This window comes from Streptomyces sp. NPDC005402 (assembly GCF_040606575.1).
Lineage (GTDB): Bacteria > Actinomycetota > Actinomycetes > Streptomycetales > Streptomycetaceae > Streptomyces.
Window position 1 is genome coordinate 56,527 of record NZ_JBEXFB010000002.1, and the last position, 57,671, is coordinate 114,197.

General features: G+C 70.1%; 46 protein-coding genes and 2 pseudogenes (2 of these 48 only partly in view). 27 read left to right on the forward strand and 21 right to left on the reverse strand.

What is annotated here, in order from left to right:
- Positions 1–79, forward strand: the end of a protein-coding gene (locus tag ABZT02_RS03485) for a GMC family oxidoreductase (protein ID WP_356013800.1). The gene continues 1,739 nt to the left of window position 1, outside the view; 79 of the gene's 1,818 nt are visible here — the last part of the coding sequence; the start codon falls outside the window, past its left edge; its stop codon occupies positions 77–79.
- Between the two features lie 261 nt (positions 80–340).
- Here ABZT02_RS03485 and ABZT02_RS03490 read toward each other — a convergent pair whose 3' ends face one another.
- The 4 genes from ABZT02_RS03490 to ABZT02_RS03505 all read right to left on the reverse strand — a co-directional run bounded on the left by ABZT02_RS03490 (position 341) and on the right by ABZT02_RS03505 (position 5,382).
- A complete protein-coding gene (locus tag ABZT02_RS03490; RefSeq protein WP_356013802.1) occupies positions 341–967 on the reverse strand; it encodes a TetR/AcrR family transcriptional regulator in 627 nt (208 codons plus the stop codon).
- A gap of 247 nt (positions 968–1,214) precedes the next feature.
- Positions 1,215–2,516, reverse strand: coding sequence for a DUF3533 domain-containing protein (locus ABZT02_RS03495; RefSeq protein WP_356013804.1), 1,302 nt, complete (start codon positions 2,514–2,516; stop codon positions 1,215–1,217).
- A gap of 256 nt (positions 2,517–2,772) precedes the next feature.
- Complete coding sequence (locus ABZT02_RS03500) at positions 2,773–3,582, reverse strand: SDR family NAD(P)-dependent oxidoreductase (RefSeq protein WP_356013806.1); 810 nt, start codon at positions 3,580–3,582, stop codon at positions 2,773–2,775.
- A gap of 372 nt (positions 3,583–3,954) precedes the next feature.
- Positions 3,955–5,382, reverse strand: a complete 1,428-nt coding sequence (locus ABZT02_RS03505; RefSeq protein ID WP_356013807.1) for a coniferyl aldehyde dehydrogenase — start codon at positions 5,380–5,382, stop codon at positions 3,955–3,957.
- Positions 5,383–5,511: 129 nt separating this feature from the next.
- On the opposite strand from ABZT02_RS03505, the gene ABZT02_RS03510 reads away from it, so the two are divergent.
- Both ABZT02_RS03510 and ABZT02_RS03515 read left to right on the forward strand, forming a co-directional pair.
- A complete protein-coding gene (locus ABZT02_RS03510; RefSeq protein WP_356013809.1) occupies positions 5,512–6,102 on the forward strand; it encodes a TetR family transcriptional regulator in 591 nt (196 codons plus the stop codon).
- Positions 6,103–6,634: 532 nt separating this feature from the next.
- Complete coding sequence (locus ABZT02_RS03515) at positions 6,635–7,408, forward strand: maleylpyruvate isomerase family mycothiol-dependent enzyme (RefSeq protein WP_356013811.1); 774 nt, start codon at positions 6,635–6,637, stop codon at positions 7,406–7,408.
- A 249-nt stretch (positions 7,409–7,657) separates the two neighbouring features.
- Here the strand turns inward: ABZT02_RS03515 and ABZT02_RS03520 are convergent, their stop codons facing one another.
- The 6 genes from ABZT02_RS03520 to ABZT02_RS03545 all read right to left on the reverse strand — a co-directional run bounded on the left by ABZT02_RS03520 (position 7,658) and on the right by ABZT02_RS03545 (position 15,034).
- Positions 7,658–8,215: a TetR/AcrR family transcriptional regulator gene (locus ABZT02_RS03520; protein ID WP_356013813.1), complete on the reverse strand. Its 558-nt coding sequence runs from the start codon at positions 8,213–8,215 to the stop codon at positions 7,658–7,660.
- A gap of 245 nt (positions 8,216–8,460) precedes the next feature.
- Complete coding sequence (locus tag ABZT02_RS03525) at positions 8,461–9,759, reverse strand: DUF3533 domain-containing protein (protein ID WP_356013815.1); 1,299 nt, start codon at positions 9,757–9,759, stop codon at positions 8,461–8,463.
- 182 nt (positions 9,760–9,941) lie between these two features.
- The gene (locus tag ABZT02_RS03530; protein WP_356013816.1) at positions 9,942–11,267 is read right to left on the reverse strand and encodes an XdhC/CoxI family protein; all 1,326 of its coding nucleotides are present in this window, start codon (positions 11,265–11,267) and stop codon (positions 9,942–9,944) included.
- A 46-nt stretch (positions 11,268–11,313) separates the two neighbouring features.
- The gene (locus tag ABZT02_RS03535; RefSeq protein WP_356013817.1) at positions 11,314–13,557 is read right to left on the reverse strand and encodes a xanthine dehydrogenase family protein molybdopterin-binding subunit; all 2,244 of its coding nucleotides are present in this window, start codon (positions 13,555–13,557) and stop codon (positions 11,314–11,316) included.
- Positions 13,554–14,552 (reverse strand): xanthine dehydrogenase family protein subunit M, encoded by a 999-nt coding sequence (locus ABZT02_RS03540; RefSeq protein WP_356013818.1) that lies wholly within the window; start codon positions 14,550–14,552, stop codon positions 13,554–13,556. The genes ABZT02_RS03535 and ABZT02_RS03540 overlap by 4 nt, the downstream gene beginning before the upstream one ends.
- Complete coding sequence (locus ABZT02_RS03545; protein ID WP_356013820.1) at positions 14,549–15,034, reverse strand: 2Fe-2S iron-sulfur cluster-binding protein; 486 nt, start codon at positions 15,032–15,034, stop codon at positions 14,549–14,551. The genes ABZT02_RS03540 and ABZT02_RS03545 overlap by 4 nt, the downstream gene beginning before the upstream one ends.
- Positions 15,035–15,327: 293 nt before the next feature.
- Here ABZT02_RS03545 and ABZT02_RS03550 point away from each other — a divergent pair, with 293 nt between their 5' ends.
- The 7 genes from ABZT02_RS03550 (at position 15,328) to ABZT02_RS03580 (ending at position 22,428) form a co-directional block, all read left to right on the forward strand.
- On the forward strand, positions 15,328–15,912 hold the full coding sequence (locus tag ABZT02_RS03550) for a helix-turn-helix domain-containing protein (protein ID WP_356013822.1): 585 nt from the start codon (positions 15,328–15,330) through the stop codon (positions 15,910–15,912).
- An 855-nt stretch (positions 15,913–16,767) separates the two neighbouring features.
- Positions 16,768–17,955 (forward strand): FAD-binding oxidoreductase, encoded by a 1,188-nt coding sequence (locus ABZT02_RS03555; RefSeq protein ID WP_356013823.1) that lies wholly within the window; start codon positions 16,768–16,770, stop codon positions 17,953–17,955.
- Entirely contained in the window at positions 17,952–18,251 is a 300-nt protein-coding gene (locus ABZT02_RS03560) for a (2Fe-2S)-binding protein (RefSeq protein ID WP_356013825.1), read from the forward strand. The genes ABZT02_RS03555 and ABZT02_RS03560 overlap by 4 nt, the downstream gene beginning before the upstream one ends.
- Positions 18,244–19,716, forward strand: a complete 1,473-nt coding sequence (locus tag ABZT02_RS03565; protein WP_356013827.1) for an NAD(P)/FAD-dependent oxidoreductase — start codon at positions 18,244–18,246, stop codon at positions 19,714–19,716. Before ABZT02_RS03560 ends, ABZT02_RS03565 begins: the two co-directional genes overlap by 8 nt.
- A gap of 31 nt (positions 19,717–19,747) precedes the next feature.
- Positions 19,748–20,644: a dihydrodipicolinate synthase family protein gene (locus tag ABZT02_RS03570; RefSeq protein WP_356013829.1), complete on the forward strand. Its 897-nt coding sequence runs from the start codon at positions 19,748–19,750 to the stop codon at positions 20,642–20,644.
- 34 nt (positions 20,645–20,678) lie between these two features.
- On the forward strand, positions 20,679–21,680 hold the full coding sequence (locus tag ABZT02_RS03575; RefSeq protein WP_356013831.1) for a proline racemase family protein: 1,002 nt from the start codon (positions 20,679–20,681) through the stop codon (positions 21,678–21,680).
- Between the two features lie 70 nt (positions 21,681–21,750).
- Complete coding sequence (locus tag ABZT02_RS03580; protein ID WP_356013833.1) at positions 21,751–22,428, forward strand: GntR family transcriptional regulator; 678 nt, start codon at positions 21,751–21,753, stop codon at positions 22,426–22,428.
- Between the two features lie 33 nt (positions 22,429–22,461).
- Here ABZT02_RS03580 and ABZT02_RS03585 read toward each other — a convergent pair whose 3' ends face one another.
- From ABZT02_RS03585 to ABZT02_RS03600, 4 genes are all read right to left on the reverse strand, one after another.
- The gene (locus ABZT02_RS03585) at positions 22,462–23,934 is read right to left on the reverse strand and encodes a cellulose binding domain-containing protein (protein ID WP_356013835.1); all 1,473 of its coding nucleotides are present in this window, start codon (positions 23,932–23,934) and stop codon (positions 22,462–22,464) included.
- Positions 23,935–24,565: 631 nt separating this feature from the next.
- Positions 24,566–25,888, reverse strand: coding sequence for a radical SAM protein (locus ABZT02_RS03590; RefSeq protein WP_356013836.1), 1,323 nt, complete (start codon positions 25,886–25,888; stop codon positions 24,566–24,568).
- A gap of 62 nt (positions 25,889–25,950) precedes the next feature.
- Positions 25,951–26,613 (reverse strand): pyridoxamine 5'-phosphate oxidase family protein, encoded by a 663-nt coding sequence (locus tag ABZT02_RS03595; protein ID WP_356013838.1) that lies wholly within the window; start codon positions 26,611–26,613, stop codon positions 25,951–25,953.
- 90 nt (positions 26,614–26,703) lie between these two features.
- Positions 26,704–27,711 carry a hydroxyacid dehydrogenase gene (locus tag ABZT02_RS03600; RefSeq protein WP_356013840.1) on the reverse strand — a complete coding sequence of 336 codons (1,008 nt, stop codon included), beginning with the start codon at positions 27,709–27,711 and terminating at the stop codon, positions 26,704–26,706.
- Positions 27,712–27,819: 108 nt separating this feature from the next.
- Between ABZT02_RS03600 and ABZT02_RS03605 the strand changes: the two genes are divergently transcribed.
- From ABZT02_RS03605 to ABZT02_RS03650, 10 genes are all read left to right on the forward strand, one after another.
- Complete coding sequence (locus tag ABZT02_RS03605) at positions 27,820–29,073, forward strand: FAD-binding protein (RefSeq protein ID WP_356013842.1); 1,254 nt, start codon at positions 27,820–27,822, stop codon at positions 29,071–29,073.
- 115 nt (positions 29,074–29,188) lie between these two features.
- Complete coding sequence (locus ABZT02_RS03610; RefSeq protein WP_356013844.1) at positions 29,189–30,436, forward strand: ROK family transcriptional regulator; 1,248 nt, start codon at positions 29,189–29,191, stop codon at positions 30,434–30,436.
- 36 nt (positions 30,437–30,472) lie between these two features.
- On the forward strand, positions 30,473–32,317 hold the full coding sequence (locus tag ABZT02_RS03615; protein WP_356014574.1) for a glycoside hydrolase: 1,845 nt from the start codon (positions 30,473–30,475) through the stop codon (positions 32,315–32,317).
- A 230-nt stretch (positions 32,318–32,547) separates the two neighbouring features.
- Positions 32,548–33,807: a sugar ABC transporter substrate-binding protein gene (locus ABZT02_RS03620; RefSeq protein WP_356013845.1), complete on the forward strand. Its 1,260-nt coding sequence runs from the start codon at positions 32,548–32,550 to the stop codon at positions 33,805–33,807.
- A 20-nt stretch (positions 33,808–33,827) separates the two neighbouring features.
- Complete coding sequence (locus tag ABZT02_RS03625) at positions 33,828–34,796, forward strand: sugar ABC transporter permease (RefSeq protein WP_356013847.1); 969 nt, start codon at positions 33,828–33,830, stop codon at positions 34,794–34,796.
- Positions 34,793–35,662, forward strand: coding sequence for a carbohydrate ABC transporter permease (locus tag ABZT02_RS03630; RefSeq protein ID WP_356013849.1), 870 nt, complete (start codon positions 34,793–34,795; stop codon positions 35,660–35,662). Before ABZT02_RS03625 ends, ABZT02_RS03630 begins: the two co-directional genes overlap by 4 nt.
- Before the next feature lie 27 nt (positions 35,663–35,689).
- A complete protein-coding gene (locus ABZT02_RS03635; RefSeq protein WP_356013850.1) occupies positions 35,690–38,554 on the forward strand; it encodes a glycoside hydrolase family 2 TIM barrel-domain containing protein in 2,865 nt (954 codons plus the stop codon).
- A 160-nt stretch (positions 38,555–38,714) separates the two neighbouring features.
- Positions 38,715–39,722, forward strand: coding sequence for an ATP-binding cassette domain-containing protein (locus ABZT02_RS03640; protein ID WP_356013852.1), 1,008 nt, complete (start codon positions 38,715–38,717; stop codon positions 39,720–39,722).
- Between the two features lies 1 nt (position 39,723).
- Positions 39,724–40,527 (forward strand): ABC-2 family transporter protein, encoded by an 804-nt coding sequence (locus ABZT02_RS03645; RefSeq protein ID WP_356013854.1) that lies wholly within the window; start codon positions 39,724–39,726, stop codon positions 40,525–40,527.
- A 5-nt stretch (positions 40,528–40,532) separates the two neighbouring features.
- Positions 40,533–41,333 (forward strand): ABC-2 family transporter protein, encoded by an 801-nt coding sequence (locus ABZT02_RS03650; RefSeq protein WP_356013856.1) that lies wholly within the window; start codon positions 40,533–40,535, stop codon positions 41,331–41,333.
- Positions 41,334–41,378: 45 nt separating this feature from the next.
- Here the strand turns inward: ABZT02_RS03650 and ABZT02_RS03655 are convergent, their stop codons facing one another.
- Together ABZT02_RS03655 and ABZT02_RS03660 are read right to left on the reverse strand one after the other, a co-directional pair.
- Positions 41,379–42,638, reverse strand: coding sequence for an MFS transporter (locus ABZT02_RS03655; RefSeq protein ID WP_356013858.1), 1,260 nt, complete (start codon positions 42,636–42,638; stop codon positions 41,379–41,381).
- 179 nt (positions 42,639–42,817) lie between these two features.
- Entirely contained in the window at positions 42,818–44,041 is a 1,224-nt protein-coding gene (locus ABZT02_RS03660) for an acyltransferase (RefSeq protein ID WP_356013860.1), read from the reverse strand.
- A 124-nt stretch (positions 44,042–44,165) separates the two neighbouring features.
- Between ABZT02_RS03660 and ABZT02_RS03665 the strand changes: the two genes are divergently transcribed.
- A complete protein-coding gene (locus tag ABZT02_RS03665; RefSeq protein WP_356013861.1) occupies positions 44,166–47,876 on the forward strand; it encodes a helix-turn-helix domain-containing protein in 3,711 nt (1,236 codons plus the stop codon).
- 322 nt (positions 47,877–48,198) lie between these two features.
- On the opposite strand, the gene ABZT02_RS03670 is transcribed toward ABZT02_RS03665, so the two are convergent.
- Positions 48,199–48,654 carry a MarR family transcriptional regulator gene (locus ABZT02_RS03670; protein WP_356013863.1) on the reverse strand — a complete coding sequence of 152 codons (456 nt, stop codon included), beginning with the start codon at positions 48,652–48,654 and terminating at the stop codon, positions 48,199–48,201.
- 180 nt (positions 48,655–48,834) lie between these two features.
- Between ABZT02_RS03670 and ABZT02_RS03675 the strand changes: the two genes are divergently transcribed.
- The 3 genes from ABZT02_RS03675 (at position 48,835) to ABZT02_RS03685 (ending at position 51,276) form a co-directional block, all read left to right on the forward strand.
- Entirely contained in the window at positions 48,835–49,800 is a 966-nt protein-coding gene (locus ABZT02_RS03675; RefSeq protein WP_356013864.1) for an alpha/beta hydrolase, read from the forward strand.
- A gap of 104 nt (positions 49,801–49,904) precedes the next feature.
- Complete coding sequence (locus ABZT02_RS03680; protein WP_356013865.1) at positions 49,905–50,492, forward strand: WHG domain-containing protein; 588 nt, start codon at positions 49,905–49,907, stop codon at positions 50,490–50,492.
- Positions 50,485–51,276 (forward strand): alpha/beta hydrolase, encoded by a 792-nt coding sequence (locus ABZT02_RS03685; RefSeq protein ID WP_356013867.1) that lies wholly within the window; start codon positions 50,485–50,487, stop codon positions 51,274–51,276. The genes ABZT02_RS03680 and ABZT02_RS03685 overlap by 8 nt, the downstream gene beginning before the upstream one ends.
- Here the strand turns inward: ABZT02_RS03685 and ABZT02_RS03690 are convergent.
- Positions 51,271–51,729 carry a hypothetical protein gene (locus ABZT02_RS03690; RefSeq protein ID WP_356013868.1) on the reverse strand — a complete coding sequence of 153 codons (459 nt, stop codon included), beginning with the start codon at positions 51,727–51,729 and terminating at the stop codon, positions 51,271–51,273. The two genes, ABZT02_RS03685 and ABZT02_RS03690, sit on opposite strands and share 6 nt — an antisense overlap.
- Positions 51,730–51,856: 127 nt before the next feature.
- Here ABZT02_RS03690 and ABZT02_RS03695 point away from each other — a divergent pair.
- Positions 51,857–52,084 (forward strand): annotated as a pseudogene (locus tag ABZT02_RS03695) (SDR family oxidoreductase); the annotation flags it as partial.
- Between the two features lie 98 nt (positions 52,085–52,182).
- Here the strand turns inward: ABZT02_RS03695 and ABZT02_RS03700 are convergent.
- A complete protein-coding gene (locus ABZT02_RS03700) occupies positions 52,183–52,551 on the reverse strand; it encodes a VOC family protein (protein WP_356013870.1) in 369 nt (122 codons plus the stop codon).
- A gap of 98 nt (positions 52,552–52,649) precedes the next feature.
- Between ABZT02_RS03700 and ABZT02_RS03705 the strand changes: the two genes are divergently transcribed.
- Together ABZT02_RS03705 and ABZT02_RS03710 are read left to right on the forward strand one after the other, a co-directional pair.
- Positions 52,650–54,080, forward strand: coding sequence for a hypothetical protein (locus ABZT02_RS03705; protein ID WP_356013871.1), 1,431 nt, complete (start codon positions 52,650–52,652; stop codon positions 54,078–54,080).
- A gap of 57 nt (positions 54,081–54,137) precedes the next feature.
- Positions 54,138–54,224, forward strand: a pseudogene (locus tag ABZT02_RS03710) (carbonyl reductase); the annotation flags it as partial.
- 49 nt (positions 54,225–54,273) lie between these two features.
- On the opposite strand, the gene ABZT02_RS03715 reads toward ABZT02_RS03710, so the two are convergent.
- Together ABZT02_RS03715 and ABZT02_RS03720 are read right to left on the reverse strand one after the other, a co-directional pair.
- Positions 54,274–55,137, reverse strand: coding sequence for a hypothetical protein (locus ABZT02_RS03715; RefSeq protein WP_356013873.1), 864 nt, complete (start codon positions 55,135–55,137; stop codon positions 54,274–54,276).
- On the reverse strand, positions 55,134–57,671 hold the 3' portion of the coding sequence (locus ABZT02_RS03720) for a caspase family protein (protein WP_356013875.1). It continues 2,694 nt past the right edge of the window; the window shows 2,538 of its 5,232 coding nt (coding positions 2,695–5,232); its start codon lies off the right edge, out of view; its stop codon occupies positions 55,134–55,136. The genes ABZT02_RS03715 and ABZT02_RS03720 overlap by 4 nt, the downstream gene beginning before the upstream one ends.

The following is a 57,671-nucleotide window of genomic DNA, read 5'->3' on the forward strand; positions in this document are numbered from 1 at the left end:
CCCGGCAGTCCCGTCCGATGCATTCGGCGCCCTGAAGTTGCCCTTCCTGGGGATGCCGACAGTTCCGCCGAAGAGGTAGCCACCGCGCCGCGCCTCCTGAGCAGGGGCTCGGACGGACACGGGATGCCGTGGGCGTTGACCAGGCCCACAGCGGGCTCGCGGGCGCTTGTTGCAGGCCGGCCGCTGCGGCAGCTACGAAGAAATCCTGTGCGATCAAGCATGCGGGAAGCGCAGCCGGCGGGGCCTCGCAGGTAAACCCGGCATCGCCTGGGCCGACGCCGAAGTCACCAGCTCGGCATCGGGCAACCGCGGCGGGCGCCACCGCGATGTCTCCACACGGTCATCTACATGCACGTGAAGCGCCGTCAAGAGTGGGCCGGATCAGTCGCGAGGTGCGTCGACGCACGCCTGCACTGTCGAGCAGGACTCCCACGGTGGGCCCGATGAGCCCAGCCAGATTCTCGGCCCTGGTGCTCGCGCGGGCTACGGCGCCGTCGAAGGTGAGGCTGAGCTGCCTGGCCAACAGGTCGGGATCGCTCGCCCCACCCCGTTTGGCCTCGGTACGGAAGAAGGCCGTCATATTCCCCTTGGCCCGGCGGACCACCTGGCTTGCGGGATGACCCTCATCCTTGAGTTCGATCTGTACGGCAAGGTAGCGGCAGCCTCGGAATTCCGGAGCGCCCGCCTGGGACTCCACTTGCTCGAACACGTGCAGGATCCGTTCACGCGGCGGGCGACCATCGTCCGCCGCGGGCAGGAGTCGCGCCGCGAAGGCGGTGATGCGTTCCTCCAGGCTCGCCGTCAGGAGTTCGTCCTTGCTTTCGAAGAGCTGGTACATGGAACGCTTCGACACCCCTGCGGCCTTGCACAGCACGTCGACGCCGACGCCGACGCCTTCTTGGTAGGTGAGCGTGGCGGCTGCCTCCAACAGGCGCTCGCGGGGAGTCGCCTTCGCCTGAGTTGTCATTGTTAGAGGTCAACTCCATTCCGACGAAAGGAAATCCGATCGGTTTCCAGGGTGGAGCTCGGATGATGGCCGGGGCCAGGCTTCATGGCCGTAGGGCATCTGGGTCCGAACGGAGGGCTCGGCGGCGGCTGCGTGAGTACCGCCGCCGAGCCCTTGGGGTGTGCACGCCTCCCGTCCCCACGAAGCGACGCGCACTGAGGGCCACTCCGCACAATGGCCCCGTCTTGGTGTACGTGAGTACGGTCCGCTACGCCTTGACGGCAGGCTCCTCGGGCTTCGCCTCCGCGGCGGCGGTGCGGTGCAGCCCCTTGCGGTCGTACCAGTTCGTCGTACCGAAGCCGAACAGTGCGGCTGCCGCGAGGCCGACGGCCATCATGACCCAGCCCCGGGTCAGGCCCGCGTCGCCCTGGGCGTCGTAGTAGAGGATCGAGCGCACGCCGCCGGTGATCTGCCGCAGCGGCTCGAACTCCGCGAGGAAGCGGTAGAAGCCGGGCAGCGACTCGATCGGGGTGGTGGCGCCGGCCGTCGGTACGGCCATCGCGATGAAGACCAGAGTGACCACCAGCATGCCGGGCGTACCGAAGACGGCGAGCAGCGTGAGGGCGCCGATGCCGGAGACGGCGATGGCGGCCACCGAGTACAGCCACAGCAGCGGCAGGTGGGAGGCGTCCATGCCCATGATGCCGATCGCGCCCACCATGACCAGGGTGCCCATCAGCAGGGACAGGGCAGCCATGAGGGTGCTGCTCATGGTGAGGCTTTGCACCCGGGTGGCCCGGATCAGCGGACGGTGGATGCGCAGCGGGCCCATGTCGTTGTGGGTGTAGCCGAGGGCGTGGTCCACCTGTCCGCTGATCACGTTGGCAGCGAGCATGCCGCAGACCACGAGGACGAGCGCGTAGTAGAACGCCGACAGGCCCAGGCCGCTGTGTGAGTCGAGTTGATGCCCGTCCTTGACGGTCACCGCGGCCGGATCGGCCAGCAGGACGCGGGCCGCGGTCGACAGCTCGGCCTGCTGGGCGCCGACCTGCGCGGTCAGCTGCTTGCCCACCTGGAGCGAGGCACCCTCGGCCGCCGTGGTCGTCGCCTGCCGGGCCATGCTCGAACCCACGCTGCCGGCGGACTGGTTGGTCAGCACCGTCAGCTGCGGGCGCACCGGATTCCCGGTTGCCGAGGGTCCGGTCAGCGCGGTGACGGAGGAGGTGAAGTCGGCGGGGACGACGAGCGCACCGTACAGCTTGCCCTTGCCGAGTTCCTCCTTCACCTCCTTCTCATCCATCACCTTCCAGTCGATCTTGCCGCCGCCCGCGGTGGACGTCTTGATCGACCCGGCGATCTGCGCCCCGAGGTTGAGCTGCTTGCCTCCGACGGCGGCCCCCTTGTCGGAGTCGACCAGGCCGACCGGCAGATTCTTGGTATGGCCGGCCGGGTCGACGTTGGGGCCGACATAGAAGATGCCGAACAGGATCGCGAGGACGCCTGTGATGACGCCGCTTGCTATCCAGAGGGGCCTGGCGCGCAGCACGCGGAGGGGGTGGATTCCATTCATGACTTACTCCGGTCTGGACAGCACATATACATAGGGAGGAGACCGGACGGCGCCATTGCGGGCCGGGAGCCTCTGGGGGGTTCAACCCTCGGCTTGCACAACCGCAGGGGAACACGGTGACCGCTCGGCAACTCACTGGATCACGGTCGTGACGCCCCTGTGGGAAACCAGGGATCGGCGTCGCCTGTGGGCAGGTCGAGGTCTCGCCGGCGCAGCAGAAGTCGGGGACCTCCGTTTGACAGTGGTCTGGAGAGTGTCAGTGGCCGGACCGGCTCGACCCCATCTGCCACTGGGTCATCGCGCCGAAGGCCAGAACGTTGGCTCGGCGGGTGGTGAAGCGTGAGGTCAGGGTCATCACCCAGTTGAAGGTGCCGGAGACGACGCTGGGCGGCGGGTTGCGCCGGTCCAGCGTGCGCAGTGCTGTGCTGACCACCTGGGCCGGGGTCTGCAGCCGGACACCGCGGGCCATGCTGTCGGAGCCGGCCGTGTCGAAGAACTCGGTGCGGGTGGGGCCCGGGGAGAGGGCGAGAACGCGCAGGCCGGTTCCTCGCGATTCCTGCCACAGTGCCTCGGTGAAGTTCAGTACGAAGGCCTTGGTCGCCCCGTAGACGGCGGCGTTGGGCCACGGCTGGTACCCGAGTGAGCTGGCGGTGTTGACCAGGACTCCGGTCAGCTGGCCGATGAAGGCCCTGGTGACGTCGACCAGGCTGGCCACGTTCAGGTTGATCTCCTGCTGGACGCGCGCCGGGTCCTCTTGGCGGAAGGGGCTGTGGGTGCCGAAGCCGGCGTTGTTGACGAGGCTGGTGACGGTGATCCCGCGCCGGGCCACCTCCTTGGCCAGCGCTTCGCCCGCGGCCGGCACGGTGAGGTCGAACGGCACGACCGTGACGGTGACCTGGTGCTTCGCGGACAGCTCGTCGGCCAAGGCCTGCAGCCGGTCCGCACGGCGGGCCACCAGCACGAGATTCGAGCCACGCGCGGCGAACTGGCGGGCGAACTCCGCGCCGAGGCCGGCACTCGCCCCGGTGATCAAGGTGGTCTGGGTACGGTAGTCGATCTTCTTCATGGCGGTCAGGGACACGGTGCCCTTACGGGCACCACCTCCCCTACTCCTTTCAATCCTTGCGACGGTCTGTGACCGTCATCGAGTGCTCATCTGTTGCCGAGGCGGGCTCGGAGCCCGACTGGGCGATGGTCGTGACGTTTGAGGTGTCCCCGGTGACGAGAACGAGGTCGTGATCAGCCCTCGGGGGCCTCCTTGCGGAGGTGTGCGCCTCGGGCCCTGGCCCTACGGGGGCGGTAGTGCGTCCTGGTGCTGGACACCGCCGCTGGAGGGGGACCACCACTTCCGCCGATCCGCCGATCGATTTCGCCGAACGGGCGGCCGCACTTGTGTGTGAGGGGCGCTCCGGGTCGACGGGCGCAGGGAACGGCTCCGTTACCGGAGCAGGAAGTTGAGGAGGGTCTCGGTGCGCTTGTTGAAGGGGGCGCGCAGCAGGCGGGTGGCGTTCCAGCGTCCCTGTACGTAGATGCCCTTGGGGTGGCTGAGCGTGCGGAATCCCTCGATGCCGTGGTACTTGCCCATCCCGCTGGCGCCGACGCCGCCGAAGGGGAGGTCGTCCTGCGCGACGTGCATGATGGTGCCGTTGACGGTGACGTTGCCGGAGGTCGTGCGGTCAAGGACCTTGCGCCGCTCGGGGCCGTTGTCGCCGAAGTAGTAGAGGGCGAGCGGTCGCGGGCGTGCGTTGACGTAGTCGATGGCGTCGTCGATGTCGCGGTAACCGAAGATCGGCAGGATGGGGCCGAATATCTCCTCGTGGGCGATGCGCATGTCGTCCGTGACGCCGAGCACGACGGTCGGTGCGAGGGTGTGCGGACGGCGGGCCGCGTCGTCCGGCCGGTGCCCGACCTCGATGATCCGCGCTCCGTGAGCGCGGGCGTCCTCTATCAGGTCGGTGAGGATCCTGTACTGCTTGTCGTCGATGATCGAGGTGTAGTCGTCGCCGGTGGGGCCGTCGGGGTAGGCGGCCTTGACCAGTCGATCGTAGGCGGCGATGAAGGTGTCGATGTCGGATTCGTGGACTAGGGCGTAGTCGGGGGCGATGCAGGTCTGCCCGCCGCTGAGCAGCTTGCCGAAGACGATGTCGGACACGACCTGGTTTCGGATGTGTCCCTTGGCCACGATCGTCGGGGACTTGCCGCCGAGTTCCAGCGTGACGGGGACGAGGTGTTCGCCGGCCGCCTTCATCACGGCTCGCCCGACCTCGGTGCTGCCGGTGAAGACGAGATGGTCGAACGGCAGGGAGGAGAACGCGGAGCCGTCGCCGCTGACCATCGTGACCTGCTCCGGCGGGAAGAGCTCGCTGAGCATCGACGCGAGCACCGCGTTGGTCGCCGGGGTCAGCTTGGAGGGCTTGAGCATGACGCGGTTGCCGGCGGCGATCGCGGTGACGACGGGCATCAGCGACAGGTTGACCGGATAGTTCCACGGCGAGATGACGCCGACCACGCCCAGCGGCTGGTACTCGATGCGGTTGCTGCCGTTGCGCAGCAACAGCTCGATGTGGCGGTGGGTCGGGCGCATGAACCGGCGAAGGTTGCGATGCAGATAGTCGATGCCCTGCACGACCCCCACGACTTCCATCAGCGCGCTCTCGTGCCGCGAGCGATGTCCGAAGTCAGCGTCGATCGCCTCCTCGATGTCGCCACGCCGGGCGATCAGCGCCGCCTTGAACCGAATCAGATCGCTGCGCCGCGCCTCCAGGGACGGCGCTCCGTCGCGGAGGTAGGCGGCGCGCTGGGTCTGGAGGATGTGCTGGAAGCGCTCCGCGTCGGTGGACTGAGTGGCGACGTCGGTGATGGTCATGATCGTGCTCCTTAGCTGTTGATGAGGGCGGCGGGGACGGAGTCGACGTCGCTCATGGCATTCACTCTACGCACACCTTTGCACTGAGTGCAAGTAACTGCATGGCATGAGACGAAGTACCATCGGTGCATGACTCAGAAACCAGCCCCCATCCGGGAACAGACCCGCTCCGTGGTCCGATCACTGCTGGCCCGGACCGCCATCGAGCTGTTCGCCGCCAAGGGCTTCGACAACACGACCCTCGATGAGGTCGCCGCCGCCGTGGGCGTTTCCCGGCGGACCCTGTTCAACTACTTCCGCAACAAGGAAGACCTCGCGCTCAGCGGCCTGGACGAACAGGGCGAGCTGATCGCCGCGCGCCTCGCCGAGCGCCCGGCCGACGAGGATGCCTGGACGGCGCTGCGCGCGGCGTTCCAGGTGCTCGAGGAGATCGACATAACAGCCGAAGGGCGCCTGGAGTTCATCACGCTGCTGTTCGGCAACGACTCCCTGCGCGCCGGACACACCGAGAAGCAAGCCCGCTGGCAGGACCTGTTCGCACCGCACATCGAGCCGCGACTGCCCGACTCCGACCACCGCACCCTGCAAGCCCGCGCGATCGCAGCCGCAGCGATCGTCTGCATGCAGGCAGCCAACGAGGAATGGGTACGCCTGGGCGGACAGGCCGACATGTTCGACCTCTACGACACCGCCGTACAGGCCATCCGCCGCCCCACCTGAAACCCGCCGCATCCGACTCCACCACGCTCGTCGGCGTGGGAAACAGGGACCGGACCGAAGCGCCTTACCGCACCCGGCAAGACCGCCCGATCCGGCCGCCGTGAGCCGCCTGGCCATTCGACGCGGTCGAGCTGGAGAAGGAGCCGTCCGAAGGGGCAACGTGGTGCGCTTCTACATCCGAGACGACCTCCACGTGGGCGGCCGGATCGACTTCTGTGCCATCGCCCCGATGGGACGCACAGCCACCTGCCGAGCAACGCTTGTTGCCGGCCGACAGGGGCGGGTGCGGCGGTTCGCCCAACGGCCTGGGCGATTGCCCGGACCGGTGCACCGGGACCGACTCCCACGTGATCGCATCCGACAAGGCGCCCTTCTCGCCCAGGGAGCCGTCGAGTTCGTTCCTGACCGAGACGGCCCCTTCGCCGGCCGGACCCGATCATGAATGCCGGACCTCCTATAAGTCCTTCAGGTACAGACGGGAGCAGGACCGGCACACTGGACAGCAAGTCCTATCGCGGACACGATCGCGTTCATGACACCCGAGGATGCCATTGTCGCCACTGCCGACCGGATCGCGGAGCTGCTGCAGGCGGGAGCCGACCCTCAGACGCCACTGCGGGGCGCAGAGTGGACGGTGGGGGAGGCGGCGGCGCACCTCGCGCTGGCAGGGAAGCTGATGGTGGCCATCGGGACGGGCGAGGAACGCCCCTACGGCGATGGGACGCCCAGCGGCCTCGCGGCAGCCAACCGGGCGGCTCTGGCCGCCTTCCCGCAGCGGGATCCGGAAGTCCTCGGCGCGGAGATCGCGGACACGGCCCGGGCCTTCGTCGCGGCCGCGGCCGGCCGCAGTCCGCGGGAGGCGGCGCTGACGCCGATGGGGCCGATGTCCACGGCCACCCTGGGCTCGTACCTGCTCACGCATCTGCTCGGGCACGGATACGACATCGCGGTCGCGCTGCGCGGGCCTCACATGGTCAACCGGGACGTGGTCGCGTTCACGCTGCCCTTCATGCGACTGGCCATGCCGCGTGCAGTGAACGCCGGCGCGGCCGACCACTGTGCGTGTTATCTGTTGCGGATCGGCCGCGACCGCTTCGCCGTCACCTTCTCGGACGGCGTGCCCACGGTCACCGACGCCCCGCCCCGCCGGCCCGACTGCACGATAGCCATCGACCCCGTCGCCTTCCTCCTCCTCGCCCTGGGCCGCTGGACCGCCCCCACCGCCATGGCCCGCGCCAAGGTCGTCGTCTGGGGCCGCAAACCGTGGCTGGGCCTGCGCTTCCCGCTGCTCTTCACAGCGCCATAGACGAGCGAGCAGACTGCAGATGCAGGGATACGCCTTCGTGGCGGCCGCCGGGATGCAGGGCGACAACCTGATCAGGAGACCGGCCTGGGCCGGATGAAGACATGGGAACACTTGGCGCTGGATACCGATGCCGACCAAACCGCACGTTTCTTTGCTGCGGCATGCTCGGTAACACTTTCGCCGCCAGCGGACTCCCCCGGTGCGGGAAAGGAGCCAGGAGACCAGCAAGCCTTCCGGAAGAACGAGGCGTCAGCGCACGCCTGCCGCATCCAGCAGGGTGACCACCGTGGGGCCGATGAGTCCCGTCATGGTGTCGGCTCCGATCCCGGCGCGGGCGCCGGCGCCATCGAAGACCAGGGTCAGCTGCCGGGCCAGCAGATCGGGGTCACTCGCACCACCGCGCTCGGCCTCGCCACGGAAGAAGGCGGTCAGTTTCGCCTTGATCCGGTGCGCCACCTGGCTCGCAGGGTGATTCTGGTCCTTGAGCTCGATCTGCACAGTCAGGTACCGGCAGCCTCGGAAGGCGGGCGCGCCCGCCAGCGACTCCAGTTGCTCGAAGACGTGCAGGATCCGCTCGCGGGGGCAGCGGCCGTCGTCCGCCGGAGGCAGGAGAGTGGCCACGAGGGGGGCAGTGCGCTCCTGCAGGCTTGCCGCCAGCAGGTCGTCCTTGCTGTGGAACAGCTGGTACATGGAGCGCTTCGACACTCCCGCCGCCTTGCACAGCGCGTCGACGCCGATATTGACGCCGTCCTGGTAGGTGAGCGTGGCCGCCGCCTCCAGCAGGCGCTCTCTGGAAGTTGATGTCACTTCGGTGGTCCTGTCGTGAGGTCGACTCGCATCGGACGCAGTGGAAACCGATCAGTCTTCAGGGGTGTCGGGAACCGACGGCGCCTTCCGGGGCGCTGAAGTCCGCTCAGGGCTCGGCGACGGTCTCGGGGGAGAAGGCCCGTCGCCGAGCCCTGATGGTGTGCACGCCCCTCGTCCCCACGGGGGCGGCACACGGGGCCACTCCGCTCAACGGCCCCGTCCTGGGGGATGCGGAAGGAGTTCCGCTACACCTGGGTGGCGTTCTTCTCGGGCTCGGTCTCGACCGGGATGCGGTGCAGCCCCTTGCGGTCGTACCACCCCAGCACGCCGAAGCCGAACAGGGCGGCTGCCACAAGACCGACGGCCATCATGACCCAGCCCCGGGTCAGGCCCGCGTCGCCCTGTGCGTCGTAGTAGAGGATCGCGCGGATGCCGCCGGCGATCTGCCGCAGGGGCTCAAACACCGCCAGGAAGCGGTAGAAGCCGGGCAGCGCCTGGATCGGCGTGGTGGCGTTGGCCGTCGGCACCGCCATCCCGATGAAGACCAGTGTGGCCACCAGCATGCCGGGGGTGCCGAACACGGCGAGAAGGGTGAGCGCGCCGATACCGGAGACCGCGACGGCGCAGACCGAGTACAGCCACAGCAGCACCAGGTGCGAGGCGTCCATGCCCATGACGCCGACCGCCCCGACCATGACCAGGGTGCCCATCAGGAGGGACAGGGCCGCCATGAGAGTGCTGCTGATGGCGAGGGTCTGCACGCGGGTGGCCCGGATCAGCGGGCGGTGCAGGCGCAGCGGGCCCAGGTCGTTGTGGGTGTAGCCGAGGGTGTGGTCGACCTGGCCGCTGATGACGTTGGCGGAGAGCATGCCGACGACCACGAGGGCGAGGGCGTAATAGAACGCGGTGAGGCCCAGGCCGCTGTGCGAGTCGAGGGGATGGCCGTCCTTCACCGTGACAGCGGCCGGATCGGCGAGCAGGACGCGTGCCGCGGCGGGCAGCTTCTCCTGCGCGGGTCCGATCTGCGCGGTCAGTTCCTTGCCGATGTGGAGCGAGGCGTTCTCGGCGGCCTGCGTCGTCGCGACCCGCGCCAGGCTGGAGCCGAGGCTGCCGGCGGACTGGTTCGTCAGCACCGTCAGCGCTGGGCGGACCGGGGTCTGGGCGGCCGTGGTGCCGGTCAGGGCGGCGACCGAGGACGTGAAGTCGGCGGGCACGACGAGCGCGCCGTACAGCTTGCCCTCGCCGAGTTCCTCCTTCACCTCCCGCTCGTCCATCACCTTCCAGTCGATCTTGTCCCCTCCCGCGGTGGACTTACTGATCGACTCGGTGATCTGGGCGCCCAGGTTGACCTGCTTCCCGCCGACGGCGGCTCCCTTGTCGGCGTTGACCAGGCCGACGGGCAGGTTCTTCATGTGGCCGACTGGATCGATGTTGGCGCCGACGTACAGCACGGCGAACAGCAGCGCGAGAACACCCGTGATCACGCCGCTGGCGATCCACAGAGCTCTGGCGCGCAGCACGCGGAAGGGGTGAATTCCATTCATGGCTTACTCCGGCCTGGACAACACAGTTACATCGGGAGAAGACCGGACGGCACCATCGCCGGACCGGGAACCTGCAGACTCAAAACCCTTCAGCACGCGAAGGCAACCGTGGATCACGGCCTCGGCCGCCCCCTGAAGGGAAACCGACCGGTTTCCCGTAAATAGTAAACCGATCGTTTTCGTTATTCAAATCGGCCACGGCCGTCCCCCAAGGCCCCCTCTTGATCACGGGCTGTCGGCATCGAGGTGGCCACGCCGACCCGGACCGGGCTCAGGGTGTTCTGGTGCTCCCGACGGTCGGCTCGCGGTCGTGTCACACGGTCACTCGCGCTGATCACCCCCAGTCGACGCGCTTCGGTGTCGTGGTGGATCGGCGTGTGTGAGTCGCTCAGGGGCAGCCCTGTTCCGCCGTGGCGGGCGGCGACGATCTCAGCCGCGATGGACAGAGCCGTCTCCTCGGGCGTGCGGGCGCCGAGATCGAGGCCGATGGGTGAGCGCAGCCGGGTCAGTTCGGCTTCGGTAAGGCCGGTTTCTCGGAGTCTGCGGTCGCGGTCCTCGTGGGTACGGCGGGAGCCCATCGCACCGATGTAGGCGGCCGGCCGCCGCAGGGCCGTCTCCAGGAGGGGTATGTCGAACTTGGCGTCGTGGGTGAGGACACACACCACCGTGCGCTCGTCGGTCCGGGTGCGTTGCAGGTAGCGGTGCGGCCAGTCGACCACGATGTCGTCGGCCTCGGGAAAGCGTGTCCGGGTGGCGAAGACGGGCCGGGCGTCGCACACGGCGACGTGGTAGCCGAGGAACTTGCCCACGCGCACCAGGGCAGCGGCGAAGTCGATGGCGCCGAAGACGAGCATGCGCGGCGGCGGCACGCTCGACTCGACGAACACGGTCAAGTCCGGCTCGCAGCGGGATCCTCCCCCAGACTCCGTCCGGGGGGACCCCCATCTCGCTCCGCTCGGCGCGATGTCGAAGGCGCCCGTGCGGCCGATGTCAAGCAGGGAGCGGGTTTCGTCGACGGCGGCGCGGTCCAGGTCCGGGCGTCCGCCGAGTCCGCCTTCGTAGGAGCCGTCGTGACGGACCGCCAGCGCCCGTCCGAGGAACTGGGGAGGGCCGCAGACCACGCGGGCAAGTGCCACCGCCTCGCCCCGGGCGGCAGCCGACAGCGCCGTCTGGAGCGTCTTCCTGCCGGGTCCGTCGGCGGGCACCGGGGTGACCAGGATGTCGAGGACACCGCCGCAGGTCAGCCCTACGGCGAAGGCGTCCTCGTCGCTGTAGCCGAACCGCTCGCGCACTGCCTTGCCGTCGGTGAGCGCCTGGGTGCACAGGTCGTAGACCGCGCCTTCGACACAGCCGCCGGAGACCGACCCGATGGCGGTGCCGTCGGCGTCGACGGCGAGCGCGGCGCCCGGCCCGCGCGGTGCGCTGCCGCTGACGGCCACGACGGTGGCCACGGCGAAGTCCCGCCCTTCCTCAAGCCATCGGTTCAGCTCGTCCGCGATGTCCAGCATGGGAGTTGCTTTCTCGTCGTGTCGTGTTGCGCAGACCGGGCCGTCGTCAGAGCAGCTTGTCCAGCGTGATCGGCAGGTCCCGGATCCGCTTGCCGGTCGCGTGATACACGGCGTTCGCGATCGCGGCCGCCACGCCGGTCGTGCCGACCTCGCCCAGCCCGATGATTCCCAGGGGCATGGTCTTGTCCGGTTCGTCGAGCCAGGCAACATCGATCGGGGGGATGTCGGCGTGCACCGGCACGTAGTAGGAGTCGAGGCCGGCGCTCATCGTGCGCCCGTTGCGCGGGTCGACCAGGCTCTGCTCCGACAGCGCCATGCCGATGCCCATGACCACGGCCCCGCGGAGCTGGCTGGCCGTGGTCTTGGGGTTGATGATGCGGCCGACGTCGAACATGCCGAGCCAGCGCGAGATCCGCAGTTCGCCGGTGTCGGCGTTCACCCGCACCTCACAGAACTGAGCGCCGCGGGCGGCCTTGGACCAGCGCTGGTCCTTCAGGAAGTTGGTGAGGAACCGGCCCTGACTGCCCAGCAGACCCCGCCGGGTGTCCGACCCGACCGAGGCCTCGAGGAACGGTCGCCCCGCTGCGCGCAGGGCGGCCGCCGGTTCCTGGCCGGTCGTGCCCGTTCGCCGGGCCAGAGCGGTCACCTTCCGGGTCAACTCGGCGCATGCGGCGAGGAGGCTGGTGGCCACCGTCGCCGTCTGGTTGGAGTTGCCGGCCATCGGGCCCGTCGGCAGGGCCGTATCGCCGTACTCGACGCGGACCTTCTCGTACGCGATGCCGAGCGCGTCGGCAGCGATCTGTGCCTGTACGGTCGCGGCGCCCATGCCCATCTCGTGGAAACCGCACTGCACGAGCGCGCTGCCGTCGTCGCTCAGACGCACCTTGACGTCGGCGACCAGGCGCAGGACCGGGTGGTAGGCGGTGGCCGTGCCCATCCCGACGAGCCACTCGCCGTCACGCATGGAGCGGGGTTCGGGGTCGCGGTCCGCCCAGCCGAAGCGTTCGGCGCCCCTCTCGAAGGCTTCACGCTGCATCCGCTGGGAGAACTTCTTACCCCCCGTCGGGTCCTTGGTGGGCTCGTTGCGCAGCCGCAACGCGATCGGGTCCACGGACAGCTCGTAGGCGAGTTCGTCCATCGCCGATTCCAGCACGAAGCTGCCGATCGCCTCGCCAGGGGCGCGCAGCCAGGTGTTGGGCATCAGATCCATCGCGACGAGGTTCTGCCGGGTCAGCATGTTCTCGGCGCCGTAGAGGTGCCGGGCCGGCGAGCTGGTCGCCTCGAGCAGGCCGCCGGCCGAGCCGGTGCGGGTGACACTGTCCTGGATCAGCGAGGTGAGCCGGCCGTCGCGGGTCGCTCCGAGCGCGATCCGGTTGGTCGAGGCGGTACGCCCACCGGTGGCGCGGTTGACGGCCGTGCGGCTCAGCGCCAGGCGCACGGGCCGCCCGACCGCCTTGGCCGCCATCGCCGCGATGACCGTGCCGGGCCAGACGGCGAACTTACCCCCGAAGCCGCCGCCCAGGAACTCGGCACGGACGCGGACGTGGGACGCCGGAACACCGAACCGCCAGGCCAGATAGCGGCGGCTCTGGTCCGTCGCCTGGGTGGTGTCGTGCACGGTGAGGTGGTCACCGTCCCAGACGGCGACCGTCGCGTGCGGCTCGATCGCGTTGTGCTGCAGGCCGGGCGTGGTGTAGCGCAGGTCGACCGAGACCTCCGCGGCGGCCAGCGCCGCCTCGGCGTCGCCCTTCTTCGTGTGGCCGGCGAAGGTGAGGTCGCCCTTCGCCGGGGTGGCGTTCTTCTGCTCGGCGCCGAAGTCCACCCGGGCGGGCAGCGGGTCGTACGTCGCTTCGACGAGCGGAGCGGCCTCGTTCGCCGCGGCCGAGGTATTGGCGACCACGACGGCGATCGGCTGGCCGTCCCAGTGGACCTGATCGGTGTTGAGGTAGTCGAGGCTGGTGCCCGACACGCTCGGTCCCAGGTCCCGCACGATGTTGTGGTTGCGTACCGAGCGGATCCTCGGCGCGTTGAGGTGGGTGAGGATTGCAACGACGCCGGGCACCGCAGCCGCCGCGGTCGTGTCGATGCCGGTGATCGTGCCCCGGGCGACGGTGGCATGCACGAGCGTCGCGTACGTGAGGTTGGGGTAGTGGTGCTCGGCGGTGAACCGGACGGCCCCGGTCACCTTCGCGTGGCCGTCCCGGCGGTCCACCGGCCGTCCGACCGCTCCCCCGACGGGCACAGAAGCGCCTGTGCCGGGCTCGGAGCCTGTCCAGGTGCGTGTGGTCACGATGCGCTCCGCTCGGCGTTGAGTTTCCGCAGCACGGCCACGACCGTCCGCTGGGCCAGGTCGATCTTGAAGGCGTTGTCGGGCAGGGGCAGGGCGGAGGCGAGTTCGGCGGCGGCAGCCATGGCGAAACTTTCGTCCGTGGCTTCGGCGCCGAGCAGCAGCTCTTCCGCGATGCGTGCCCGCCACGGCTTGGTCGCAACGCCGCCGAGTGCGAGGCGGACCTCGGCAATGCGGCCGTCGGCGCCGACCTTGAGCGCGGCAGCGACGGAGACGAGGGCGAAGGCGTAGGACGCACGGTCGCGGACCTTGCGGTAGAGCGAGTGCGCCGCGACCGGCACCGGGGGCAGCTCGATCGCCGTGATCAGCTCGTCGGCGGCCAGCACCGTCTCGATGTGGGGGGTGTCGCCGGGCAGCGTGTGGAAGTCGGCGACCGGAATACGGCGCACGCCGCGCACGCTTTCGACCTCGACGACCGCGTCGAGCAGCACCAGCGCCACCGCCATGTCCGAGGGATGCGTCGCCACGCAGTGCTCGCTGGCCCCCAGCACCGCGCTGCCGCGGGAGAACCCGCCGACCGCGTCACAACCACTGCCGGGCACACGCTTGTTGCAGGCGGAGGCCTCGTCGTAGAAGTACATGCAACGGGTGCGCTGCAGCAGGTTCCCTCCCACGGTCGCCATGTTCCGCAGCTGGGCGGAGGCCCCCAGCAGGATCGCCTTGGCCAGCACCGGATAGCGGGTCCTGATCAGGGGGTTGGCGGCGAGCTGGCTGTTGCTGACCAGGGCGCCGACGCGGAGGGTGCCGTCGGGCAGTTCCTCGATCCCGGTCAGCGGCAGGCGGGTGATGTCCACGACCGTCGCCGGGTGCTCGATGCCCTCGCGCATGAGGTCGACAAGGTTCGTCCCGCCCGCGAGGAACTTCACGTCACCGCTGTCCGCGATCGTGCGCAGCGCCGTGCCCACGTCCGGGGCGCTGAGGTAGGAGAACGACTTCACTTCGCGACCTCCTTGATCGCCGAGACGATGCCGTTGTAGGCGCCGCAGCGGCACAGGTTGCCGCTCATCCGCTCCCGGATCTCCGCCTCGTCCAGCTCCCCGCCACTGTCGGCGAGATGCTCGGTCGCCGCGCTGGGCGCGCCTTCCTTGTGCTCGGCGAGCATCCCGATCGCCGAGCAGATCTGGCCCGGCGTGCAGTAGCCGCACTGGAATCCGTCCGTGCGGACGAACGCCTGCTGCAACGGGTGGTCGACCCCTTCGATGGTCGTGATCTCACGGCCCTGGTACTGCACCGCCAGCGCGAGGCACGCGTTGATCCGCCGGCCGTCCACGAGTACCGTGCAGGCACCGCACGCGCCCTGGTCGCAGCCCTTCTTGGTACCGGTCAGACCCAGGTACTCGCGCAATGCGTCGAGCAGGCTCACCTGTGGCGCGACGTCCAGCCTCTGGGCGGACCCGTTGATCCGCAGCTCGATCTCCACCGTGACATTCCTCCGGTTCGCCCGTGGGCTCGTTCTCATGGGGGCATCAGGCACATAGGCCAGGACCAGAGGGACTCCGCTCCGCGGACTGTGCAACCGCCGACCGAGGAACCGAATCATGAGAGTGGGTCCATGATCTAAAACAGGAACGTAGCAGTTCGACCAATTAAACGCATCACACTTGTCGTGATTTTACATTCCCACGCAACAGCAATGATGCAAATCAGTACAAATCCACAGGTCAGGCGTATGGTCTTCGGTGCATCACGAATCAAAACGGGAGTGGATAAGTCATGGGCCGACCCCTGCGGGCAGATGCCGCGCGCAGTGTGCGCGCGATTCTGGAGGCGGCCGAGCAGGTCCTCGCCCAAGACCCCGGGGCCTCCATGGAGCAGATAGCCGAGCAGGCGGGCGTAGCCAGAACGACCGTGCACCGGCGGTTCGCCAACCGCCAGGCCCTCATCGAAGCCCTCGCCGCCTCGGCGAAGCGGCAGCTCTTGGAGGCCGTAGAGGACGCCCACATGGACACCGCCCCACCGCTCGTGGCACTGCACCGCGGCACGGCGAACGTACTGCGGACCAAGAGCGTCTGGCGGTTCACCCTCGGCCACCCCCTCGCCGACACCCCCCTCACCGAGGCGATCTGGTCCGAGATCAACGCCGGCGTCCTGGAGTTCTTCGCCCGCGCCCAGCGCGAAGGGCTCCTCGCCCCGGACACGGACCTCCTGTGGGCGCGGCGGGCCTACTACGCCCTCGTCGACGAGGCCCAGCACGGAGGCGGCGCGGATCGCGACCCGGAGCAGGTCCGGCAGAACGCGGACGCACTGGCCACGCTCGTCGTCGACACGTTTCTACGCGGCATGGGGCCCCACGGCTGAACCGCCCGGCTGGTAGCTCCCGTCCCGTCTTGCCCTCCGCCACCGACCTTACGATCGTGGACAGTGCCCAGACACAAGGCAGATTGGCCACGTGCGCCATGCCTCGCACCCGACGGGCAGCCCGGCCGACGCGCACGGCCGCTGGACAGGGCCCACCCCGTCGAGTCCGTGACCATCGCGATGCCGGACGGGGACACACGCAGCGAGTCGCCTGCCACACTTTCCACGTTCGGCCGTATCGCCAGCCGCCCTGCGCTGTCGGACACCCCAAGCGCCGATGCCCCGATAGACGGGACGACAAACTATTGCGGTCCCGTTCAGACTTCAGCGATTCCCAGGGTGCCGTGGCGAGAAGGCTTCGGCGACGCGACGGGGCACGGAGCCGCTCCTGTCTGGTGTGGTGGCGCGATCGACATGCTTGGAGCACAGAACCAACGGCCCGTCCTTCGTCTGTGCTACGACTCCTTGCCCAGGCGGTACCCAGACCAGGCAGGCGACGGCACGGCACGGCACGTAAGACGGTCTGGCGGACCGCATCATCACACTGCACTCCGAACACAGGCGGCCGGGTACTCGCATAAGCCCCCCGAAGGCGCAGCCCCATCAGGTCAGCGACCTGAGCCGGCGGACATCGGTTCACGCGAGCCATCCGATCCACCCACGAGGCGAACGTCTCATCCGTTTGCGGAGCTGTGACCAGGGCTAATCTCCGTGGCAGCATGCACCCACCTCCCGAGAGTGACCTACGTCACTATCATTCTGAGGTATTCACTCTCATTTTCAGGTGCCGCGCTCATCGGCTGACGGGCCGGTGAAGCTGTTCCCGCACAGAGCGACATGTGACATAGTACTGGCGTGAGCAAGCGTCTGACCTGCGATGTCGTGGTTGTCGGAGCCGGGATGGTGGGTGCAGCCTGTGCCCTGTACGCCGCCCGGGCGGGCCTCGACGTGATCGTCGTCGACCGCGGACCGGTGGCCGGCGGCACGACCGGCGCCGGAGAGGGCAACCTCCTGGTCTCCGACAAGGAGCCGGGTCCGGAACTCGAACTCGCCCTGCTGTCGGGCCGGTTGTGGGCCGACCTGGCGGAGGAGGTCGGCGACGCGATCGAGTACGAAGCCAAGGGCGGCGTGGTCGTCGCCGCCGGCCCGGACGGCCTCGAAGCGCTGGAGAGGTTCGCGACCGGGCAACGCGCCGCAGGTGTCGAGGCGGTGCGGGTGGAGGCGGGACGACTGCGGGACCTGGAACCCCACTTGGCACCCGGACTCGCGGGCGGCGTGCTGTATCCCCAGGACGCGCAGGTCATGCCGACGCTGGCCGCCGCCCATCTCGTACGGGCCTCCGGCGCCCGCCTGTTCACCGGCGCGACGGTGACCGAGGTGCTGCGCGGTACCGGCGGTGCCGTACGCGGGGTGCGCACCGACCGGGGTGAGATCCACGCGCCGCATGTCGTCAACGCGGCCGGAACCTGGGGCGGTGAGCTGGCCGCGCTGGCGGGAGTGGACCTCCCCGTGCTCCCCCGGCGCGGCTTCGTCCTCGTCACCGAGCCAGTCCCCCGTCTGGTCCGCCACAAGGTGTACGCCGCCGACTACGTGGCCGACGTGGCCAGCGACTCGGCGGACCTGCAGACCTCGCCGGTCGTGGAGGGGACGGCTGCCGGGCCCGTCCTGATCGGCGCGACCCGTGAACGGGTGGGCTTCGACCGCTCGTTGTCGCTGCCCGCCCTGCGGGCGCTGGCGGCGGGCGCGACCCGGCTGTTCCCCTTCCTGGAGCGGGTGCGCGCGATGCGGACGTACCTCGGGTTCCGGCCGTACATGCCCGATCACCTGCCCGCGATCGGCCCCGACCCGCGGGCACCCGGCCTGTTCCACGCATGCGGGCACGAGGGCGCGGGCATCGGACTGTCCGCCGGGACAGGGCAGTTGATCGCCCAGGTGCTGGCCGGGCACACTCCCGACCTGGATCTCGCACCCTTCCGGCCCGACCGTTTCCTTGCCTCCGGCTCCTCACCCGCTCCCTCGTCCGACTCCCGGGAGGCGTCGTGAATCCGCTGGAGTTGGTGCGCGCCGAGCCCGGTCCCGCCTTCACCGTCACCCTCGACGGGCGCGAGATCGAGGCCCTGCCGGGAGAGACCGTCGCCGCCGCGCTGTGGACGGCGGGGGTCACCTCCTGGCGCACCACCCGGGGCGAGGGCCGCCCGCGTGGGATCTTCTGCGGCATCGGCGTCTGCTTCGACTGCCTGGTGACCGTCAACGGCCGCCCGAATCAACGGGCTTGCCTGGTGCCGCTACGACCGGGGGACGCGATCCGCACACAGGAGGGGACGGGCCACGATGAGTGATGCGGGTCTGGCGGTCATCGGCGCGGGCCCGGCCGGGCTCGCGGCCACCCTCGCGGCGGCCGCCCGCGGCCTCCGCGTCACGCTGATCGACTCGGCGACGGAGGCGGGCGGGCAGTTCTACCGGCAGCCCGCGCCGGGGCTCGGGGCCCGACGCCCGCAGGCGCTGCACCATCAGTGGCGGACCTGGGAGCGGCTTCGGGACGGGCTGCGCACGCAGGTACGGGCAGGAACCGTACGACACTTGACGGACCATCACGTCTGGCTCGTGGAGCGCCGGGGCACCGCCGGGTTCACCGTGCACGCCCTCATCGGCCCCGAGCAGGAGGAACCGGCCGAGGTGTACGCCGGCGCGGTCCTCCTCGCCACCGGCGGCTACGAGAAGGTGCTGCCCTTCCCCGGCTGGACCCTGCCCGGTGTCGTCACCGCCGGTGGGGCGCAGGCCATGCTCAAGGGCGGGCTCGTACTGCCCGGCCGTACCGCCGTCGTCGCCGGGACCGGCCCCCTGCTGTTGCCCGTCGCCACCGGACTCGCCGCGGCGGGCGCGACGGTCGCCGCGCTGGTGGACTCGGCCGACCCGGCGTCGTTCGTACGGCGGTCCCGGGTGCTGGCGGGCCGGCCGGACAAGATGGCCGAAGGCGCCGCGTACGCGGGCCGGCTGCTCCGGCACCGGGTGCGTACGCTCCTCCACCACACCGTCGTGGCGGCGCACGGCGCCGAACGGCTGGAGGCGGTGACGATCGCGGCCCTCGACCGGGACGGACGGGTGCGTCCGGACACCCGGCGGCGCCTGGTCTGCGACACCCTCGCCGTGGGCCACGGCATGCTGCCGCACACCGACCTCGCCGACGCGCTGGGCTGCCGGGTCGACGGGACGGACGTGCACGTCGACGACGAGCAGCGCACCGACGTGCCGGGCGTGTGGGCGGCGGGCGAGACCACCGGCATCGGCGGCTCCGCGCTGTCGCTGGCCGAGGGGCACATCGCGGGGCGGTCGATCGCGGCACGGCTGGCCGGGCGGGCGCCAGATCCGGGTGAGTGGGCGGCCGCGGCGCGTACCCGGGCGAAGCTGCGGGCCTTCTTCACGGCCGTCGACTCCGTGTACGCGCCGCCCGCGCACTGGGCCGAGCAGGTCACCGACGACACGGTGGTCTGCCGCTGCGAGGAGGTGTCGGCCGGTGCGGTGCGGGAGGCGGTGCGTGAGCTGGGGGCCGGCGATCTGCGGACCGTGAAGCTGCTGACGCGGGCCGGGATGGGCTGGTGCCAGGGCCGGGTGTGCGGGCCCGGGGTGGCCGGAGTCGCCGGGTGCGCGGAGACACCGGGTCGCAGGCCGTTCGCGCGGCCGGTGCCGCTGGGCGTGCTGGCGCGGGCCGGGGAGTCCGGGGAGTCCGGGGAGTCCGGGGAGTCCGGGGAGTCCGGGGAGTCCGGGGAGTCCGGGGAGTCCGGGGAGTCCGGGGAACAGATCTAATGCAATGTCACACTCTATTGAGGGGATCCATATGACCACCACCGACCTCCGCCCCTGGCGCGGTGTCCTCGTCGCCACCGCCCTCCCGCTGAACGACGACCTGTCCGTGAACTACGACAAGTACGCCGAGCACTGCGCCTGGCTGGTCGAGAACGGCTGCGACGGTGTCGTACCGAACGGCTCGCTCGGCGAGTACCAGGTGCTCACGCCCGAGGAGCGGGCCAGGGTCGTGGAGACGGCCGTGGCGGCGATCGGCGGTGAGCGGGTGATGCCGGGGGTCGCCGCGTACGGCTCGGCGGAGTCCCGTCGATGGGCCGAGCAGGCGCGCGACGCGGGCTGTGCGTCCGTGATGCTGCTGCCGCCCAACGCCTACCGCGCCGACGAGCGGTCGGTGCTCGCGCACTACGCCGAGGTCGCGAAGGCGGGCCTGCCGATCGTGGCGTACAACAACCCCATCGACACCAAGGTCGACCTGGTGCCCGAGCTGTTGGCCAAGCTGCACGCGGAGGGGTTCGTCCGCGCGGTCAAGGAGTTCTCCGGTGACGTCCGGCGCGCCTATCAGCTGGCCGAACTCGCCCCGGAACTGGACCTGTTGATCGGCGCCGACGACGTCCTGCTGGAGCTGGCGCTCGCGGGCGCGAAGGGCTGGGTGGCCGGTTATCCGAACGCCCTTCCCAGGTCGAGCGTCAAGCTGTACCGGGCCGCCGTGCGCGGCGACCTCGCCACCGCGAAGACTCTGTACGAGCAGTTGCACCCGCTGCTGCGCTGGGACTCCAAGGTCGAGTTCGTGCAGGCGATCAAGTGGTCGATGGACATCGTGGGCCGCCACGGCGGGAGGTGCCGTCCGCCGCGCGTCCCGCTCCTGCCCGAGCAGGAGGCCGTCGTGCGGGCCGCCACCGAGAAGGCGGTCGCGGCCGGACTCGCGTAGGCCCCCGAAGTCGTCCCCCGAGCACAGGAGCGTCATGCGCAGCAAACTCGTCCTGCACGCCGTCGACTCGCACACCGAGGGCATGCCCACCCGCGTGATCACCGGCGGGATCGGCACGATCCCGGGCGCGACCATGAACGAGCGGCGGCTGTACTTCCGCGAGCACCGCGACGACATCAAGCAGCTCCTGATGAACGAGCCGCGCGGGCACTCGGCGATGAGCGGCGCGATCCTCCAGCCGCCGACCCGCCCGGACTGCGACTGGGGTGTCGTCTACATCGAGGTCTCGGGCTATCTGCCGATGTGCGGGCACGGCACGATCGGGGTGGCGACCGTGCTGGTGGAGACCGGGATGGTCGAGGTCGTCGAGCCGGTCACCACGATCCGGCTCGACACCCCGGCCGGCCTGGTCGTGGCGGAGGTCGCGGTGGAGGACGGCAGGGCGAAGCACGTCACGCTCCAGAACGTGCCGTCCTTCTCCGTCGCCCTGGACCGCGAGATCGCACTGGCCGACGGGCGGACGGTGACATATGACCTGGCGTACGGCGGCAACTTCTACGCCATCCTGCCGCTGGAGGAGTTCGGGCTGCCCTTCGACCGGGCCCGTAAGGACGACATCCTGAAGGCGGGGCTGTCCCTCATGGCGGCGATCAACGCCGAGGAGGAGCCCGTCCACCCGGAGGATCCGTCCATCCGCGGCTGTCACCACGTCCATCTGATCGCGCCCGGTGCCACCGCCCGGCACTCCCGGCACGCGATGGCCATCCACCCCGGCTGGTTCGACCGCTCCCCCTGCGGCACCGGCACCAGTGCGCGCATGGCCCAGTTGCACGCGCGCGGCGAACTCCCGCTGCACACCGAGTTCGTGAACGAGTCCTTCATCGGGACGCGGTTCACGGGCCGGCTCCTCGGCACCACCGAGGTGGCGGGCCGTCCTGCCGTGCTGCCCAGCTTCACCGGGCGCGCGTGGATCACCGGCACGGCCCAGTATCTGCTCGACCCGACCGATCCGTTCCCGGCGGGTTTCGTCCTGTGAACCCCGCCCCGCGCCCGGCGGGGATAATGCCGGGTACCGCGTGACATTGCATCATTAGGAGATGCCTCTCATGGCCGCCCAGCGACTCAGCACCCCCGCTCTGCCCGTTCTCGGCGGCAAGAAGAGCAGCTACCGGGAGCGGGTCGCCGACGCCTTGCGGGCCGCGCTGATCGCGGGCGAACTGCTCCCGGGACAGGTGTACTCGGCGCCCGCGCTCGCCGCCCGCTTCGGCGTGTCGGCCACCCCCGTGCGCGAGGCCATGCTCGACCTCGCCAAGGAGGGTCTGGTCGACACCGTCCCCAACAAGGGGTTCCGGGTCACCGCGGTGTCCGAGAGGCAGCTCGACGAGTACACCCACATCCGCTCGCTCATCGAGATCCCCACCGTCGTGGAGCTGACCTCGACCGCCGACCCGGTGTCCCTGGAGGCGCTGCGTCCGGCCGCCCGGGAGATCGTCCAGGCGGCGGTGTCCGGTGACCTCATCGCGTACGTCGAGGCCGACACCCGCTTCCACCTCGGCCTGCTGGCCCTCGCGGGCAACGCGCACCTGGTCGAGGTGGTCGGCGACCTCCGCAAGCGGTCACGGCTCTACGGCCTCACCCCGCTGGTGAAGTCCGGACGCCTGCTGGCCTCCGCCGAGGAGCACCTCGAACTCCTCGACGCGTTGGTCGCCCGCGACGAGGGGGCGGTGCGGGAGGTGATGACTCGGCACATCGGTCATGTGCGGGGATTGTGGGCAGGGCAGTAGGGGCACCCCGTCCCTACTGCCCCGCGGTGGACCTCAGGACTTGGCGCACTCCTGTCCGTTGAGGGAGAAGTCGTACGCCGGGGCGTTCTTGCTCTGCCAGGAGGCGAGGAAGCCGAGGGAGAGCGAACCGTCCGCGGGGACCGACTTGTTGTAGTCGGCGGCGGTCGCGGTGACCTTCGCGCCGCTCTGGGTGAAGTTCGCGTCCCACATCTGCGTCACGTGCTGGCCGTCCTTGAAGGACCAGGTGACCCGCCAGTCGCTGAGGGGCTCGGCGGTGGTGACGGTGACGGCGGCCTGGAAGCCGTCGGGCCACTGGTTGACGAGGGAGTACTCGACCCGGCAGCTGGGCGTGCCGCTCTCGCTGGGCTCCGGTTCCTCGACGCCCGCTGAGGAGGTGCCCTGGGGTTCCGGGTCGGAGTTCTTGGCGCCCGTGGACTCGGACGGGTTCCCCGTGGGCGAGCCGGAGGTCTTCGCCGAGCCGGGTGCCCGCGAGGTCACGGTGGGGAAGGACGAGGTGGGGTTGGCCACCGGCTGGCCCTCGGCGGAGGTGCCGGGCTGGGCGGCGCCGTTCTCCGTGTCGTCGCCCGGCATCATCGAGACGGCCAGGGCGAGCAGGGAGACGAGGACAGCTGCGACCAGCAGCCCGTTACGCACGACCTTCGCCTTGTGCGCGCCGGGGGTCGGGGGCCCGCTCTCCAGGGCCGGCGGGCGCCCGGCACCGAGGCGCACCTCCGCGGCCCGGCGACGGCGCTCCAGATAGGCGAGCCCGCCCCAGCCGATCACTCCGCCCGCGAGGGCCGCGGGCAGCCCGCCGCCGTGCAGTCGAAGGCAGCCGGCGGCCTCCGCGCACTGCCGGCACCGCGCGAGGTGACGGGAGAGGTCGCCGGGGGTCTCACCGGAGGTGGAGCGGGTGACGGCGTCCAGCAGCCGGGCGTAACTACGGCACTGCGCGTCCATCGGCATGTCGAGGTGGTTGCGGTGGCTGCGATCCCGGAACAGGCCCCGCACCTGGGCGAGTTCGTCGCCCACAGCGGCCGGGTCGAGGCCGAGCCGACGGGCCACCGTGGGCAGCGGCAGCGCCTCCACCTCGGCCAGCCACAGCAGTTCGGCGTCCGCCGCCTGCAGATCGCGCAGTCCGCGCAGGGCGATGGGGCGTTGCAGCGGGGGGCCGGTGTAGCGCGCGGCCTTGTCGGAGTTGAGCCACAGCCGCAGATCGGGGTCGAGGCGGTGGCCGAGGCCCTGCGTCTCCCAGTCGGCCGCGGTGGTGCGAACGGCCGTGAGCAGCAGGGGTATCCGGGGCAGCCGGGCGGGACGGCGGCCGGCGCCACGGACGGCGGCCTCCGCGTCCCGGGCCTCGCGCATGCCGAGGGAGAATGCCTCCGTGGCCAGTTCGGTGGCGGCGGTGGAGCCGGCCGTGCACAGATCGGCGTACGACAGCACGGCATCCCAGCACTCGGAGAACAGCGCGGCCTCGGCGGCGTCCTGGGGGGTCGGCAGGTCGGGCATGGGTCTCCTGCATCCAAAGCGAGGTCAACTCGCCATACTGGCAAAGGAGTTGGGGGGAACCTCGCGGCAGGACAGGAGCCTTTCACGTCTCCCACACAACTGACAAGCAGGCTATTCAAATCGGTTACCGAGGGTTCGGTCCACTCCCCCACGGCACAGTGCTGCGCGGAGTCACGTCTTCTTGTACGGACCGGAAGCCGGAACGTATCAATCCCGCCACACAGGAACCAGCCGTAACGGAGAATCAGTTCCGGGCGAAAGCGGGTCATCGGGGACCCGACGCGTGGGCAGAGCTCGTACGTGGTGCTCACATGGGAGGGGGCGGAGCATCACGAACGCGCGGTGCTCGAGGCACGTTCCGTAGTGCCGTGGTCCAGGGTCGTGGGCCTGAGCCGAAGGCGGCCACCGCACAGGCGGCGCACCTCCTGGGTGACCCGGAGTGGCCGGCCGTGGTGGTCACCGACCCGGCCGGCGCCGACCTCGAAGTGGAGCCCCCTCCCGGGCCGCCGGGTCACCGAACTCCTCGCGACGCCCGGCGTCACCTGAGGCCCCCTGCCACCGCTCCAGGCAACCGCAGGAACCGACCCTCCGCGCGAGAGGGACCCCGCCCCCCCCGCCCGGCCTCGAAGCCTCAGACCTCGACCGACTCCGGCGCCGCCGGAAGGCTGTCCATGAAGGAGCTCACCGAGAAGACGGCACGGCCGGGTCCGGGCGGGCCGTACCCGGGGGGCGAGGAGAGACCGAAGTCGTCCATGGTCTGGCGGTAGGCCTGGAGCAGCCGGATGTGGTACTCCAGCGGCGCGCCCTGCGGGTTGGCCTTGCCGAGCGGGGTCGTCGGCTCGGGGCACCAGGTGGTGAAACGGGGCGTGATGCCGTGCGACATGAAGAACCGCAGACCCTCGGTGGTGGACGCGATCGCCTCGTCGACCGTCTTGAAGCCGAAGGGCTCCGCCATCTCCACGCCGGCGACGAAGTTGGGGATGACGTTGCGCGGACCGAACACCTCCGCCGAGTCCAGGATCCGCTTGTGCCACACGTCCCGCCCGACGTACCGCTCCTTGCCCGGGCAGTACATCTTGAAGAGGTACTCGTCCCACACCTCGTAGTTGGGGTGGTAGATCTGCACGCCGTAGTCCTTGAAGCGCTGCACGTCGTCGCGCGGCAGCGCCTGCGCCACGACCTTGCCGATCCACCGGCCCGGGAAGTGCTCCTCGATGGCCTTGGCGTAGAGGCCGTAGAAGTCGGCCTCGTCGCGGCCCTGGAGCTTCGAGGTGATCGCGCCGCCGGTGAGCGTGTAGGCGGTGGACGTCTTCGCGGTGTCGTACCGGTCGATGATCTCCAGGGCCTCGAGGACCTCGTCGACGTCCTTGACCCCGGTGTACGGCCGCCCGGCCGCCTTGTGCTGACGCCAGTTGTGGTTGATGTCGCAGTACTGGCACTCCTCCTTGGCGCCGAAGTACTGACACACCCGGAAGACGGTCAGATAGATCAGGTAGCCCCACTGGATGGTCGGGGCGACCTCCATGACGGACTTCCCGCTGGAGAGCTTGTGCCGGTAATACTCCGGCATCGGCGGCACGCCCACGTCGGCGATCCGCTTGCCGTCGAGGTAGAGCCCGAGCATGCCGGAGTCGTCGGCTGCCACGCGGTACGGCGAGGCGGGGTTCACCCGCACCGACACCACGGTCCGCCTGAGGTCGTACGGCCCGCCGGTGAGGATGATCTCCTCCGGCGGTCGGCGCAGCGCGGCCTCGCCCAGCTCCGGCAAGGTCCCGTGGTCGAAGGAGAAGATGAAGTACGACTTCGGCTTCACCTCACCGGACTCGTTGTCGCTGAGGGCGGACGGGTCGAAGGCCACGCCACCTCGCAGCAGGTCCTCCTTGAAGACGGCTTCCCGCGGTACTTGCGGAAACCGCTCCATCAGATCCTCGACCAGCGCGGTACGGCTGCCCATCCCGTGTCTCCTCCCGGCTCAGACGTACGACCGACTCCTCACGGTATGCCCTCGCACCGACATCACCCGTGCCGGGTCCCCTCACGGCGTGCGATATGGGACGGTACGGGCGTTTCCGGGGGCAGTGCCGGGTCGGAAACGGGCGCGCCCCACACCGAGATGAGAGGAAGCACACCCGCCCAGAGACCCAGCTCGGCGTCGGGCCCGTCCCCGTCGTCGGGCGCGCCGGTGCGGATCTTGACGGAGGCCTCGTCGAGGTGGAGGGCGAGCAGGGTGGTGGCCGCGAGTTCCTTCCGGCTGGGCTGCCGGGCGTACGACCACTGTCCGGGCGTCGCGTGTTCGGTCAGCCGGCGCAGGCCGGTCAACTTCTCCTGCGGGTCGGTCACCTTGCGGGCCTCGCCGTGGATCATGGCGCTGCGGTAGTTGACGCCGTGCTCGAAGACGGACCGCGCGAGGACCAGCCCGTCGACGTGCGTGACCGTCACACAGACCGGCGTACCGCCCGCGAGACTGCGGCTGGCCACCGACCCGTGCAGATAGAGCTGCCGCTCGTCCCGCCCGTACACCGTGGGCACGACCAGCGGCCGCCCCTCGACGACCACGCCCAGATGACAGACGAAACCGGCGTCGAGGATCGCCTCCAGGTCGGCCCGGTCCAGGCTGCCCTGGTCGCGCAGGCGCCGGTGGCGGGTGAGGTCTGTCTCAGGGAGCTGATCAGGGAGCATGAACCAGGATGCTACTGATTCAGTTGGTAAGGGACCAGCCCCCTGCCGGACTTGGCCTTGAAGTAGTCCGAGAACAACGAAATCCGTAGCTCAGGCCGTTCGCTCCAGCTCTGCGTAGTGCACCGGACACGCGAGCCCCGCCCCGGAGACAACCCGCTCCGCCTCCGCCGCCACAGCCAGGCCCAGCCGCGCGAGCTCGTTGCCCTGCGACCCCGCCAGATGCGGGGTGACGAAGGCGCCCGGCAGCTCATGGAGGGGCGAGTCGGCGGGGAGCGGCTCCGGGTCGGTGACGTCGAGGACCGCGGACAGGCGGCCGGTACGCAGCTCGTCCACGAGGGCGTCCGTGTCGACCAGGCTCCCGCGCGCGGTGTTGATCAGTACCGCCCCGTCCGGCATAAGGGCCAGTTCACGACGGCCGATGAGGTGTCGGGTCTCAGGGGTCTCCGGGGCGTGGACGGTGACGATCTCGGAGGTGCGCAGGAGCTCGTCCAGCGGCAGCAGGGAGACGCCCAGCTCCGCGGCCCCCACCTCGTCCACGTACGGGTCGGTCAGGCGCACCGTGAGGTCGAACGGGCGCAGCAGCTCGATCACCTTCCGCCCGATCCGCGACGCCCCGATCACCCCGACCCGCCGCCCGTGGTTGCCGATGCCGGGCACGACGCCCCAGCCGGGAGACACCCGCTCGGCGCGCAGTCGCTCGCGGCGGACGAAGACGTCCTTCCCCGCCAGCAGGATCGCGGCGAGCGTGTACTCGGCGACAGGCACCGCGTTCGCCTCGGCCGCAGAGGAGACGGCGATCCCGCGTCGCCAGATCTCGGGAGTGGCGAAGCCCTTGACCGAGCCGGCCGAGTGCAAAACGGCCCGCAGTTTCGGGGCCGCGTCGAGGACGGTCGCGTCAAGGCGGGGGCACCCCCAGCCGGTCACGAGGATCTCGGTGCGGGCCAGGACGTCCGCGAGAGCGGGGTCGGTGAGGTCCTCGGCCACCAGCGCGGGATCGATGTCCACGCACTGCCGCAGCCGCGCCAGCACCTCGGGCGGGAAGACGAGCGGCACGTTCTCGGCGGTCATGGCGAACAGCGCCTGGGGTCGCTCGGGCAAGGTGGTGATCCTCCAGACCGACGGAAAGCTTGTAGAAAACGCTCTCTACGGTAGAGCCCGACAAATGAGAGGGTCAACGCATACACACTTCCGGGAGGAACGACGGACATGTCGGAGACGATCACCAACTGGGCGGGGAACATCACCTACTCCGCCAAGGAACTGCACCGGCCCCACTCGCTCGACGCGATCGCCACCCTGGTCGCGGACAGCGCGCGGGTGCGGGTGCTGGGCAGCGGGCACTCCTTCAACGAGATCGCCGAGCCGGGCCCGGAGGGCGTCCTGCTGTCCATCGCCGACCTGCCGCCGGTGATCGACGTGGACACCCAGGCCCGTACGGTACGGGTCTCGGGCGGCGTCCGGTACGCCGAACTGGCCCGCGCGGTGAACGCCCACGGCCTCGCGCTGGCCAACATGGCTTCGCTGCCGCACATTTCGGTGGCCGGCTCGGTGGCGACCGGCACCCACGGCTCGGGCGTCGGCAACGGTCCGCTCTCGTCGGCCGTGCGTGAGGTGGAGCTGGTCACGGCGGACGGCTCCCTGCTGACCATCGGCCGGGGCGACCCGCGCTTCGGCGGCGCGGTCACCTCGCTGGGCGCGCTCGGTGTGGTCACCGCGCTCACCCTGGACGTCGTGCCGTCCTTCGACGTGGAGCAGTACGTCTTCACCGAACTCCCCCTCGCCGGGCTGGACCAGGCGGCCTTCGAGACGGTCATGTCGACGGCATACAGCGTCAGCCTCTTCACCGACTGGCGTGCTCCGGGCTTCCGGCAGATCTGGGTCAAGCGGCGGACGGACCAGCCGCTCGCCGACTTCCCGTGGGCCGCGCCCGCCACCGAGAAGATGCACCCGGTGCCGGGGATGCCCGCGGTCAACTGCACCGAGCAGTTCGGGGTGCCGGGGCCCTGGCACGACCGGCTGCCGCACTTCCGGGCCGAGTTCACGCCGAGCAGCGGTGCGGAGCTCCAGTCGGAGTACCTGTTGCCGCGCGAGGACGCCGTCGAGGCGCTGCAGGCGGTGGACGGCATCCGGGAGACGGTGTCCGGGGTGCTCCAGATCTGCGAGGTGCGGACCGTGGCCGCCGACGAGCAGTGGCTGAGCCCCTCCTACGGCCGGGACACCGTGGCCCTGCACTTCACCTGGATCGAGGACACCGAGGCCGCCCTTCCGGCGGTGCGCCGGCTGGAGGAGGCACTGGAGCCCTTCGACGCGCGGCCGCACTGGGGCAAGGTGTTCACCACGCCCGCCGAGATCCTGCGCCAGCGCTACCCGGGGCTCGGCGACTTCCGGAAGCTGGCGCGTGAGCTGGACCCCGAGGCAAAATTCGCCAACGCCTTCGTCCGGTCCGTACTCGCCGACTGACTTTATAAAGCCCCTTTCCTAACCCCTTGTACAAAGTCCCTCGCAGCCCATAGCCTTGCGCCGCGCCGGTGCCACTGTCGTCCCGGCATGAGCGAAGGGATGGGGGCCGGCCCCGATGAAGCGCACATCACGTGACATCCGCACCGCGAACCGCTACGAGGTGTTGCGCCAGATCATCGCCGAGTCGCCCACCTCCCGACAGGAGCTGGCGGCGGCCACCGGGCTGAGCCTGGCCACCGTCGCCACGCTCGTGGGCGAGCTGCTCGACCTCCGGATGATCACGGAGGTCGGGTTCGAGGAATCGGCCGGCGGGCGTCCGAGGGGGCTCGTGGCCGTCAACGCGTCGGGGGGCGCGTTGATCGGCGTGGACATCGCGGAGACCTACGTCCACGTCGAGCTGTTCGACCTGGCGCTGAACGTCCTGGCCCGCGCCGAGGAGGACGTCCGCCCCGGCGAGAGCCTCCCCGAGCAGGTGGTCGGCCATGTCGCCGCCGCCGTGGGCTCGGTGGTCACACAGGCCGGGATCGAGGGCGCCCGGGTGCTGGGCGTCGGCGTGAGCGTGCCGGGGCAGGTGGACCGCGCCACCGGCATCTCGGAGTACGCCCCCAACTGGGACTGGCACGACGTGCCGCTGCTCGACCTGCTCTCCGAGTACATCGCCTACCCGCTCTACCTGGACAATCCGCTGCGTGCCGTCGCCGTGGCCGAGCTGTGGTTCGGAGCGGCGCGCGGGCGCGGGAACGCCGTGGTGGTCACCCTCGGGACCGGCGTGGGCGCCGGGCTCGTCCTGGGCGGCGCACTGCACCGCGGTGTCTCCAACAGCGCGGGCGAGTGGGGTCACAACACGATCGTCCTGGACGGACGCCTGTGCCGCTGCGGCAACCACGGCTGTGTGGAGACGTATGTGGGCGCGCCCGGGATCATGCTGAACCTGCGGGAGCTGAGCCCCGACAGCGAGCTGCTGCACCCGGGCGACCAGACGGCGACGATCGACGCGCTGGCCCAGGGGATGCGCACCGAGGACCCGGCGGCGGTCCAGGTCGTCCGGCACACCGCCCGCTATCTGGGCGCCTCCATCGCGCACCTGGTCAACCTGTTCAACCCCGAGGTGGTCGTGCTCAGCAGCTGGGTCGCAGCCGCCCTCGGCGAGCCTCTGGCCGCGGAGGTGCGCGAGGCCGTCGCCCGGCACGCGCTGCCCCGGCCGATGGCCGCCACCGAGATCGTCCTCTCCCCCATCCCGACGGACCCGGCGTGCCTGGGCGCGGCGACGTTCGCGCTCGAAGGGGCACTCCAGTCGGTCGGGCAGAGGTCTGCAACAAAGCGCACCACCCCCGCGAGAGCCAAGACGCACAACCCTCGCTAGGAGCCGTACCGCACCACCTTCATGACGACGGAAGGGATGCACGTGTCTCACCCCCACCCCAAGAGATCGGCCCTGCTGACAGCCGCAGCCGCGTTCGCTGTCGCGGGACCGCTGATATCCGCTCCGCCCGCGTCGGCCGCCACCCCCACGGTGGCCGAAGTGTCCCCGCACGCCGCCCAGACCATCGACAACATCGGTGCCTCGGGCGCCTGGTGGGTCAACGACCTGAAGAACTTCGACCCGAAGGTCCAGGCCCGGGTGTCGAAGCTGCTGTTCTCCAAGGACGGCCTGGCACTGAGCAGTTACCGCTACAACATCGGCGGTGGCGGCACCGCCGTCACCTACGCGCCGCGCGCTCCCGAGACCTTCGTGAGGGACGACGGGTCCTACGACTGGAGCAAGGACAAGGCGGGCCGTACGTTCCTGTACGCGGCCGCCAAGTACGGCGTGAAGGACCTGATCGCCTTCGTCAACAGCGCGCCCGCGCAGTGGAAGACCAACGCCAAGAGCTGCGGCGGCTACCTGAAGGCGGAGAACACCCAGGACTACGCGAAGTACGTCGCGGACGTCACCGCCCACTTCGCCCGGCAGGGCGTGAAGTTCGACTACATCAGCCCCTTCAACGAGCCGACGAACAGCTTCGACGACTGCGGCCAGGAGGGCATGCTGGTACCGGTCGACCAACGCGACGACATCGTGCGGGCGTTGGGCGCCGAGCAGCAGGCCCGGCACCAGAGGACGGGCATCATCGCGGACGAGTCCAGCAGCACGGTGAGCTTCAACACCGAGGTCCCGCAGTGGATCTCGCAGCCGGACACCGCCCAGTACGTCGACAAGCTCGCCCACCACACGTACAACAACCCGGGCGACGACCAGCGGGCGAAGATCTACGAGACGTCCAGGTCGGTCGGCAAGCAGTCCTGGTCCACGGAGATCTGCTGCTTCGGCAACGGCGGCACGGGCTGGGCGCAGGAGTACGACCCCACGATCGACGGCGGTCTGAACCTCTCCCGGATCATCTACAAGGACTTCGCGACCGCGCACGACTCGGCGTTCCAGTGGTGGGTCGCCCTGTCGGAGATGATCGGCTCCGACCCCCTCGCGAAGAACGGCGAGGGCTGGAACGACGGCCTGATCTACTACGACCCCAACTACGCCACCAACGGCAACCAGACCCTGTACTACACCAAGCGCTACTACGCGCTCGGCCAGTACAGCAAGTTCGTCCGGCCGGGCTCGGTCGCCCACAACGTGACCGGTGTCCCGGACGGCGTCGAGGTGTCGACGTACGACGACCACGGCAAGTGGGTCGCCGTGGTCAACAACCACAACACCACCGACACCGCGGTGAAGCTGCACTTCAACAGCAAGGCGCCGGTGCGCGCGAGCAAGGCCGTGCGCACGTCGGCGACCGAGAGCTGGGCGAACGTGGCCAAGCCGTCGGTCAAGGGCGGCACGGCCTCGGCGACTCTGCCGGCGCGGTCCATCACGACATACGTCCTCGACCAGAAGGGTCACGGCACGTCGGCGGTCACGGGCGCGCTCCAGGGCAAGCAGTCCGGCAAGTGCCTGACCGCGGACGCCTCGGGTGCGGTGATCACGAGCTGCACGGGCGGGTCCGAGCAGGTGTGGTCGTACGACGCGAAGGGCCGCCTGAAGGGCGCGAACGGCTATCTGACCGCGGGGAGTTCGGGGCTCACGACGAGCCCTGTGGCGACCCGTGACGGCAGTCAGCAATGGCTGCTGAACTCCAACGGCCAAGTCGTCAGCGAGGCGTCGGGCACCTGCCTGGACGTCGGCGGACAGGCGACGGCCGAGGGCAGCAAGGTCGGTCTGTGGTCCTGCAACGGCGGGACCAACCAGGCCTGGTTCAAGCAGTAACACCACCCCTCTGCAAGGGGGTTGCGGGCCGCTGGTGCGGCGGCCCGCGGCCCCGAGGCGTCCGGTATCCCGAACGCCGCACAACGCTTCGAGCAGACTTCGTCCAACCCCTTGCCGAAGGCTTAGTCGAAGGTTAACGTCCCGCACCGCAGGTCCATTTGAGCCACCTGGCGCTGAGCCGCAGAGACCTGGCACAGAGCCGCAGCCGTATTCGAGACAAGGACGTCAGCATGTCGGCATTGAGCAACAACCACTGGAACCGTCGAAGCGTTCTGCAGGCCGGCATGGGTCTTGCCGCCGCCGGCGGACTGGCCGCGTGCGGCGGCAACACCGGGCGGAGCAGCGGGTCGGGCGACGGCCTCACCCAGTACTTCCACGCCTACGGCGAGGCGGGCACGGAGCAGGCCATCAAGCGTTACGCGGCGGCCTACAAGAAGGCCGACGTGAAGACCAACTGGATCACGGGAGCCAACTTCGAGTCCGCGCTCTTCGCGGCCCTGCTCACCAAGAAGGCGCCCGACGTCTTCGAGTTCCACCCGCAGATCCAGCTGGTCAAGAGCGGTCAGGTGGCGGACCTGACCGACATCATCGCCCCGGTCAAGGACGACTTCAACCAGGCCGACATCAAGTCGCACACGGTGGACGGGAAGATATACGGCGTCCGCATGATCGACGACCCGCAGTTCTTCTTCTACCGCAAGTCGATGCTGGAGAAGGCCAAGGTCGACGTGCCGACCACCCTCGACGAGCTGCTCGAGGCCGCGGAGAAGCTCACCACCAACAAGGTCAAGGGCGTCTTCCTCGGCAACGACCTCACCCCGGCCATCAACCCGCTCCTCTGGTCGGCCGGCGCGGACACCCTCACCGCCGACAACAAGCCCGCCTTCCACACGGACGCGGTGGTCGCCGGCATGAAGCAGCTGCGCCAGCTGTTCACCAGCGGCAACCTGCTGCTCGACGCCCCGGCCGACTACTGGGACCCGTCCGCGATCAACCAGGGCCTGTGCGCCATCCAGTTCTGCGGTATGTGGGCGATGCCCGCCATGCAGAAGGCGCTCGGCGACGACCTCGGCATCTTCCCCTTCCCCAAGGTCGGCGACAACGGCAAGCAGTCCGTCTACAACGGCGGCTGGTCGATGTTCGTCAACGCCAAGGGCAAGAACGTCGACGCGGCCAAGGAGTACGTGAAGTGGCTGTGGATCGACCAGAAGGAGTACCAGGAGGACTGGGCCACCTCGTACGGCTTCCACATCCCACCGCGCACCTCCATCGCGCAGTCCGCCACCAAGCTCAAGTCGGGTCTGCCGGCCGAGGGCGTCAAGCTCTTCAACGAGTTCGGGCACTTCGACAACATCGGCTGGACCCAGGCCATGATCACCGCCCTGACCGACGCGTTCGCCAACAGCGTCCGTAAGAACGGCGACCCGAACGCCGCGCTCGCCACCGCGGAGAAGAAGGTCAACGCCGAGCTCAAGAAGCTCTTCGGATAGGTCGACGGAGAAACCACGACATGTCGACCACCACCACGCGCGGGGTCGCCCAGCCCGCCCCGGCCAAGGCCTCACCGGCCCGGCCGCGGCGGGGCCTACGGGGCAACCCGACCTTCAACTTCTGGCTCTTCACCGGGCCGTTCCTCATCGGCCTGGTGATCTTCGTCTTCGTGCCGATCGTCTGGAGCATCTGGCTCAGCTTCTTCGACGCACGCTTCACCGTCACGCCGAGCAAGTTCATCGGCTTCGACAACTACAAGAGCATGCTGACGAACTCCAACTTCACCGGTTCCCTGGTGACGTTCACGGTGTTCGCCGCGCTCATCGTGCCGCTGACCTGGGCCCTGTCCCTGGGCCTGGCCATGCTGGTGCACCGGCTGCGGTTCATGCGGGCGTTCTTCCGGTCGGTGTTCTTCCTGCCGACCGCCGTGTCCTACGTCGCCGCCGCGCTGATCTGGAAGATGTCCATCTTCACCGGTGTCCGCTTCGGCCTGATGAACACGGTGCTCGGCTGGTTCGGCGTCGACAACATCGCCTATCTGTCCGACCCGAACCCGCCCTGGTACTGGCTGGTCATCGTGACCGTACGCCTGTGGCTGCAGGCCGGCTTCTACATGATCCTGTTCCTGGCCGCGCTCCAGAACATCCCGGCGGAGCTGTACGAAGCCGCCGCGATCGACGGCGCCAAGCCGGGCTGGCAGACCTTCCGGTACATCACGCTGCCCCAGCTGCGCGCCACCTCCACCGCGGTGATCCTGCTCCTGCTCGTCGCCGCCTACCAGGCGTTCGACGAGTTCTACAACATCGTCACGACCAAGGCGACCTGGGGCCAGACCCCGCTCATGGTCCTGTACAAGACCGCCCTCGGTGAGAACCAGGACTACGGCGCCGGCAGCGCGGGAGCCGTCATCCTCACGCTGCTGATCTGCGCCGTCACGCTCCTCCAGGGCAAGTTCATGGGCTTCGGAAGGGGGGAGGACTCCAAGTGACCACCACCGCACCTCAGGTGGGCAAGGAACCCCGCAAGAAGCGCGGAGGCGTCCTCGGCAACACGGGCCTGTACATCGCCGTCAGCGTCGCCGCCCTGCTCTTCCTGCTCCCCTTCTACCTGATCCTCCGCAACTCCCTCTCCACGGACCCGGAGATCACCGGCGAGAACTGGAAGCTGCTCCCCTCCTTCCAGTGGGGCAACATCAGCGAGCTGTTCGACGACCCGACGGTCGACTTCGCCAGGTCCATGTGGAACTCGACGGTGATCGCCGTCTCCATGACCGTCGGCACCCTGCTGATCTGCTCCCTGGCCGGCTACGGCCTCGCCCGTATCCCCTACAAGCACGCCAACAAGGTCTTCTACATGGTCCTCGCGACCCTGATGGTCCCCACCGCCGTCACCTTCGTGCCCAGCTTCGTGCTGGTCTCGTCGCTCGGCTGGATCGACACCTACCGCGGTCTGATCATCCCGGGGCTTTTCAGTGGTTTCACCTGCTTCCTGTTCCGGCAGTACTTCCTCGGGTTCCCCAAGGAGCTGGAGGAGGCGGCACGCGTGGACGGGCTAGGTTATTGGGGCGCATACTGGCGCATTGTCGTACCCAACTCGCTGAACTTCTTCGCGGCGATGGCCACGATCACGTTCATCAGCGGCTGGAACGCCTTCCTGTGGCCGTTGGTCATCGGCCAGGACCCGAGCTCCTGGACCGTCCAGGTCGCACTGTCCTCCTTCACGACCAACCAGACCGTCAACTTCCACCTGATCTTCATGGCCACCGCCATTTCCATCCTGCCCCTGGTGTTCGTGTTCCTCTTCCTCCAGCGCTGGCTGGTGCAGGGAATCGCGCAGACCGGCATCAAGGGCTGACACCTCTCTCTCAGGACCTGGAGACCGATGTCTTTCCGCACCACCAGCGCTTTCGACTACGTCGAGGACGTATCACCGGGCAGCGGGGCCCTCCCGCCCCGCGCCTGGTACGCGTCCTCCGACGCGAAGGCCCTGCCCCTCGACGGCGCCTGGCGCTTCCGGCTCTCGGCGACCGTCGACGCCGAGGACGACTCCTTCGCCGAGGAGGGATACGACGCCGGCGGCTGGGCCGAGGTCACGGTCCCCGGGCACTGGGTCCTCCAGGGGGACGGGGCCTTCGGGCTGCCCATCTACACCAACCACCTCTACCCCTTCCCGGTGGACCCGCCGCACGTCCCCACCGAGAACCCGACCGGCGACCACCTGCGCGTCTTCGACCTGCCGGAGGACTGGCCCGCCGATGGCGGCGCGGTCATCCGCTTCGACGGCGTCGAGTCCTGCGCCCGGGTCTGGCTGAACGGCACGGACATCGGCGAGTTCAAGGGCTCCCGGCTCGCGCACGAGTTCGCCGTGGGCCACCTCCTGAAGCCGAAGGCCAACGTCCTCGCGGTCCGGGTGCACCAGTGGTCGGCCGGCTCCTACCTGGAGGACCAGGACCAGTGGTGGCTGCCGGGCATCTTCCGGGAGGTCACCCTGCTGCACCGCCCCGCGGGCGGCGTCCTGGACTTCTTCGTGCACGCCTCCTACGACCACCTCACCGGCGAGGGCACCCTGCGTGTCGACTCCGACGTCGACGGGCGGGTGCTCGTGCCCGCCCTCGACATCGATGTCGCGACCGGCGAGTCCGCGACGGCCCCGGTGGCCCCGTGGAGCGCCGAGAGCCCCCGGCTCTACGACGGCGAGCTGGTCACCGAGGGCGAGCGGGTCCCGCTGCGCATCGGCTTCCGTACGGTCGCCCTCGAAGACGGTCTGATCAAGGTCAACGGCAAGGCCGTCCTGTTCAAGGGCGTCAACCGGCACGAGTGGCACCCGGGCAAGGGCCGCACCCTCGACCTTGCGACCATGCGCGAGGACGTGCTGCTGATGAAGCGGCACAACATCAACGCCGTGCGCACCTCGCACTACCCGCCGCACCCGGCCTTCCTGGACCTGTGCGACGAGTACGGCCTGTGGGTCATCGACGAGTGCGACCTGGAGACCCACGGCTTCACCGAGCAGGACTGGCGGGACAACCCCGTCGACGACGACCGCTGGACCCCGGCCCTCCTGGACCGCGCGGCCCGCATGGTCGAGCGGGACAAGAACCACCCCTCGATCGTCTTCTGGTCGCTGGGCAACGAGGCCGGCACCGGCCGCGGCCTCACCGCCATGGCCGAGTGGATCCACGGCCGCGACTCCTCCCGCCTGGTGCACTACGAGGGCGACTGGAACTGCCGGGACACCGACGTGTACTCGCGCATGTACGCCTTCCACGGCGAGGTCGAGCAGATCGGGAAGCGGCTGGACGGTGGCACGCTGGGGCGCCGCGAGCTGCCGTTCATCCAGTGCGAGTACGGCCACGCCATGGGCAACGGCCCCGGTGGCCTGGCCGACTACCAGGAGCTCTTCGAGAAGTACGACCGTCTCCAGGGCGGCTTCATCTGGGAGTGGATCGACCACGGCGTCAAGCACGCCGAGCTGGGCTACGCCTACGGCGGCGACTTCGGCGAGGAGCTGCACGACGGCAACTTCGTCTGCGACGGCCTGATCTTCCCGGACCGCACGCCCTCCCCCGGCCTGATCGAGTACAAGAAGGTCATCGAGCCGGTCCGCATCGACGGCGCCGACGGCACCGTACGCGTCACCAACAAGTACGACTTCGCGGACCTGTCCCAGCTCGCCTTCGAGTGGTCGTACCAGGTGGACGGCGAGACGGTCGAGGCGGGCACGCTCGCGGTGCCGGCACTGGGACCGGGCGAGTCGGCGGACCTGAAGCTGCCGGAGCCGCCCGCGCACGAGAGTGCGGAGGCGCAGTGGACCGTACGGGCGCTCCTGGCGTCCGACACGGCCTGGGCAGCCAAGGGCCATGTCGTCGCGTGGGGCCAGCTCCCGGCTTCTTCGCCGGTACGGCCCTCCGTCGCGGCCACTGACCGGCCGGTGCGCGGCGAGCAGCTGATCACCCTGGGCCCGGCGTCCTTCGACGGCCGTACCGGCGCCCTCAAGGCGATCGGCGGGGTCGCCGTCGAGAGCCCGCGCCTGGACGTGTGGCGGGCGACGACCGACAACGACGAGGGCACGGAGTGGAACTCCGGCATCCGCTACAGCACGCTGTGGCGGACCCTGGGCCTGCACCGCATGCAGCACCGGCTCGATGCGGTGGAACTCGGCGAGGACGCGCTGACGGTCCGCACCCGGGTGGCGCCCGCGGCCCGTGAGGTGGGCCTGGGTGTGGTCTACCGCTGGACCTCGGACGGCTCACGGCTTCGCCTGACGGTGTCCGTCGGCCCCGAGGGCGAGTGGACGCAGCCGCTGCCCCGGCTCGGCATCCGGCTCGGACTCCCCGAGGCCGATCAGGTGAAGTGGTTCGGCGGCGGCCCCGGCGAGGCCTACCCGGACACCACGAAGGCGTCCATGGTCGGGCGCTGGCAGGCGAGCGTGGACGAGCTGCAGACGCCGTATCTGCGCCCGCAGGAGAACGGCGCCCGTGCCGACGTGCGCTGGGTGGAACTCGGCGGGCTGCGGATCGAGGGCGACCCGGAGTTCTCCTTCACCGCCCGGCGCTGGACGACCGAGCAGCTGGACGCGGCGACGCATCTGACGGATCTGCGGGCCGGTGACACGGTGTGGGTCAACCTCGACCACGGCCACCACGGTGTCGGTTCGCAGTCCTGCGGTCCTGGCCCGCTGCCGCAGTACCACCTGCGGGCCGAGCCGGCGGAGTTCTCGTTCGTCTTCTCGGTACTCCCCCGGTGAGCTCCCGGTGAGCTCCCGGTGATCGATTAGTCCAATTCACAGGTGGATTAATCCATTGCCAGTGTGATCGGGATTCTGCGACGGTCATGGTGTGCCCGCGGCCGGTCGGCTTCTCAGCCGACCGGCCGCAACTCGTGTTCGGAGCTAGGGAGTTCACACCGTGAGGGGAAGTATCGAGGTGCGCGGTCTCTCGCGCACCTTCCACACCACCGTCCGCCGCCCCGGCCTCGCCGGCACCCTGCGCTCCCTGGTCAACCCGGAGCGGGTCGCCAAGCACGCCGTCTCGGACATCACCTTCGAGGTGGCGCCCGGCGAACTCCTCGCCCTGCTCGGCCCGAACGGCGCCGGCAAGTCCACCACCATCAAGATGCTCACCGGCATCCTCACGCCCACCGCGGGCGAGGCCCGGGTGGCGGGCGTGGTGCCGTACGAGGATCGCGAACGCAACGCCCGTAACATCGGCGCGGTGTTCGGGCAGCGCACCCAGCTGTGGTGGGACCTGCCGGTGCGCGAGTCGTTCTCGATCCTCAGGGACATCTACGAGGTGCCGAAGGCCGAACACGCCGCGCGCCTCGCGGAGTTCGACGACATCCTGGAACTGTCCACGTTCTGGGACACCCGGGTCCGCCATCTCTCCCTCGGCCAACGGGTGCGCTGCGACCTCGCGGCCGCGCTGCTGCACGACCCGCCCGTCGTCTTCCTCGACGAGCCGACCATCGGCATGGACGTGGTGGTCAAGGAGCAGGTGCGGGAGTTCCTGCGCCACCAGGTGGAGGAGCGCGGCCGCACGGTCCTGCTGACCACCCACGACATGACCGAGGTCGAGCGGCTCGCCGAGCGGGTCGTCCTGATCAACCACGGCCGGCTCGTCCTGGACGGTTCGCTCGACGAGATCCGCCGCAAGTTCGGCTCCACCTGGCAGGTCCGCGCGACCCTCGCCGACGCGCACACGGACGTCGTACCGCTGCCGGGGATCGCGGTGCTGCGCAAGGAGGGCCCGCAGGTCGTGTTCGGCCCCGAGGGACCCGACTCCCCGACCGTGCACCAGGCCCTGAAGGCGGTCATCGAACGGTACGAGGTGACGGGCGTCGCCATCGACGAGGCCGACCTCGAAGACGTGATGCGGGCGGCCTACGTCCACGCGGAGCCCGCGACCGGGGCGGTCTGACATGGCCGTCCTGCACGCCTGGCGCGCCGCCCGGGTCACCCCGCTCGGCGAACTGCACGCACCGCCCCGGATGACGGCCGTCCTGGTCCGCCTCGCCGTCCAGGTGGTCCTGGTGGCCTCCCTGTGGCACGGCCTGTACTCCCACACCGGCACCACCGCGGGCCTCGCCGAGGGGCAGGCCGTCACCTACGCCGTGCTGGCCGTACTCGCCTCCCGCCTCCGGGAGTTGGACCAGTACGCGGGCCGCGACACCGTCATGCAGCACATGCACTTCGGCACGATCGTCTACTGGTATCTGCGCCCGTTGCCGCCCCAGCGCTACCACGCCCTGCGGGCCCTCGGCGAGCAGCTGTACGGCTTCGCGTGGGCGCTCGGCGGTTATCTGGTCTGTCTGGCGGCCGGGGTGGTGGATCCGCCCAGGTCGGCGGCTGTGGCAGGGGTGTTCGCGCTGAGCCTGCTCCTGGGCCAGTTCGTGCTGTACCACGTGATGCTGATCCTGGACCAGTTGTGCTTCTGGACGGTCCGCAACAACGCGGCGATGCTGATCCTGATCTTCGCGCAGAACCTGCTGTCCGGCGTGTACGCACCGCTGTGGTTCTTCCCGGACTGGTTCATCACGCTGAGCGGATTCCTGCCCTTCCAGGCCACGTTGAGCGTGCCCCTGTCCCTGTACATCGGCCGCATTCCCCTGTCGGACGCCTTCGAGCAGCTGGCGATCCAGGCGTTCTGGGCCGTGGCGCTCACCCTGTTCACCCGTTTCCTGTGGCGGCGGGCCGCCCGTCGCGTCATCTCCCAAGGAGGCTGAGGCCTGTGAACGGCATGCGGATCGCGTGGCGCGTCACGCGTCTCAACTTCCGTGCGCAGCTGGAGTACCGCACGGAGTTCCTGCTGATGATCGCGATCGGTGCGATCTGGCAGGTGTCGGTGATCGTGTTCGCCACCGTGCTGCTGACCCGGTTCACCGGAATGGGCGGCTGGGACAGCTCGGAGGTCCTGCTGATCCCGGCGACGAGGATGCTCGCCCACGGACTGTTCGTCCTGTTGCTGGGACGGGTGCACGGAGCCGGCCGGCAGATCCAGGAGGGCAGGATCGACATCTACCTGACCCGCCCGATGCCGGTGTACCGCCAGCTCCAGCTGGCCTTCTTCCCCACCAACGCGATCGGCGACCTCACGGTGGCGGTGGGCCTGATGGTCGGCGCCCTGAGCCGCAGCCAGCTGGACTGGACACCGGGCCGGATCTCCTACCTGATCGCGGCCGTGATCGGCGGCATGTTCCTGGAGGCGGCCCTCTTCACCGCGATCACCTGCGCGGGCCTGCGCTTCCCGGCCGCGGACTACTGGAGCCGCTGGCTGGAGGAACTCCTCGGCACCTTCGGCAGCTACCCCCTCAACGTCCTCCCCAAGGCGGTCGGCGGCCTCCTCACCTACGGCCTCCCCCTCGCCTTCGTCGCGTACTTCCCGGCAGCGGTCCTGACGGGCCACGGCCACGACACGGGCGTCCCCTACTGGCTGGCGGCGGTGTCGCCGCTGCTGGGCGTGGTGGCGTATCTGGGGTCGCGGATGCTGTGGGGGTGGAGTCTTCGGCATTATGCGGGGGTGAACGGGTGAGCTCCCTGGCCGTGAGAGGCGGAGTCTGCCGAGCGACTCGTCAGGTCAGGTGCGCCGGATCGGCGTGAACAGGGCGGCGCATGCGACGAGTACGCACGTGGCGCCCGCCGTCAGGCCCACCGGCGCCGTGCCCTGGTGGTCCGCTGCCCAGGTCAGGACGGCCGCTCCGATCGGGGCCGCCGAGTAGTGGAGGGTCCAGAAGGCGGAGGTGACGCGGCCCAGGAGGGGTTCCGGAGTCACCTCCTGGCGCAGGGACATGGAGCAGGTGCCCGCCATGCCGCCGCAGGCGAGGAAGAGCGCGCACAGGGCCGCGACGGCCGGGACGTCGTGGGCCCAGCCGATGCCGGCGAAGGCGAGGCCGCACAGCGCGACCGAGCCGGTCCAGACCGTGCCGAAACCGAACCGTCGGCGTACCCGGGCCACCAGCAGCGCCCCGGTGATGGTGCCGAGCGCGCCGACGGCCATGACGGTGCCGACCGTGCCGTCGTCGTGGCCGAGGTCGTGCTTGAGATGGTAGATGACCAGGTCGTTCAGGCCGAGGGTGAGGAAGCTGAAGACGAACAGGAGCACGGTGAGCCAGCGCAGCACAGGATGCCCGCGCAGGAAGGCCACGCCGGTGCGCAGGTCCCGCCACAGGCCGGTGCGTTCGGGCGCCTCGGCGGGGCGGGAGCGGAACCGCACGAACCACGTGCACAGCGCCGAGACCCCGAAGCTCGCCGCGTCCACGCCGACCGCCGTGGCGGCGCCGGTCCAGGCCGCGACCACTCCCGCGCCCACCGGTCCCAGCACCCCGGCCGCGGCGGCGGTCGCGTTCAACCGCCCGTTGGCCTCCGTGAGTTGACCGGTTCCGACGAGACCCCGTACGACGGTGACGTATCCGACGGCGAACAGCATGCCGACCGCCTCGCAGACCGGCAGCACGGCGTACAGCAGCCAGACCTTCGGCCCTGCCAGCCACACCAGCGGGATCACGCCGTACAGCACCATGCGCACGAGGTCGCAGCCGATGAGCAGCCGGCGCCGGTCGACCCGGTCCACCACCACGCCCGCGAACACGGCGGCGACAACCGAGGCGGCGCCGCCGACCGCCGTCAGCAGTCCCATCCGGGCGAGGGAGCCGGTGGTCTCGAACACCAGCAGGGGCAGGGCGATCAGGGCGAAGGAGTCACCGAGGACGGAGAGGGTCTGCGCGGCCCAGAAGACGGCGAAGTCCCGTTGCCGCCAGAGCGGGCGCGGCTTGTCGTCGGACGACGGGGAAGCCGTGCGGCCATCGGACTTTCCGTCCGGCCGCGCCTCGTACGCCATGCCCCTCCCAGGTCCCGGACGACCTGGGCAACCTTAGGGCCGCCGTCACCGGCACGGAAACATCTTTTGACGCCCGCCCGGGGTGGCCGGGCGGGCCCGACTCCCGTGTGGGAGAGGGCACTTCGTACGTTCCGTGCCACGGTCCTGTCTCCAGGGAGCGTATCCCTGGTGTGCGCTGTTCAGCGCCCGGTACGCGGCGGCTGCACGCGGGCCGCCAACCTGCGGCCCAAGGCCTGGCCGGGTGCTTCGACGCAACGGTGGGTCAGCAGGCACAGGGGCAGCAGCGCCGCGAAGAAGATCATTTCGAGCACGGGACTGTCCTGCCACCGTCGGCCGATCGTGCCGTCGATCACCGCCAGCAGGACCGGATGCACCAGATAGACCGAGTAGCTGATCGTTCCCAGCCCGGTCAGCATCGGCGGTACGCGTCGACCGCGCGACGCCAGTCCGACGGCGAAGGTGAGCACAGCCAGCAGGAACGCGACGATCCAGCCGCGCCGTGCGAAGTGGTCGTCGGCGGCGGACCAGTACGCACTCCCCACGGCACAGACGACCACCAGGACAGCGGCGCCGGCCGCACGGCGCCAGGTGCACTGACCGTTCTCGGCACGGTGGACGGCGGTGCCGAGGAACATCACGGCGAGGATCACCAGGCCCTCCCACAGCGGGACCGTGCCGTTGAACGGGACCAGGACGAGCGCCTGCACCCCGCCCAACACACCCCCGAAAACCCGGAGTACGGGTGAACCGGCGCTCGCGCAGCAGATGGCGAGCCCCATGACGATCGAAGCGCACACGATCAGCAGGCCGGTGCCGACCAGGCCGGACAGGGCGGAGGTGGGCAGTACCGCGCCCGCCGACACGCTCGCGGCGGAGAGCACTGCCAAGGTGACCGCGACCGCCGCGGACTGCCGGTGCAGGCGAACCGTGAACAGGGCGACGACCAGCAGGTAAAAGGACATCTCGTAGGAGAGCGTCCACAGGACGAGCAGGACATTGGGTGTTCCCAGTAACTCCTGGAGCATCGTGGCGTGGGCGACCACCGCGGTGACAGCGCTCTGCCCGCCGAAGTCGTGAAGCTCCGCGACACCCAAGAGGTGGGCGGCGAGGAGCACCACGACGACCACTGCCCAGAGCGGGTACACACGGAAGATCCGCCCGATCCAGAACGTCCGGACGCAGCCCCGGCGCTCCAGCGACGCGGGGATGATGTAGCCGCTCACCAGGAAGAACACCATGATGCCGTAACGGCTGGTGTTGAACTGCGGCATCAACTCCCGCCGGAAGTCCGGCATGAAGGTGTACGAGGAGTGGTCGAACACCACGACGAGTGCGGCGATGCCGCGCGACGCGTCCAGCCATCCCAGCTTCGCCGGAGGGGGGACGAGGGGTGGGGATTCCATGCGTGAGCAGAGTCCTCTTCGATCAGGCAGGCCCCGGTCGGGGTGCGCTGATCACCGAGTTCACCGGGCGGCGCATTGTTCGGCAGTACCGTTCTGGCGGCCGAACATTGAACGGGGTGAAGGTGTGGCGGGGCGTCGTGAGGTGCCGTTGGATCCGGCGGCGGGTCCGGTGCAGCGGTTCGCGTTCGAGTTACGCAAGCTGAGGCAGGAGGCGGACGGGATCACCTACCGGTCGCTGGCGCGGCGGGCGGGCTATTCGGTGACCACGCTGTCGCAGGCCGCGGCGGGTGAGCAGTTGCCGACGCTCCCGGTGGTGCTGGCCTATGCGGGGGCGTGCGGTGCGGACCCGGCGGAATGGGAGGCCCGCTGGAAGGCGGCGGTGGAGGAGTCCGCCGATGAGGGCTCGGGGGACGACGACGGATCGCTCGCGCCGTATCGAGGTCTCGCACGGTTCGAGACCGGGGACAGCGACCTGTTCTTCGGCAGGGAACAACTCACCGCCGACCTGGTCGACCTGTTGCGCCGCCGACGGTTCGCCGCGATCTTCGGCCCCTCCGGCAGCGGCAAGTCCTCCCTGCTGCGGGCCGGCCTGATACCCGTCCTCCGGCACGCTCAGGAGCCGGGCATGCGCCCGTCCGCGATCCGGATCCTGACACCGGGCGAACGCCCCGCAAGCAGCCACGCACCGCTCCTCACGCCCGCGATTCCCCGAGACGGCGACGCCGGGGCGGACACCGTCGTGATCGTCGACCAGTTCGAGGAGGTCTTCACCCTCTGCCACGACGCGGCCGAGCGCGCTCGCTTCATCGATCTGCTGCTCACGGCCCGCCGGCCCGAGAGCCGCCTCCGAGTGCTGCTGGCGGTGCGCGGCGACTTCTACGGCCGCTGCGCCGAGCACCGTGAACTGACCGACGCACTGCGCGACGCCAACCTCCTGACCGGAGCGATGAACCGCACGGAACTGCGCGACGCCGTGGTCAAGCCGGCCACGGCCGCCGGACTGACCGTGGAGCGCGCCCTCACCACCCGTCTGGTCGAGGAGATCGCCGACGAGCCCGGCGGGCTGCCGCTGCTGTCCCACGCGCTGCTGGAGACCTGGCGCCGCCGCCGCGGCAAAACACTGACCATGGCGGGATACGAGGCGGCCGGATGCCTGGACGGCGCCATCGCGAAGACCGCCGAGGAGGTCTACGGCCGTTTCACCGAGGACCAGGCGGCCGCTGCCCGCCGGGTGTTGTTGCGCATGGTCGCCCCCGGTGACGGCACGCCCGACACGCGCCGTCCCGTCGAACGCGAGGAACTCGGCGGCACCGACCGGGACGACACCGCCCAGGTGGTGGAGGCGCTCGCCGGGGCGCGCCTGCTCACCCTGGACGGCGACACGGTCGAGATCGCCCACGAGACACTGCTCACGGCCTGGCCCCGGCTGCGCGGGTGGATCGAGGAGGACCGCGAACGCCTGCGCGTGCACCGGAACCTGACCGAAGCGGCCCGGGCCTGGCAGGAACTCGGCCGTGAGGAGGGCGCTTTGTACCGGGGAATCCGGCTCGCCGCCGCCCAGGAACACTTCGGCGGCACCCGGCGCGAGGACCTGACCGACCTGGAGCACGCCTACCTCGACGCCGGCCGTGACCACGAGCAGAAGGGCCGTCGCCGGTCCCGGCTGGTGCTCACCGCGGTCACCGCCACCCTGTGCCTCGCCCTCGTCGCCGCCGGCCTCGCCGTGGGGCAGTGGCGGAGCGCGGTCACCGCGCAGCACCTGGCTCAGTCCCGGCAACTGGCCGCCGAGTCCGGTGCGTTGCTGGACTCCGACCCCGACCTCGCCGCACTGCTGGCCGTGCACGCCTACCGGACCAGCCCCACCCGCGAGGCCACCGCCGCCCTGTACGCCGCCGCGGCGCTACCGCTGCGCAAGCGCCTGACCGGTGGCACCGAACCGGTGGATTCCCTCGCCCTCAGCCCGGACGGGCACACCGTGGCCGACCAGACCCGGGACGGCAAGGTACGGGTCTGGGATCTGCCAGGAGGCCGGCTCCGACACACGTTCACCGGCCCCGCCGACAGCGGCGAAGTCGCGGCGTTCAGCCCCGACGGACGCACCCTCGCCGTAGCCACCGGTGGCGTCATCCGCAGGTGGGATCCGGTCACCGGCAGGCAACTCGGACCCCTCACCCTCCCCGGCGGTTCGGTACGCGGGATCGCCTTCAGCCCTGACAGTCGTACCGTGGCCGCCGCCTCCTCGACGACCGTACGGGTGTGGGACGTGGCCACCGGCCGCAAGCGGCGCGGCTTCACCGGGCACCCCTACCCGGAGGCGGTCGCCTTCGGCCCTGACGGACGGACCGTCGCCGCGGTGGGCCTCGACGGACTCGTGCGGGTGTGGGACGTGGCCACCGGCCGTACCCGCACCCTCGGCGGCGGCCGAATCGACGGCAGGGCGGTGGCTTTCAGCCCGGACGGACGGACCTACGCGGTCCGCGTCGACGGTTCGGTGCAACTGCGGGAGGTGGCCACCGGGATCATCCGGCACACCTTCAAGGACGTGCCCGTCGGGCAGAACGAGTTCGCCTTCGCCCCCGACGGGCGGACACTCGCCATCCCGAGCCTCGGCGACACGGTGCGAACCTGGGACACCGCCTCCGGCACGGCGCGGGCCACCGTGACCACCGGTCACCACGGTCGAGGAGTCATGAAAGTGGCCCTCGGTGCGGACGGCCGAACTCTGGTCACCAGCAGCAACGGGGACCCCGACGTCCGTGTCCACCGCCTGCCCGCCGACCTCCCGCGGACCACTCTGCCCGGCTCCGCCGACACCTCCATCGACGACATGGTCTTCAGCCCGGACGGACACGCGGTGGCCACGGTCCGTCAAGGGCCGCCCGGGATGGGGGCGGTACAGCTCCGGGATGCCGGCACCGGCGATCGTGAAGCCTCACTGCCGCTCGACACGGACTCGGCCCCCGGAGGAAAGCGGCCGTCCGTCCCGGTTCGCCTCCTCGCGGCCGTGGGGTTCGACCCGACCGGCCGTGCCCTGGCTGCCAGGTCCGTCAAGAAGGGGGTGATCGAGGTCCGGGACGTCGCCACGGGCCGACTTCGCCTGAGCCGTGCCCTGGGCGCCGGCGGCACGGCGGTCTTCAGTCCCGACGGGACGCGGCTCACCCTCGTCGACTGGCAGGGCACGGTACACCTCTGGAACCTCACCACCGGCGCACGGCACACCGCGGCTCGGCCTGGCCACGGCGGCCCCGTCAGGAGGGTGGCGTTCGCCCCGGACGGACGCACACTCGCCGTCGTGGACATCGAGGCGGACGGTGATCAGGTCAGGCTGCTCGACACCGCGACGGGACGTACCCGGCGCACCCTCAAGCCGAGCGCCCACATCCTGTCGTCCTTCGCGTTCAGCCCGGACGGACGCACCCTCGCCACCGTGGGCGGCAGTCGCGGATCGGTGACGATCTGGGACGCGCGCACCGGCCGGCTCCAGGACAGCTTCCGTGTCGGCGGTGAAGTGGCGGCGCTGGCTTTCAGCCCCGATGCGCGCACCCTGGCCGCGAGCGGCGCGAGAGGCGTTCAGTTGTGGGACCTCGCCACCAGCCAGAACAGACTCACCCTGCCGACGCGCTCACCCGAAGCGGTGGCGTTCAGCCCCGACGGACGCACCCTGGCCATCGGCGCGGAGGGCTCCGTCGGCCTGTGGAGCGTCGACCTACCCGACCCGGCCCGCGCGATCCACGACATCTGCGCGGCCGTCGACTCCACCCTCACCCCTGTGGAAGAGTCCCGTTACCTGCACGACCGGTCCACGGAAACCGGCTGTCGACGTGCCGCGCCGTAGAAGGAGTCAGTCGGCGCACGACCTCACTCGGAGCTCCGCCCAGACGGTCTTGTACACCCCGCCCGGTGGGAGTTCGGCGCCCCACTTCTCCGCAGGTGCCTCGACCAGCGACAGTCCCCGCCCTCCTTCATCCGCGTACGACCCCGGCAACTCCCGTTCCTCCCGCCACGGTTGGGGGGTGTACGCAGAGACCGATCTCCAACCTCCCGTCGCCGTCGGCATGGGCCAGGCACGAAACGTGGGGTCCCCACGGAGGCCGTCGGCGATCAGCTCCGCAGCTGCTGCGCCACCGACATCGCCCGCTTCCGCCGCACCGGCACTCTCATCCCGACGTCACATTGCTCGTGATCAACCGGAGCAGCTGCTTGACCACGGCATCCTGCTCAGGCGTCAGCCCCATGGCGTCCCCCATGGCGGGCGGCACCGCCCGGGCCTTCTCCCGCAGGGTCGCCCCCTGGTCCGTGAGCCGGATGGCCACCGAGCGCTCGTCGTCCGGGCGGCGTTCGCGGCGTAGCAGCCCGGCCGTCTCCAGGCGCTTGAGCAGCGGTGACAGCGTGCTGGACTCCAGTTGCAGGGCCGTACCCAGATCCCGCACGGAGATCGAGTCCTGCTCCCAGAGCACGAGCATCACCAGGTACTGGGGGTAGGTCAGCCCGAGCGCGTCGAGAAGTGGGCGATAGCGCGCGGTGACCGCTCTCGACGCCGCGTAGAGGGCGAAGCACAGCTGGTCGTCGAGGAGCAGGGACTGCTCGGCCCGACTGTCTGCGGTGGTGCTCACGGAAACGGCTCCCTTCGGTGGGCCATCGTCCCTCCACCGTACGCGTTCGGGTCTCCTCGATTCTATCGACCACTAATTAGTTGTGCGCGACTGAATAGCGCGCTACTCTTCTCGGCATGCCGCCGCTGGCCCGAGCCACGGACCGAGCGCGCCCGCGGCACCCGATCCGAGGAGATCGTCATGACCGACAGCACCCCCCGCCCCGTACTGGAGCCCGCCGCCCAGGCCTTCGTCGAGGCCACCGCGAACCCGCCGTACCTCTTCGACCTCGGCCCCGTCGAGGGCCGCAAGGCGGTCGACGAGGTGCAGTCGGGAGAGATCGCCAAGCCCGCCGTCGACGAGGAGTGGGTGACCGTCCAGGGCGGTCCGACCGGAAGCGTCCGGGCGCGGATCGTGAAGCCCGCGGGCGCCGGCGGCACCCTCCCCGTGGTGATCTACATCCACGGCGCGGGATGGGTCTTCGGCAACGCCCACACGCACGACCGGCTGGTCCGGGAACTCGCCGTCGGCGCCGGCGCGGCGGTCGTCTTCCCGGAGTACGACCTCTCCCCCGAGGCCCGCTACCCGGTCGCCATCGAGCAGAACTACGCCGTCGCCCAGTGGGTCGTGGAGCAGGGCGCCGCCAAGGGACTCGACACCACGCGCATCGCCGTGGCCGGGGACTCCGTCGGCGGCAACATGAGCGCCGCGCTGACCTTGATGGCCAAGGAGCGCGGGGATGTTCCGCTGGTCCAGCAGGTCCTCTTCTACCCGGTCACCGACGCGAGCTTCGACACCGGTTCCTACCAGCAATTCGCCGAGGGGTACTTCCTGCGCCGCGACGGCATGCAGTGGTTCTGGGACCAGTACACGACCGACGAGCAGCAGCGTGCCGAGATCACCGCGTCCCCGCTGCGCGCCACCACCGAGCAGCTCACGGGCCTGCCCCCGGCGCTGGTCATCACCGGCGAGGCCGACGTCCTGCGCGACGAGGGCGAGGCGTACGCCAACAAGCTGCGCGAGGCCGGTGTCCCGGTGACCGCGGTCCGCTACCAGGGCATCATCCACGACTTCGTGATGCTCAACGCCCTGCGCGGGACCCACGCGGCCGGGGCCGCCATCGCCCAGGCGGTCGGCACGCTCCGCGCGGCTTTCACGGCTTCCTGATCTGCCGACCCCCGTCCACCGAGGCCCCGGACTGCAAAAGTCCGGGGCCTCTTCCTATGGGTTCCAGTAGTGTACCTAGGAGCCCTAGGTTTATGGAGTCACGCATGGTCCCCCGCGCAGGCCTCACCGCCGACCGCCTCACCGAGTCCGCCGCCGACCTCGCCGACGAGATCGGCTTCGAGAACATCACCCTGGCCGCCCTCGCCAAACGCTTCGGCGTGAAGGACGCGAGCCTCTACTCGCATGTCAGAAACCTCCAGGACCTGCGCACCCGGGTCGCCCTGCTGGCGGGCGGCGAGATGATCGACCGGATCGCCGTCGCGGTGGCGGGCCGGGCCGGGAAGGAAGCGCTGGCCGCATTCGCCGGCGCCTACCGGACGTACGCGCTGGAACGGCCGGGTCGGTACGCGGCCACACAGATCCGGATCGACCAGTCGCTGATCGCCGGCACCCCCGCGCTCCGACGCACCGCCGAGATCACCTACGGCATGCTCCGCGCCTACGGACTCGCCGAACCCGATCTCACCGACGCCGTACGGCTGTTGCGCGCCACCTTCCACGGTTTCTGTGCCCTGGAGTCGGCGGGCGGCTTCGGCGCGCCCCGTGACGTACAGAAGTCCTGGGACAGGGCGGTCGACGCCCTGCACGTGGCACTCGAGAACTGGCCCCAAGAGGAGAGCACCGATGACTGACCCGCACTACGACATCACCGGCCACGGCCCCGTCCTGCTGCTCATCCCCGGGGGCGCGGGCCACCCCATGGGCCTCGACCCGGTGACGGACGCGCTCTCCGCACACTTCACCGTCGTCACGTACGACCCCCTCGGACTCGCCCACGGCCGCCTCGGCGAACCCGTCGAGGACCAGCGGGTCCGGGACTGGAGCGACGGAGCGCGGCGCGTGCTGGACGCGACGCTTCCGGAGGGTGAGTCGGCGTACGTCTTCGGCACCAGCGCCGGCGCCATCGCCGCCCTCGATCTGCTCACCCGGCACGCGGAGCGCCTGCGGCACGTCGTCGCACACGAGCCGCCGTGCGTGGGGGTGTTGCCGGACGGAACACGGCAGCAGGCGGCGTTCCGGGAGGTCTGCGAGGTCTACCGGACCAAGGGGCTCGCGGCGGGAGGCGCCCGGATGACCGCCGTACTGGAGGAACGGGAGGCGGGGGAGCTTCCGGAGGGCCAACCCCTCAGCCGCGAGGAGGAGTTGGCGAGCCCGATGGCGCTCTCCCTCGCGCATGTCATCGGCCCCTTCACGTCGTACGTCCCGGAGGCGGGCCCGTCGCGGGCCCGGCTCACCGTCGCCGCGGGGACCGACTCGCGCGGTCACCTCCTGTATCGCACCGCCGAGTGCCTCGCGAAGACGCAGCAGGCGGACTTCGTCGAGTTTCCCGGCGGTCATCTCGGCATCCTTCAGCACTCGGCGGCCTACGCCCACCTGCTCACGCGGACGTTCCTCGGGACCGACTCGCGGTCATGACAGGTCGCCGAGCGCATCGGCGTAGTACGTGGATCCCTTGAGGTGCAGGGCGAGTTCACGGAAGGTCCAGCCCTCGCCGGGCGAGTGGTCGAGCTCGTACTCGGTGAGGGCGCCGAGGCGGTTGACCCAGATGCGGGCGAGCCGGGTGAGACGGCTGCGGGCCTCGTCCAGGTCTTCCCGGGTGAAGGGGGCGAGGTCGGCCGCGGTGGTCGTGGCGGACGCGTGCCAGTGGTCGGGTTGCGGTCTCTCGCCCGCGAGCCGCGCCTCCAACTCGGCGAGGTGGTCGATCAGATGGTCGGCGACCCGGCGGATCGCCTTGTGCGGGGTGTAGACACGGTCGTCGACCTGGGCCGCCTTGCCGTCCCAGCCGGTCCAGGTCGCGGCCAGGCCGAGCACGTGATCGACCATGCCGGCCACGGCCTGCGCGGGCGTCTCCTGCGGGTGTTCACTCATGCCCGCAGGCTAGAAGCGGGTTGCTTCGGTATCGGCCGAAGTGTGCTGGGCGAGCGTCGTCGGACGCGGGACGCGGGTTGCGGGTTGCGGGTTGCGGGTTGCGGGTTGCGGGTTGCGGGACGCTTGGGGCATCCGGGTCAACCTGGTCGCACCGGGAGCGATCGACACCCCCGGGGTCGACATCGCCGTCGGCGATGAGAACGCGGCCGCCGTCAAGGCGGAGCTCGCGGCGGGAGTGCCGGTCGGCCGGAGGGGTCGCCCGGAGGAGGTGGCCGCCGCCGTGGCCTTCCTCGCCTCCGCGGACAGCAGCTTCATGCTCGGCACCACCCTGCACGTCAACGGCGGCGAGAACCAGTTCCGACCCCGACAGACGGCCCCGACCCGTCGCCACCCGCCACCGCTCACGGCGTCCCGCCCGACCGACTGGGCCGGGCCCCTGTGCGGGGCCCGATCTCAGCTCTCCCGTTCGGCCGCGCTCCGCTCCACACAGAACTCGTTGCCCTCGGGGTCGGCGAGGACCACCCAGCCCATGCCGTCGCCCGTGCGCTGGTCGTCGAGGAGTGTCGCGCCCAGGGTGAGGAGGCGGGCGACCTCCTCGTCGCGGGTGCGGTCCTGGGGCTGGAGGTCGAAGTGCAGGCGGTTCTTGCCGCTCTTGGCCTCCTGGACGGTGACGAAGAGCAGGCCCGCGCCCTCGATCTGCGCCTCCTCGTCACCCGGCCGGTCCTCCTCGTTCAGCGGTTGGCCGAGGACCTGGGACCAGAAGTCGGCGAGCGCGTAGGCGTCGGCGCAGTCGATCGTCATGTGGCGGATGGCGGAGGTCATGGGGGGATTCTCAAGGACACCGTCGGGCGCGGCAAGGCCTGAAGCCACGGCCGCCCGCGCCACGGCAACCTTCGCGGCCCCCGCGGCGACCTGGGGGTATGACTTCCGCAAGACGCACATCGCGCGACGGCGACACCCCGAGCAACACGGTTCGCGACACCCCCCGCGCCGGCCACCGCCGGGTCCGCGCGGCACGTAGGCCCGTCATCGCCGGTCTCGCCGCGACCGCCGCGCTGGCCGGTGCCTGGTACGCCACGGCCGGCGCGGCCACCCCTCCCACGCTCGCCCCCACCACCACGGCCGTGAGTCTGCCCGCCAAGTTCCCTTATCTGTCCGCCGGTTACAACAACACGCGCGAGTGGACCCGGACGGCGACCGCCGTGGCGCCGAACGGCACCCTGCGCGTGGCCTGGCCCGCCTCGGACGGCATCCATGTCACCCCGCTGACGTCCGCCGGGAAGCGCTCGGGCACGGACACCGTCGTCAAGGGGGCGAAGGAGGTCGGCGGGCTGGTCGCGCACAACGACGGTTTCGCCCTGCTCACCCGGGTCGCCGACACCAACAAGTGGAAGGAGACGGCGGCCGCGATCGTCCGGTACACGAACGGCAAGCAGACGTTCCGCACCAAGCTCACCGGCACCGCCTCCCACGACACCTCCCCCACCCTCGACGGCCAACTCGCCTGGAACGGGAAGAAGTACGGCGCCTACTTCGTCGTGCACGGCGCGGGCGGCTTCGCGGACGGCCACTTCGGCGACAAGTTGTCGTACGTCGGTGCCAAGGGCGCGAAGCTGGGCGGAGGTTGGGGCTGGGGGTGCAGCCACAACGAGGGCATCGCCCTGCGCGCCGAGACCACCGGTGACTTCACCTCCCTGTGCTTCGACGACTGGCGTTCGGGGCTGTTCGTGTCGACGGGCATCGGCGCCCCGGACGTGGCTCCGGTGGTGCAGCGCGAGCAATGCTGGGCGGGCTACTGCGGTGGCACCTTCGCGGGCCGCACCGGCGACCTGGTGAAGTCCTCCACCGGCCGCTACGCGACCGCCTTCGCCTCGCGCGGTGCCGCGTCCGCGAAGAAGAACCCGGACGACGCGAGCGGCCGCGGCTGGACGGTCAAGCCGGTGACCAGCACGCACCAAGTGGCGGTGGCCTTTCTGAAGAACCGCAGCTCCGGTCCCGGCAAGGCGATCTACCTGACCGGCGCCAAGACCGTCGAGCACGTCAACGTACGGGTGGCGCCGTACGGCAGCAACCGCCTCCTCGTCTCCTGGGAGTTCCTGAAGAACGCCAAGTGCGCGAGCGGCACCTGCACCGGCACCTTCACGGGCACGCACTTCCGGCTCATCGACTGGAACGGCACGTTCCAGAGCGCGGACAAGGTGGTGCCGACGCGGATCACGGGTGACATCGCGGTCCAGAAGGACGGCACGCTGACCTGGGCGTACGTCCCGGTCACGCCAACGTACGCGAAGCCTTCGACGGGTGCGTCCCCGACGTCGACGAGTCTGCGGATCGCGCGGCTCAAGCCCTGAGGCCGGTACCCGGGAGCGACGCCGCCGAACGCCGCGGACTCGGCCTCTCCCCCCTGCACCCTGATCGCCGCCGTCTGCCCGGGCATGGTCGACACCGCCACGTCCGGCCCCTGGTTCAGCGAGTACAGCCACGCCCGGTCGCCGGGGCCGTCCTGGACTGGACTGATCCTCCCCGAGCGCGCCTGCCTTGGTGTCAGCGCCCCGCTCGGCGACTCCGCAAGGCTGAGGCGATCGCCTGCCCCGTCTCGCGCGCGGTGAGATACGGCCGGACGTCATGGGCTTTGGCTCCGTTGTGTACGAGGACATCGGTGACCCGGCCTCCGAACACCGACGACAACTCCTTGGCCAGAGCCACGGCGTCGCCCCGGTCCGCGATATTGGTCCAGCGCCGCACGGGGGCGGGCCAGCGCCCCCGCCCGTCTTGGGGCGCCGGGACGAGCCGGTCAAGGACGAGTCCGCGCACACCGAGCGGCGAACCGAGCGTGACCAACGTCAGATCCGGTACCTCCGGGTGAGCACAAAGGGCCTCATAAGCCACGACCGAGCCCAGGGAGTGCGCGACGACCACCTCGGTCCGGTCGGTGAGCGCGGCGAGAAACCGGGCCTGGACCGCCGTGCGCAGGTCGGCTTCGGTGAAGTAGCGCCTGACCTGGCGGGCGTCGGAGATCAGCATCCGGTCACCGATGCCTGCGAAGAAGGCGGAGTGGCTGAGGGCGTCCAGGGCGCGCTGCACCAGGTACGGCGTACGGCCTCGCGCCGCCACGTCAGGTCCCGGCACCTGGCTCTCCGCCCGGGCCGCCGCCTCCCACCATGCCAGCAGGAGGTCCCGTTCGAGGCCCTCCTCGACGTCGGAGGCGTCCAGTTCGGGCTCGCCCAGACCGCGGTGGCCGGCGGGCCGAAACAGGTCGCCGTAGAACGCCATGGTCACGTCCCGCTTTTCCAGTTCCGCGTCGGCGAGGCTGACGCCGTCGGCGAGGCCCGGGTACCAGTCGCCGAGCAGAGTGTGCGGGCCCTTGTGCTGCTGGGCTATGCCGTGGAGGAGTACGAGCCGGGTCATAGGGGGTCTCCTCGGTTCTCCGGAGCGTCGGCGATGTTGATGCCGAGGACGACTGCGCCCGTGGCGGTGGCAACGCAGACGTGACCGGTGTCGGAAACAGCCAGTCCGTTGATGCCGCCCCCGACGTCGAGTTCGGCGGTCCAGCCGGCTGCGCGCGTGTCCCAGATCCGCAGGAGGCCGTATCCGTCCCCCGCGACGAGAACCGGGACGCCGTTGATGTCGGCCACCCCGAGCTGCATGACCGCGGAAGGAAACGGCTCGAGGTCCGGCCCCGTGGGCGTTCCGCTCGTGAGGTCCCAGAAGCACAGACGGCCGTCGGTGACGCCTGAGACGACCAGATCCCGGCCGAGGCGGATGAAATTGACGCTGTACGCGGTCGTGGACCGGCCTGTGAGCGGATCCAGGGCGAGGCGGCCGGTGCGCAGATCCCACAGCCTCACAGTGCCGTCCAGAGAGGCGCTGGCCAGGAGATGGGGGGCGCCGAGTCCGTCGGCGCTGCGGAGCCCCGTAACCGTCGACGTATGGCCCCTCATCGGCGGAAACAGCGGGGCCTGGTTCCGCAGGTCCCAGGCGTGCAGGGCGTAGTCGTCCGCCACCGAGACGGCGAAGGTCCGGCCTTCCACGGCGTGCAAGGACGCCGTCCATGTCATACCGAGCCGCTTCCCCAGACGCTCACGCGGGTCGAGCGCCCAGATGTCCGCGCCCCACCAACTGCTCGTCACGACCACGGTCCGTCCGTCCAGGCGGGCACTCGCAAGGTCGTAGAGCGAGTAGTGGATCGAGGTGACGTGCGGCGCGACCTGGTGTCCGTCGGCGAGATCGTGGAAACGTACGCCACTTGTTCCACTGCCGGTGACCACCACGGCCCTGCCGTCCGGGGTCGGCAGGATGCTTGCCGCGACCAGGTGACGGTCCGCGCCGCACAACGGTTCACCGAGGGGAGACGTCGTGATGAGGTCCCAGACCCGGACCTCGTGACAGAAGGCCGTCACCACGACCGGTGTGCCGTCGACCGCCCCCATCGCGGGCGCCGGGCACAGGCGTACGCCCGAAAGCCGCGTCTGGCCCTCCATCGGAGATCCCACGGCTTCGGCCGTTTCGAGGTTCCACACCCGGGCCGTGTCGTCATAGGACGTGCTGGCCACCCGTGCCACGCCGCTGACGAAGGAGAGCGCGGCAGCCATGACCCGGCTGGTGTGGCCGAGAAGCGGGCCGCCGACCTGGGCGCGCGTCAGGATGTCGTGTACATACACCCCGTTGCCTTCGCGTGTCGACAGCGCGACCGGTCGATCGCCGTGAAAGGCCACACCCAGCGCCTCGGTGTACGGGGTGACGTCTTCGAGGTTGAAGTGGGCTTCCGGCGCCTGCGGTTCCCGGTCGCCCACCCTCCAGAGATACGCGTGATCACGTGTGGTCGCGAGGGCGATCACCAGCTCGCGGCCGACGCCGCGCACCGCCAGGTACTCGACCCCACCGATGTGCCCGGAGAGGGGCGGCACCATGAGCTCACCGGTGCGCTGGTCCCAGACCCGAACCGTGCCGTCCTCACTGCCACTGACGAGGACCGTTGTACCGTTCGCCTCACCGATCGCGACACAGCTCACGGCGTTGGTGTGGCCAGTGAGCGGCGGGCCTGACGGCTCGCCCGAGAAGGGATCCCAACACCTCACCCAGGTGTCCTCCCCACCGCTCACAGCGATGGCCCGGCCCCCGGCGCTGCCCAACGCGACGGCCAGCACTGCGCCCAGGTGTCCGGCCATCGGCCGCCCGATCTGGGCGCGGGTGCGCATGTCCCACAGCCTGGCGGTACCGTCGGCACCGCCCGTCACGGCCAGGGGCCGGCCCACCACCTCCTGTATGTCGACGCAGTGCACCTGACCACTGTGTGCCTCAGCCGGCTGGTCGGCGGTCAGATCCCATATCCGTGCCGTGCGGTCGCGGCTGACGGTCACGGCCAAGGACGCGTCCCCACGGCTGGTGAGGGCTGCGGCCCGGATTTCGTCGACGTGACCTCGCAGCGGCGGGCCCAGCTGGCGCAGGCTCGGCAGATCCCAGAGGCGGGTTTCCTCCCATCCGCAGGTCAGGGCCACGGTGCGGCCGCGGAACCGACCGATCTCGGCCGAGAAGACGCCTCTGCGGCCGAAGTGGCGGTGAGCGACGGCGGGCTCGCCGATCTGGCGTCGCGCGGCCAGATCCCACAGGCTGAGCATGCCGGTCTTGTCTCCGACGAGCAGGATGGTGCGCCCGTCCAGCTGCCCCGTGCACAGGGCGGTGACCGCTTCGGCCGGCCCGATCAGCGGGCTGCCGTCGACATGCGCGTCACCGCCGTCCGCCACATCGGTGAGGTCCCAGACACGGATCGCCTTGTCGTCTCCCCCGGTGACCGCCACCGGGCGCCCGTCGAGTTCGGTCAGGGCCGCGTCCCGCACCGTGCGCCGGTGCCCGGACAGATCGGCGCCGAGCTGTCTGCGCTCGGCCAGGTCCCAGATCCGCGCGGTGCCGTCGCCGCTCGCCGTCAGCACCACCGGACGCTC

Coding starts and splice junctions, on each gene's coding strand:
- ABZT02_RS03490 (WP_356013802.1), bottom strand. CDS start 967: ATGACAACTCAGGCGAAGGCGACTCCCCGCGAGCGCCTGTTGGAGGCA.
- ABZT02_RS03495 (WP_356013804.1), bottom strand. CDS start 2,516: ATGAATGGAATCCACCCCCTCCGCGTGCTGCGCGCCAGGCCCCTCTGG.
- ABZT02_RS03500 (WP_356013806.1), bottom strand. CDS start 3,582: ATGAAGAAGATCGACTACCGTACCCAGACCACCTTGATCACCGGGGCG.
- ABZT02_RS03505 (WP_356013807.1), bottom strand. CDS start 5,382: ATGACCATCACCGACGTCGCCACTCAGTCCACCGACGCGGAGCGCTTC.
- ABZT02_RS03510 (WP_356013809.1), top strand. CDS start 5,512: ATGACTCAGAAACCAGCCCCCATCCGGGAACAGACCCGCTCCGTGGTC.
- ABZT02_RS03515 (WP_356013811.1), top strand. CDS start 6,635: ATGACACCCGAGGATGCCATTGTCGCCACTGCCGACCGGATCGCGGAG.
- ABZT02_RS03525 (WP_356013815.1), bottom strand. CDS start 9,759: ATGAATGGAATTCACCCCTTCCGCGTGCTGCGCGCCAGAGCTCTGTGG.
- ABZT02_RS03530 (WP_356013816.1), bottom strand. CDS start 11,267: ATGCTGGACATCGCGGACGAGCTGAACCGATGGCTTGAGGAAGGGCGG.
- ABZT02_RS03550 (WP_356013822.1), top strand. CDS start 15,328: ATGGGCCGACCCCTGCGGGCAGATGCCGCGCGCAGTGTGCGCGCGATT.
- ABZT02_RS03565 (WP_356013827.1), top strand. CDS start 18,244: ATGAGTGATGCGGGTCTGGCGGTCATCGGCGCGGGCCCGGCCGGGCTC.
- ABZT02_RS03570 (WP_356013829.1), top strand. CDS start 19,748: ATGACCACCACCGACCTCCGCCCCTGGCGCGGTGTCCTCGTCGCCACC.
- ABZT02_RS03575 (WP_356013831.1), top strand. CDS start 20,679: ATGCGCAGCAAACTCGTCCTGCACGCCGTCGACTCGCACACCGAGGGC.
- ABZT02_RS03580 (WP_356013833.1), top strand. CDS start 21,751: ATGGCCGCCCAGCGACTCAGCACCCCCGCTCTGCCCGTTCTCGGCGGC.
- ABZT02_RS03585 (WP_356013835.1), bottom strand. CDS start 23,934: ATGCCCGACCTGCCGACCCCCCAGGACGCCGCCGAGGCCGCGCTGTTC.
- ABZT02_RS03590 (WP_356013836.1), bottom strand. CDS start 25,888: ATGGGCAGCCGTACCGCGCTGGTCGAGGATCTGATGGAGCGGTTTCCG.
- ABZT02_RS03595 (WP_356013838.1), bottom strand. CDS start 26,613: ATGCTCCCTGATCAGCTCCCTGAGACAGACCTCACCCGCCACCGGCGC.
- ABZT02_RS03605 (WP_356013842.1), top strand. CDS start 27,820: ATGTCGGAGACGATCACCAACTGGGCGGGGAACATCACCTACTCCGCC.
- ABZT02_RS03610 (WP_356013844.1), top strand. CDS start 29,189: ATGAAGCGCACATCACGTGACATCCGCACCGCGAACCGCTACGAGGTG.
- ABZT02_RS03615 (WP_356014574.1), top strand. CDS start 30,473: ATGCACGTGTCTCACCCCCACCCCAAGAGATCGGCCCTGCTGACAGCC.
- ABZT02_RS03620 (WP_356013845.1), top strand. CDS start 32,548: ATGTCGGCATTGAGCAACAACCACTGGAACCGTCGAAGCGTTCTGCAG.
- ABZT02_RS03625 (WP_356013847.1), top strand. CDS start 33,828: ATGTCGACCACCACCACGCGCGGGGTCGCCCAGCCCGCCCCGGCCAAG.
- ABZT02_RS03635 (WP_356013850.1), top strand. CDS start 35,690: ATGTCTTTCCGCACCACCAGCGCTTTCGACTACGTCGAGGACGTATCA.
- ABZT02_RS03645 (WP_356013854.1), top strand. CDS start 39,724: ATGGCCGTCCTGCACGCCTGGCGCGCCGCCCGGGTCACCCCGCTCGGC.
- ABZT02_RS03655 (WP_356013858.1), bottom strand. CDS start 42,638: ATGGCGTACGAGGCGCGGCCGGACGGAAAGTCCGATGGCCGCACGGCT.
- ABZT02_RS03660 (WP_356013860.1), bottom strand. CDS start 44,041: ATGGAATCCCCACCCCTCGTCCCCCCTCCGGCGAAGCTGGGATGGCTG.
- ABZT02_RS03675 (WP_356013864.1), top strand. CDS start 48,835: ATGACCGACAGCACCCCCCGCCCCGTACTGGAGCCCGCCGCCCAGGCC.
- ABZT02_RS03680 (WP_356013865.1), top strand. CDS start 49,905: ATGGTCCCCCGCGCAGGCCTCACCGCCGACCGCCTCACCGAGTCCGCC.
- ABZT02_RS03685 (WP_356013867.1), top strand. CDS start 50,485: ATGACTGACCCGCACTACGACATCACCGGCCACGGCCCCGTCCTGCTG.
- ABZT02_RS03690 (WP_356013868.1), bottom strand. CDS start 51,729: ATGAGTGAACACCCGCAGGAGACGCCCGCGCAGGCCGTGGCCGGCATG.
- ABZT02_RS03700 (WP_356013870.1), bottom strand. CDS start 52,551: ATGACCTCCGCCATCCGCCACATGACGATCGACTGCGCCGACGCCTAC.
- ABZT02_RS03705 (WP_356013871.1), top strand. CDS start 52,650: ATGACTTCCGCAAGACGCACATCGCGCGACGGCGACACCCCGAGCAAC.
- ABZT02_RS03715 (WP_356013873.1), bottom strand. CDS start 55,137: ATGACCCGGCTCGTACTCCTCCACGGCATAGCCCAGCAGCACAAGGGC.